Genomic DNA, 56,875 nt, shown 5'->3' with positions numbered 1-56,875 from the left:
CTGCTGTACCAGTTCTGGGTGCATACCCGCCATGTGCCCAAACTCGGTTGGTTCGAGTGGCTCTTCGTCACGCCGTCCAACCATCGGGCCCACCATGCACAGAACGCTCTCTACATGGATCGCAACTACGGCGGGGTGTTCATTCTTTGGGACCGGCTGTTCGGCACCTTTCAGGAAGAGGATGACAATGAACCGGTGATTTTCGGCGTGACCACGCCCTTGGCCAGTTGGAACCCGCTGTGGGCCAACCTGCAGTTTTATGCGCAGTTGTGGCGTGATGCGCGGCGTGCCGAACGTTGGCGGGACAAGCTGCGCATCTGGTTCATGCCCACTGGCTGGCGCCCTGCGGACGTGCAGGCCAGATACCCGTTGGCCAAGCCGGACTTGAGCCAGTTCCGCAAATTCGAGGTGCCGCTCGATCCCCGTCAACAGGCTTACATCGCCCTGCAGTTTGCGGTGTACGTGGGGTTTGGCAGTTATTTGATGAACGCCGGCGAAGGGCTGCCCATACCCGCGTTGGCTCTGGGCTGGAGCACGATGGCGCTGGGGCTGTTCACCTTGGGCGTGGCCCTGGAGAATCGCCCCTGGGCGCTGAAAGCCGAATGGGCGCGCCTGGCGCTGAATGTGCCGCTGGTAGGGCTGGCGCCGCTGGTGGGGCTGTGGCCGGCCAGCCAACTCGGTTGGCCGGCTTTGTTGAGCTACAGCGTGCTCAGCATGTTCGGCCTCTATTGTTGCCGGGGCCGGCTTACTCGACTGGCGACTTAGGTGGCTCGGCATGAGCAGGCTCGGCGGCGAGCCGGGCCTTGGCGTCGGCACAGGCCTGGCGTGCAATCCGCGCATTCTTGAAGCGGCGACGCAGCCACAGGCCAAAGCCCAGCAACAACAAGGCGCCCAATACCCACAGCTCGTACTTTTTGACGCTGCCGAGCATGCCTTCGAGCACGCGCCGAAATGGTACGCCGCCGCGCCCAACGCGGCGGCCCAGATCGCGGCGCCGATACCGTTGAGGATCAGGTAGCGCAGCGGCGGGTAGCCGGACAGTCCGATCGCCACCGGCATCACCGTGCGCAACCCGTAGACGAAGCGGAAGCTCAGCACCCAGATATCGGGGTGCTTGCGGATATGTTCCAGAGCCTTGTCGCCCATCAATTGCCAGCGCGGTTTGCGCGCCAGCAGCTTGCGCCCGTGTTTGCGGCCCATGTAATACCAGAGCTGGTCGCCGGCATAGCTGCCGAAAAAGGCAACGACCACCACCAGGTTGATATCCATGTACCCACGGAAAGCCAGGAAGCCTGCGAGAACCAGAATGGTCTCGCCTTCAAAGAAAGTGCCCAGGAACAGGGCAAAGTAGCCGAAGTCATGCAGGAATTGTTGAAGCATGGTCTGGGTGCTGGCGAAATGAACGCGCAGCCTACGCCTTCGTGAAGGTTCATGAAAGTATCGAGATGTGTCACGAAGTGAACATTTCCTACATAAACGACGAATGCGACTACAGGTCGCATCGTTAAGCACAACTGTCATACCTTCGTCATAATGGCCGCTTATAACTGCAACGCTTGCCCGTCAATCCGGGCTCAGGAGCCTGTCGTGAGCTTTACCCCTGCCAATCGCCTGTTCCCCGCCACCCGTCTGCGTCGTAATCGTCGTGATGATTTTTCGCGTCGTCTGGTTCGTGAAAACGTGCTGACCACGAACGATCTGATCCTGCCGGTGTTTGTGCTCGACGGTGACAATCGTCGGGAAGCAGTGGCGTCGATGCCAGGGGTGGAGCGCTTGACCATCGATTTGTTGCTTGAAGAGGCGGCAAACTGGGTCGAGCTGGGGATTCCGGCGTTGGCGCTGTTCCCGGTCACGCCGTCGGAACTCAAGTCCCTGGACGCTGCCGAAGCCTGGAACCCGCAGGGTATTGCTCAGCGCGCCACCCGCGCCCTGCGCGAGCGTTTCCCGGAGCTGGGGGTGATCACCGACGTGGCCCTGGACCCGTTCACCACCCACGGCCAGGATGGCATTCTCGACGAAGACGGCTATGTGCAGAACGACATCACCGTCGACGCGCTGGTCAAGCAGGCCTTGTCCCACGCCGCCGCAGGCGCCCAGGTGGTTGCACCGTCGGACATGATGGACGGCCGCATCCAGGCGATTCGCGAGGCCCTGGAACTGGCCGGCCACGTCAATGTGCGGATCATGGCCTATTCGGCCAAGTACGCCAGCGCCTATTACGGGCCGTTCCGCGACGCGGTGGGCTCGGCCCTCAACCTGGGCAAGGCCAACAAAGCCTCGTACCAGATGGACCCGGCCAACAGCCATGAAGCCTTGCACGAAGTGGCTGCCGATCTGGCCGAAGGCGCCGACATGGTGATGGTCAAGCCGGGGATGCCCTACCTCGACATCCTTTGGCGGGTCAAAGATGAATTCAAGGTGCCGACCTTTGTCTATCAGGTCAGCGGCGAATACGCCATGCACATGGCTGCAATACAAAATGGATGGTTGAGTGAAGGGGTGATTCTTGAATCCCTGACGGCCTTTAAACGTGCCGGGGCTGATGGCATTCTGACTTATTTTGCCGCCCGCGCCGCCCAATTGCTTAGAGAGCAACAATAGCCCTCACAGGAACACTCGATGAATACCGAAGGACTCTCCGAAGTTGCCGTAAAAGACGCCCACCCGGTGGTTGAACAAGTGACCGAGACCCCGCCGGAGCTGGAGCCGGCTCCGCCTGCCGTGGTGGTTGAAGCGCCCGCACCGGCACCTGTGGTGGCGGTGACCAACCTGGATGACAGCAGCCTGTACATCCATCGCGAGTTGTCACAACTGCAATTCAACATCCGCGTGCTGGAGCAGGCGCTGGATGAATCTTATCCGCTGCTGGAACGGCTGAAATTCCTGCTGATCTTCTCCAGCAACCTGGATGAGTTCTTCGAGATCCGCGTGGCCGGCCTCAAGAAGCAAATCACTTTCGCCCGTGAACAGGCCGGCGCCGACGGCCTGCAACCGCACCAGGCCCTGGCGCGCATCAGCGAGCTGGTGCACGGCCATGTGGATCGCCAATACGCGATTCTCAACGACATCCTGCTGCCGGAACTGGAAAAACATCAGGTTCGCTTCATCCGTCGCCGCCACTGGACCACCAAGATCAAGACCTGGGTGCGCCGTTACTTCCGCGACGAGATCGCGCCGATCATCACCCCCATCGGCCTCGACCCGACGCACCCGTTCCCGTTGCTGGTGAACAAGAGCCTCAACTTCATCGTCGAGCTCGAAGGTATCGACGCCTTCGGTCGCGACTCCGGCCTGGCAATCATCCCGGCGCCACGCTTGTTGCCACGGATCATCAAGGTACCGGAAGAGGTAGGGGGGGCTGGCGACAACTATGTATTCCTGTCGTCGATGATCCACGCCCATGCCGATGACCTGTTCCAAGGCATGAAGGTCAAGGGCTGCTACCAGTTCCGCCTGACCCGTAACGCTGACCTGGCGCTGGACTCCGAAGACGTCGAAGACTTGGCCCGTGCCCTGCGCGGTGAGCTGTTCTCGCGGCGCTACGGCGATGCGGTGCGCCTGGAAGTGGCTGACACCTGCCCCAAACACCTGTCGGACTACCTGCTCAAGCAGTTCAACCTGGGCGAGAGCGAGCTGTACCAGGTCAATGGGCCGGTGAACCTGACGCGCCTGTTCAGCATTACCGGGCTGGACAGCCACCCGGAGCTGCAATACACGCCGTTCACCCCGCAGATCCCGAAACTGCTGCAAAACAGCGAGAACATTTTCAGCGTGGTGAGCAAGCAGGACATCCTGCTGTTGCACCCGTTCGAGTCCTTCACCCCGGTGGTCGACCTGCTGCGCCAGGCCGCCAAGGACCCGCATGTCCTGGCCGTGCGCCAGACCCTGTACCGCTCCGGCGCCAACTCGGAAATCGTCGATGCGCTGGTGGATGCGGCGCGTAACGGCAAGGAAGTCACTGCGGTGATCGAGCTGCGTGCGCGGTTCGACGAAGAGTCCAACCTGCAACTGGCCAGCCGTCTGCAAGCGGCCGGTGCGGTGGTGATCTACGGCGTGGTCGGCTTCAAGACCCACGCCAAGATGATGCTGATCCTGCGCCGTGAAGCCGGTGAGATCGTGCGTTACGCGCACTTGGGCACCGGTAACTATCACGCCGGCAACGCCAAGCTCTACACCGACTACAGCCTGCTGACCTCCGACGACGCCTTGTGTGAAGACGTCGGCAAGTTGTTCAGCCAGTTGATCGGCATGGGCAAGACGTTGCGCATGAAGAAGCTGCTGCACGCGCCGTTCACCCTCAAGAAGGGCATGCTCGACATGATTGCCCGCGAGACCCAGTTTGCCCTTGAGGGCAAGCCGGCGCACATCATCGCCAAGTTCAACTCGCTGACCGATCCGAAGATCATCCGCGCGCTGTACAAGGCCAGCCAGTCCGGCGTACGCATCGACCTGGTGGTGCGTGGCATGTGCTGCCTGCGTCCGGGTATCGTTGGCGTCTCGCACAATATCCATGTGCGTTCGATCATCGGCCGCTTCCTGGAACACACCCGGGTGTTCTACTTCCTCAACGGCGGTGAAGAGCAGATGTTCCTCTCCAGTGCCGACTGGATGGAACGCAACCTCGATAAGCGCGTGGAGACGTGCTTCCCGGTAGAAGGCAAGAAGCTGATCATGCGGGTCAAGAAAGAGCTGGAAAGTTACCTCACCGATAACACCCACAGCTGGAGCCTGCAGTCGGACGGCCGCTACGTGCGCAACACGCCGACCGGTAACCAGAACCCACGCAGCGCCCAGGCGACATTGCTGGAGAGGCTGGGTAGCCCGATTCTGTCGGTGAGCTAAAGCCAACAAAAGCTTAATGTGGTGCAGGTTTGTGTGGTGAGCGGGCTTGTCGAATCGTCGCACCGCCCGCGCTGGGTGGCGAAGCCGCCCCCAATAAAAACGCCGCATTCTGTCAGTCAGAATGCGGCGTTTGCTTTTAGGGCCGCTTCGCAGCCCGGCGCGGGGCAAGCCCGCTCACCACAGCAAGCGCCCTCCCACATTTTTTTTTGCGGTGTTGTTTGGATCGAGTCAGCGCACGTTCAGCGTGAACCCCACCCGCGTCAGCCACTCCGCTTCCTGGGCAAAATCCGCCTGGGTCAACTGGTTTTCATCCAGCCAGCCCTTGGGGAACATCACCTCCAGGCTGTCGCCATCGGCGCGTAGTTTGACCTGGGGCATTTCCTGAGTGCCACGGATGTGGTGGAACAGGATCGCAAAGCGCATCAGCACGCACAGGCGAATCAGCTTGATGCCTTCATCGCCGAATTCAGCGAATTTATCCTTGGGGATGTTGCGACGGTGGCCGCGCACCAGCAGCGCGAGCATTTGCTGGTCTTCCCGGGAGAAGCCGGCCAGGTCGGAGTGCTCGATCAGGTAGGCGCCGTGCTTGTGGTAATGGTAGTGGGCGATGTCCAGGCCCACCTCATGCACTTTGGCCGCCCAGCCCAGCAGTTCGCGCCACACGCCGTCTTGCAGGTCCCAGTCCGCGGCCACTTGGTCGAAGGCGTGCAGGGCTTTGCGCTCCACGCGCAATGCCTGTTCCATATCGACGTGATAACGCTCCATCAGCGAGCTGAGGGTGCGTTCACGCACGTCTTCGTGGTGATGGCGGCCGAGCAGGTCATAGAGCACACCCTCACGCAGCGCGCCGTCGCAGTGGTCCATGCGTTGCAGTTCAAGGGCGTCGAAGATCGCTTCAAGAATCGCCAGGCCGGCCGGGAAGATGGTGCGACGATCGGGCTTGATGCCGTCGAAGTCGATTTTTTCGGCATCACCCAGCTTGAACAGTTTGCGCTTGAGCCACGCCAAGCCTTCGGCATTGACCTCGCCGGTGCCATGGCCGCCGGCCTTGAGGGCCAGGCCGATGGCGCGGATGGTGCCGGATGAGCCGATGGCCTCATCCCACGTCAGGCGGTGCAGGGCGTGCTCGATGCTCATGATCTCCAGCCGCGCCGCCGTGTAGGCCTGGGCGTAGCGCGCCGGGGTGATCTTGCCGTCCTTGAAATAGCGTTGGGTATAACTGACGCAGCCCATCTGCAGGCTTTCACGCAGCAGCGGTTCGAAGCGCTGGCCGATGATGAACTCGGTGCTGCCGCCACCGATGTCGGCGACCAGGCGTTTGCCGGGGGTATCGGCCAGGGTGTGGGACACACCGAGGTAGATCAGGCGCGCTTCTTCACGGCCGGAGATGACTTCTACCGGGTGGCCGAGGATCTCCTCGCGCGACGGATGAATTCGCCACGGTTGCGCGCTTCGCGCAGGGCGTTGGTGCCGACGATACGCACGGCGCCCAAGGGCATGCCATTGATCAGTTGGGCAAAACGCTTCAGGCAATCGAGCCCGCGCTGCATGGATTCTTCATTGAGCTGGCGCTCGTCATTGATCCCGGCAGCCAGTTGTACTTTCTCGCCGAGCCGCTCAAGGATGCGGATCTCACCGTTCTGGGCCTTGGCCACGACCATGTGAAAGCTGTTGGAGCCCAGGTCGATGGCGGCGATCAGGGACAGATTCTTGGCTTGGGATTGCGGCATGGTTTGGGGTCTCGGTCGATAACCTGTCCATCGTGCCACGATCGACCGCTGGAGCCAACGCGTAGTGCTTCGGGAATTTCTCCGAGATCGTCTGTGGGAAGTCGCTGTAGCCGATGCTGCTTGTACTGGCGGTGTTGTGTGGAAGGTGCTTGTGTCCTTGTCAGAAGTTTTAACTGCGTACGGTTGTATGTGTTTTTTTGATTTCGCCTACAACTTAGGTGCTGGTGTTCCACGGGTTATTTTATCTTGGCTTACTGTCACGGTCGGCTCGGGCGACAGTTCGCGTCTATTGCTCCCACAGTCATTAAGGTGCTGTCTTATTTTTTAGCCAATGCCCAAGAGACAGACTGTCACTCGGCAATTGTGCCGTGGTGTTATTTATTTGTGGTTTGTATTCCCAGGACAAAAATAAATACGCCTGACTCCTTACAGTGACAGGTCGAATATGAAGAAAATTGTTGGATTGACGCTCGGTATCGCTTGCCTGGCTGCGGCCCTGAATGCCCATGCCTCCACCAGCGCCGAGTTGATCGTCAGGGGCACGATCAAGCCGGCGCCTGCAACCTCAGCATGAGCGGTGGCGGCATCATCAACTACGGTGACATTCCCTCGGGCCAACTCTCTGCGACGGCATTCAACCCGCTCGCGGAAAGGACCGCGCCCCTGAGCATTAACTGCGGCACCACGCCTGCCAAGTTCGGGCTCAAATTCGTCGACCTGCAGGCCGCCAGCAAGGTGCCGGGCATCCTCAGCGCACTGGGCTCGGGCTATACCGAAGCGCACAACTATGGCTTGGGCATAGCGTCCGGGCGCAAGACCGGCGGCTTTGCGGTTACCCTCAGGGATCTGCGCTCGCCGACCACCCCGCTGTATCCCATCCTGCGTGTCGGCGCCGGTGCCTGGCAAAGCAGTGATGGCAAGGTCGCTCAATCGCCCACCCAGTATTCGTGGCGCTATACCACCGCCCTCGCGCCCGTTTCTATTACTCAACTGACCGGAACCATCGCGGTGAGGGCGGTGATCAACAGGGGCCGGGACCTGGACCTGAGTCGCGACATTATCCTTGACGGGCGCGCGACACTTGAGTTGAGTTACATCTAAACGACGGTCATACAGCCGGACGGGAACTATAGCGTTCTCGTCGGCTGTTTTCATATAAGCGCTTGGCTATCAATCTTCAACTTCAACGTCGTGGGGCAACTGAGTGCTTAGTCTTTCAGTCATCAATCGTGTGCGGTTGTTATGCGTAAGTTTATGTTTGTGTTTCACCAGTGCCGTGGTGGCGGACGGTATGTTGCCGGAAACCACGGTGGTGCTGCTTTATGAAGAACAGGGCGAAGCCACCCTGACTATCAAGAACACCGATGCGGCGCCTGCGTTATTGCATTCGGTCGTGGAAAACGTCCCGGAGGACCTGGAGCCGCTGCTGGTCGTGACGCCGCCGATTACGCGGGTAGAGGCGGGAGAAACCCAGCTGGTGCGTTTTATCAGCACCTTGAAAGCGCCGCTCAAGACCCAACGGCTCAAGCGCGTGACGTTCGAAGGTATCCCCCAGGCGCGCGCCGCAGGCGGTGCGACCATCGGTATCACCCTGCGGCAAAATTTGCCGTTGATCCTGCACCCTCGGGGTCTGCCCGTGCATCACACGCCTTGGGAGCTGCTGAAGTGGCGACGTATGGGTGACCGTCTTACCGTGCATAACGACAGCGCCTATGTGGTGCGCCTCACACCGCAGGTGCAATTGCTGCCGCAACAGGTCCAGGCGACTCTTCCGCGTGCGTATGTGCTGCCAGGGGACACGTTGACGGTGGCGGTGCAAGGGGCGCTGACGGGGTTGACGGCCGTCGAATTCCAGCCGGCCACGACCTATGGGTTTTCAGTGGAGAGCTATCGCGCATTGGTCACTGTCGATGGGGACTGATCACCCCATGAGCAGCTTGTCGAGCCAACGACGCGTGATGGCTTCATGGCCTTATCGACCTACGCTGCTGGTGGGGTTTGCAACCCTGTGGGGCCTGCCTGCCGTCGCGCCTGCATTGGAGCTTGGAGAAGGTTTCGACCTGGCGGCGCTGACCACTCACGGCATTGATCCCAAGGTCTCCGACTACTTTCGTACCGCCGCGCGTTTTCGCGAAGGTGTCCAGGTCGTGGGGCTGCGGGTCAATGGAAACCCGCTCGGTCTGGTGGATGCACGGTTCGACTCACGCGGGCAATTGTGTTTTACCTCGGGGTTACTGGAGAAAGCCGGGCTGGTAAAGCCCACCGGCAGCACCCGTGAAGGCGTCACGGCGGATGAGGCCTGCCATGATTTCCTGGGGGCTTTCCCGACCACCATGATCAGGCTGCGGCCTGGCAGTGATGAGGTGGCGCTGGTGGTGCCGACCCAATCACTGCGGGAACCGCAATGGGAGGCCGGACAATTTTCCCGGGGTGGTGCAGCGGCGTTGTTCAACTATGACGTGCACGGGTTCGACAGCCGTGCGCAGAGTGGGCACAGCCGGTTCCTATCGGCCTATACCGAGGCGGGCTTCAACCTCGGTGACTGGATTGTGCGCAGCCGACAATTTTACGTGACCGATGATGGCGCCACCCGTACCGAACACCTCTATGCCTACGCCCAGCGCGATCTCGCGGCGCTGCACTCGACTTTCCAGGTCGGTCAGCTTTCCAGCAACAATCCATTGTTTGGCGGCATTGCGCTGTCCGGTGTGCAGTTTTTTCCTGATGGTCAATCGCGTGTGCCGGCGGGTAGCAACCAGGCCGTGGTCGAGGGCCTCGCCCAGAGCCAATCCCGGATCGAGGTGCGCCAGTCCGGTGTGCTGATCCACAGCACGCTGGTGCCCGAAGGTCCTTTCAGGCTGACCGGATTGCCCTTGCTCAACGGTATCGGTGACCTGGACGTCAGCGTGATCGACGTGCGCGGCGCCAGGCGCAGCTTTGTGGTGCCGGCGGCATCGTTTGCGGCGCGGCGCCGGCCACGCCCGGATACTACTTTTCCCTTGGCAAGGCGCGTGAGGATATACCTGGGGAGGTCGCATCGCCGATGGTCGCCATGGGGAGCGGTACGTGGGGGCTGGGGCGGGACTCATCAGTGGGCTTTGGTTTGTTGAACGCCGATGACTATGTGGCGGCGGGTGGCACCCTCGGCAGCGTATTTTTCCAGCGCCTTTCCATGGGGGCACGCCATAACCTGTCCCGCGACAGCCGTAACGCTGTGTCGGGGGCGCGCACCAGCCTCACCCTGAGCAGCCCGGTCTACGCCAATACCGACCTGAACCTCAGCGCAACGACCCAGACCCGAGGCTACCGCGAAGTGCTTGATGCCGGCCGGTCGACCCACGCCGATGAACTGGGCTCGCGCTTCAAGAACCAATACACCGCAGGCATGAGTTGGGTGGACCCAGCGCTGGGGGCGTTCTCCCTGGGCTATACCCGCAGTTCCCAATTTGACGGGCAAACGGCGGAACACCTGTTTGCGTCATGGAACCGCTCGTTCAGCTACGCCGATGTCGCGTTGATCGCTGACTCGCGGGTCGGAGGAACTCAGGCGCGCCGTGACGCCAGAGATGACGGTCGCCGGCGCGATGCGGCGTCGGGCAATGACCTGTCCGTGCGGCTTCAGGTCAGCGTGCCCCTGGGGGGCGATCGTCGTGTGCGCAGCTATATAAGCCGTCGTGGGGGGCAATCCCGTGCAGGCAGCGCGCTCAGTGAACGGGTCAATGAGTCTGTGGCGTACGAGGTGGGTGTCGAGCGCGATATCAGTGCCCGGGAGCAATCGATAAATGGCCAGTTGGACCTGATGCCGCGTTATACCCGCATCGGCATGGGCGTGAACCGTGACCCGCTGGGTACGACCTATACGGGGCAGTTGCAAGGCGGCGTCGTGGCTCATCAGGGCGGGTTGACCTTTTCGCCTCATGCCGTGCAGGACACTTTCGGCATTGTCTCGGTGGGCGACGTAGGTTCCGCGCGAATCGATACCCCGCAAGGCCCGGTGTGGACCGACTTCAGCGGCCAGGCCGTCATCCCAGGCTTGCCGGCGTACACCAACAGCCGCATCGAAGTGCAAACCCGGTCGCTGCCCAGGCGCGTCGACTTGAAGAATGGCGCCCAGGTGCTCGCCGCGGGCCGCGGGTCGGTCAATACCGTGGCATTCGAGGTGGTCAAGGTGCGCCGAGTGTTGATCTCTGCCAGGGATGAGCAGGGCCGGCCACTGCCTCAGGGCGCCTCGGTGTTTGGCAAAAACAACCGCTTCCTGACCAGCGTGGTGGGGGAGGGCATGATTTTTCTGAACGACATGGATGACACGCAAGACCTACGGGTTTCCTTGCCCGATTCGGCTTTCTGCCGGCCAAGCGTTGTCCTTGAGGGTCAGCCTGACCCTGACAAGTTCTATGAGACAGCAACGGCGGTGTGCCATGGCCTCTAAGCTTAAACGCATGGTTTTCGTGCTGGTCTGTGCGGCGCTGCCGGCCCAGGGTGTCCAGGCTGAAAATTGCCGGTTGTCGTTGAGTCAACCGCGCGTCGACTATGGCGTCATTCGCAGTGAGGCTTCGGGGCGGGACGCCAGCGTGGTGCTCGGTACACGCACCTTGAGCCTGAGCGTGCTGTGCGTTGAGCCTTCGGCAATGGCGCTGCGGTTTGTCGGTGCCGCCGATGGACAGGGTTTTCGGTTCGGCCCTCAGGGACGTTTCCGTGTGAGCCTCAAGCATGCCCAGGTGGATGGGCGTGCCATCGAATGGACGGTGGCGCACCTGCCCGGTGAACGCAGCGTCGGCCAGCTGTTGCCGGGCCAGGTCCTGGTGGCCCGAGTGGCCGGGACGCGCCTGACGGCCCAGGTCGATATCGACACCGACCTGCTTGCAGATGCGCTGCAGGTACGCAGTCAAACGGAGCTGCAGGGGCAGGGCCGTTTCGAGTTGGTCAGTCCGGCTGTTCCACGGAGCCGATGAAGTTGGCGAGCTCCGGGGTTTGCGGGTTGGCGAACAGCACCTTGGGGTCGCCCACTTCATGCACCTTGCCCTGGTGCATGAACACCAGCTTGTCGCCGACTTCACGGGCGAAGCGCATCTCATGGGTCACCATGATCAGGGTCATGCCGTCCTTGGCCAGTTGGCGCACCACGCTGAGCACTTCATTGACCAGTTCCGGATCGAGGGCCGAGGTGATTTCGTCGCACAGCAGCACCTTGGGCGACATGGCCAGGGCGCGAGCGATGGCGACCCTTTGTTGCTGGCCTCCGGACAATCGATCGGGGAAGGCGTCGAATTTCTCGCCCAGCCCAACGCGTTCCAGCATCTGCCTGGCCAATTGGGCGGCCTTGGCCTTGGGCACTTTTTGCACCACCTGCGGCGCGAGCATGACGTTTTCGCCCACGGTCAGGTGCGGGAACAGGTTGAACTGCTGGAACACCATGCCGACTTTCTGCCGCAAAGTGCGCAGGTCGGCGCGGGCGGCGTCGAGGTACTCGCCGTCGACTTCGATCACGCCATCGTTGATCGACTCCAGGCCATTGAGGGTACGCAGCAAGGTGGATTTGCCCGAGCCGCTGCGGCCGATGATTGCCACCACCTGGCCTTCTTCAACCGTCAGGTCGATGCCTTTGAGTACGTGATGATCGCCGTAGTACTTATGCAGGGCGGTAATTCTAAGCAGAGGCATGCAGTCTCCTTTCCAGGTAGCGCGCACTGAGGGACAAGGGGTAACAAAGCAGGAAGTAACCGAGGGCCACCAGGCCATAGACCATGAAGGGCTCGAAGGTCGCGTTGGCGAGCATGCCGCCGGTTTTGGTCAGCTCGGTGAAGCCGATGATCGAGGTCACGGCGGTGCCTTTGACCACTTGCACCGAGAACCCCACCGTTGGCGCGACGGCAATGCGCAGCGCCTGGGGCAGGATCACATAGCGCAACTGCTCAAGCGGGTTAAGGGCCAGGCTGGCCGACGCTTCCCACTGCCCGTGGGCGATGGAGTCGACGCAGCCGCGCCAGATTTCAGCGAGATAGGCGCTGGTAAACAGCGTCAGGGCAATCGCCGCCGCCAGCCAGGGCGAGATGTCCACGCCCAGCAAGGCGACGCCGAAAAACACCAGAAACAGTTGCATCAACAGCGGCGTGCCCTGGAATAGTTCGATATAGGTGCGTGCAACATTGCGCGGGAAGGCTTTGCGGCTGATGCGCATCGTCATTACCAGCAGGCCGATTAGGCCGCCGCCGACAAACGCCACCACCGACAACAACAAGGTCCATTGCAGGCCGGTGAGCAGGTTGCGCACGATGTCCCAGAATGAAAAATCACTCATCGGCTGTTCCTCATCACAAAGCGGCGGCCGATCCAGTTGAGCAACTGGCGAATCATCAACGCCATGCACAGGTACACCAGGGTGGTCAGGGCATAGGTTTCAAACGCGCGGAAGTTGCGCGACTGGATAAAGTTGGCGGCAAAGCTCAGCTCCTCGGTGGCGATCTGCGAACACACCGCCGAACCGAGCATCACGATGATGATCTGGCTGCTCAGGGCCGGCCACACCTTGCCCAGCGCCGGCAGCAGCACCACATGGCGAAACGCTTCGAAGCGCGTCATTGCCAGCGCGGCGGCGGCTTCCAGTTGCCCGCGCGGGATGGCCTGGATGCCGGCGCGGATGATTTCGGTGGAGTAGGCCCCCAGGTTGATCACCATCGCCAATACGGCGGCTTGCCACTCGGTGATCTTCAGCCCCAGGGACGGCAGGCCGAAGAAGATGAAAAACAGCTGCACCAGGAACGGCGTATTGCGGATCAACTCGACATACACGCCGAAGAACCAGGCGAACGGCTGGATCTTCCACGCCCTTACCACCGCGCCCACGGTGCCCAGCGCCACCCCCAGGATCGCGCCGATGGCCGTCAGCTCAAGGGTGAACAACGCACCGCGCAGTAGCAGGTCGGTGTTTGCCAGCACCGGCACAAAGTCAAATTGATACGCCATGAGTCAGCTCCGTCCTATCAAAGATCCTTGGGCAGCGGCTCTTTCAGCCATTGCATCGCGTTCTTTTCCAGGCTGCCATCGGCCTTGGCCGCGACCAGGATCTGGTTGACCTTCTCCAGCAATGCCGGCTCGTTTTTGTTCACGCCCACGTACACCGGTGAATCCTTGAGCTTCACCTTCAGCGCCGGAACGCGTTTAGGGTTGCGTTCACTGATCGCGACCATCACCACGTTGCCGCTGGCGATCAGGTCGACCTGGCCGGCCAGGTAGGCGGCGATGGTCGAGTTGTTGTCTTCGAAGCGCTTGATGGTGGCTTCCTTGGGCGCTACGGCGGTCAACTCGATGTCTTCGATGGCGCCACGGGTCACGCTGATGGTCTTGCCCTTGAGGTCGTCAGTGCTGCTGATGGCGGTGTCAGGCGGGCCGAACACGGCCAGGTAGAAGGGTGCGTAGGCGTTGGAAAAGTCGATGACTTTTTCCCGCTCCGGGTTCTTGCCCAGGCTGGAGATCACCAGGTCGACCTTGCCGGTGGTAAGGAACGGGATGCGGTTGGTGCTGTTGACCGGGGTAAGCTCCAGTTTGACCTTGAGCTGGTCGGCTAGCAGCTTGGCGGTGTCGATGTCCAGGCCACGGGGTTTCATGTCGGGGCCGACCGAGCCGAACGGCGGGAAGTCCTGGGGCACGGCGACCTTGAGGGTGCCACGGGCAACGATATCGTCCAGACCGTTGGCCTGGGCGGGAGCCTGGCTCAACATCAGGCTGGCGAACAGGGCGGTAAGCAGGGCGCTGTAACGCTTGGTCATGGCAACTCTCCGAGAAGGGCGAAGGGATTTTCTGAGTTTGCTCATTGCACAGCCCATGCCAGCCCCCTCGCAATCCTCTGCAGGGCCGGGGTTTGTTGGGGTGCGCTGGTCTTACTGGTCTGAACAGTGCCTGCGCTTTTCGCACCCTTTTCGAGCGCCGGCAAAACCCCGCGAGCCCCTTTGGGGCGTGGCTTGCCGCCGGCCGCGAATAGCTTTACAACTAGCCGCTCAGTTGTCTGGAACCTTGAGTATTCTATGAATTCCATCGCCCAAGCCGTACCGGAAGCGGCCCTGCAGGCCATCCGCAAACTGATCAAGGAGCAGGGCTTCGGGCCGGGCGATGCGCTGCCGTCCCAGCGCGACCTGGCCCTGCGGTTAGGCGTGAGTCGGGCGTCATTGCGCGAGGCATTGTCGTCTCTGAGTGCCTTGGGGGTGGTCAGCGTGCAGCCGGGCAAAGGCGTGTTCGTGCAAGCCGCGGATGAATCGCCGGGGTTTGCCTGGCCTTTCGCGGCACAGGCCACGCCACTGGATATTTTCCAGTTGCGTTACGCCCTGGAAGGGTTTGCGGCGGGGCTGGCGGCGGTGACATTGACGATTGACGAGTTGGACAGCCTGGAAGATAACGTCGAGGCGATGCGCAAGGTGCTCAAGGCCGGCGACTTTGAAGCGGCCGCACGGCTGGACTTCGAATTCCACCAGCGCATCCTGCTGGCCAGCGGCAACCAGGCGATGGCGAGCATCCTGAGTGCCAGCGCGCAGGTATTCCTGGAGAGTCAGAAACTACCGTTCATCCGGCCGGAGCGGGCCATGGAGACCTGGCAGGAGCATCGCAAAATCCTGCGTGCCCTCGCTCGACGCGCCAGTGCGCCAGCGCAGAAAACCATGCAGGAACATGTACGTAATGCGGCATTGCGCACCGGTATTGCCTTTGTGACTCCGGTGACGCCCTGATTGGTCCATATCCAAACTCATGCACCACCATAGCAAGACTCAATCAGAGGCGGCTTCCTGAACGGGGGAAGGGCGGCTATGATGGGCAACGTTTTTTTTGCTTACAATCCGGAGACATCCATGAGCAACGATCTTATCAAGCACGTCACCGACGCGACCTTTGAGGCCGAAGTACTCAAGGCTACTGGCCCGGTGCTGGTTGATTACTGGGCTGAATGGTGCGGCCCTTGCAAAATGATCGCTCCGGTCCTGGACGACATTGCAACCACCTACGAAGGCAAGCTGACCATCGCCAAGCTGAACATCGACGACAACCAGGAAACCCCGGCCAAGCACGGCGTGCGTGGTATTCCTACGCTGATGCTGTTCAAGAACGGCAACGTCGAAGCCACTAAAGTGGGCGCGCTGTCGAAGTCCCAGCTGCAAGCTTTCCTCGACGCCAACATCTAAACGTCGTCAAAAAAGCCCCGCAAATCGCGGGGCTTTTTCGTAAAGCAGGGCTAGACGCTCCGAAACTCAGGTGGTACATTCGGCTCCGCACTGGTTTCTCCACTGCCCCCTGCAAGCCGTCGCCGACGCACTCCTTTTCGATTAGTACGCGATCCTGTCGCCTTCTCTGCGGCGCGGCCTCATTAAGCCAAAAGCTTAATTTCCCCCCCTCCATAAATGATTACGTCATTCCTATATGAATCTGACTGAACTCAAGCAAAAGCCGATTACCGACCTGCTCCAACTGGCCGAAGAAATGGGCATAGAAAATATGGCCCGTTCGCGCAAGCAGGACGTGATTTTCTCCCTGCTCAAGAAGCACGCGAAAAGCGGCGAGGAAATCTCCGGTGATGGCGTGCTGGAGATTCTCCAGGACGGCTTCGGCTTTCTCCGCTCTGCGGACGCTTCCTATCTCGCCGGCCCAGACGATATCTATGTCTCGCCGAGCCAGATCCGTCGCTTCAACTTGCGCACCGGTGACACCATCGTTGGCAAGATCCGCCCTCCGAAGGAAGGCGAGCGTTATTTCGCCCTGCTCAAGGTCGACACGATCAACTTCGATCGTCCCGAGAACGCGAAAAACAAGATTCTCTTCGAGAACCTGACTCCGCTGTTCCCGACCGTGCGCATGAAGATGGAAGCCGGTAACGGTTCCACCGAAGACCTGACCGGCCGTGTGATTGACCTGTGCGCCCCGATCGGTAAAGGCCAACGTGGCCTGATCGTCGCACCGCCGAAAGCCGGTAAGACCATCATGCTGCAGAACATTGCAGCGAACATCGCGCGTAACAACCCTGAAGTTCATCTGATCGTGCTGCTGATCGATGAGCGTCCGGAAGAAGTGACCGAAATGCAGCGCACCGTGCGCGGCGAAGTGGTTGCCTCGACGTTCGATGAGCCGCCAACCCGCCACGTGCAGGTTGCCGAAATGGTGATCGAGAAGGCCAAGCGCCTGGTCGAACACAAGAAGGACGTGGTGATCCTGCTCGATTCCATCACCCGTCTGGCCCGTGCCTACAACACCGTGATCCCGAGCTCCGGCAAGGTACTGACCGGTGGTGTCGATGCCCACGCCCTGGAGAAACCGAAACGTTTCTTCGGCGCTGCGCGTAACATCGAAGAAGGCGGCTCGCTGACCATTATCGCCACCGCGCTGGTTGAAACCGGCTCGAAGATGGACGAAGTGATCTATGAAGAGTTCAAGGGTACCGGCAACATGGAACTGCCTTTGGACCGTCGTATCGCGGAAAAACGCGTGTTCCCGGCCATCAACATCAACCGCTCCGGCACCCGCCGCGAAGAGTTGCTGACCGCCGACGACGAACTGCAGCGCATGTGGATCCTGCGCAAGCTGCTGCACCCGATGGACGAAGTCGCCGCCATCGAGTTCCTGATCGACAAGCTGAAAACCACCAAGACTAACGACGAGTTCTTCCTGTCGATGAAACGCAAGTAATACTGCGTTTCAGGTCCGAAAGAATGGCGCCCCCAGGGGCGCCATTTTTTTTGCCTGGGGTTTTAACGACACCTGGCCGGCAATTGCGCCGCCGATAGGGCTGCCAGCCGCCCTCAGAGCAGGTAGGATGTACGCCTATTTTACGGGTGGCATGGTTAATGAAATTCAAGGATCTTCGGGATTTCGTGCAGCAACTTGAGCAGCGCGGAGAGTTGAAACGCATCCAGATGCCGATTTCCCCGGTGCTGGAAATGACTGAGATTTGCGACCGTACCCTGCGCAACAAGGGCCCGGCGCTGCTGTTCGAGAACCCGACCGGTTTTGACATCCCGGTGCTCGGCAACCTGTTCGGCACGCCCGAGCGCGTGGCCTTTGGCATGGGCGCCGAGTCGGTCAGCGAACTGCGCGAGATCGGCAAGCTGCTGGCCTTCCTCAAGGAGCCCGAGCCGCCCAAGGGGCTGAAGGACGCTTGGTCCAAGCTGCCGATCTTCCGCAAGATCATTGCCATGGCCCCCAAGGTGGTCAAGGACGCGGTGTGCCAGGAAGTGGTCATCGAAGGCGACGACGTCGACCTGGCCATGCTGCCGGTGCAGACCTGCTGGCCCGGCGATGTCGGCCCACTGATCACCTGGGGGCTGACCGTCACCAAGGGTCCGAACAAGGACCGCCAGAACCTGGGGATCTACCGTCAGCAAGTGATCGGCCGCAACAAGGTGATCATGCGCTGGCTGAGCCATCGTGGCGGCGCCCTCGACTTCCGTGAGTGGTGCGAAAAGCACCCCGGCAAACCGTTCCCGGTCTCCGTGGCCCTGGGCGCTGACCCGGCGACCATCCTCGGCGCCGTGACGCCGGTGCCCGACAGCCTGTCCGAATACGCTTTCGCCGGCCTGCTGCGCGGTAACCGTACCGAGCTGGTGAAGTGCCGTGGCAACGACCTGCAAGTGCCGGCCACTGCGGAAATTATCCTCGAAGGTGTGATTCACCCGGGCGAAATGGCCGATGAAGGCCCCTACGGCGATCACACCGGCTACTACAACGAAGTCGACAGCTTCCCGGTGTTCACCGTCGAGCGCATCACCCACCGCATCAAACCGATCTACCACAGCACCTATACCGGCCGTCCGCCGGATGAGCCGGCCATTCTCGGCGTGGCGCTCAACGAAGTGTTCGTGCCGATCCTGCAGAAGCAATTCCCGGAAATCACCGACTTCTACCTGCCGCCTGAAGGCTGCTCGTATCGCATGGCCATCGTGACGATGAAGAAGTCGTACCCCGGTCATGCCAAGCGGGTAATGCTCGGTGTGTGGTCGTTTTTGCGACAGTTCATGTACACCAAGTTCGTTATTGTCACCGACGACGACATCAATGCCCGCGACTGGAACGACGTGATCTGGGCCATCACCACGCGCATGGACCCCAAGCGCGACACGGTGATGATCGACAACACGCCGATCGACTACCTCGACTTCGCGTCGCCGGTATCGGGCCTGGGTTCGAAGATGGGCCTGGACGCCACCCACAAATGGCCGGGTGAAACTACCCGCGAGTGGGGCCGGGTAATCGTCAAGGATGAAGCCGTGACCGCGCGTGTCGATGCGATCTGGAAAGAATTGGGAATAGATTGATGCGTGTAACCCTGCAACCTTCTGGCGCGGTGCTGGAGCTGGCCCCTGGCGAGCGAATCCTCGAAGGTGCGCACCGCCTGGGCTACGAGTGCCCGCAGGCTTGTCGCAATGGTGTATGCCACGTGTGCGCGGCGCTGCTGGTGGAAGGCCGTGTGCAACAAGCCGGCGAAGTGCGTGACCACGGTGAGTTCTATACCTGCATCGCCGAGCCGCTGGAAGATTGCATCGTGCTGTGGGATGGCGTGTTGGCGCCGGGAGAATTGCCGTTGCGCAAGTTGTCATGCCAGTTGAGTGAGTGCGTGGACGTCGGTGGCGATGTGTGGCGCGTGCGCCTGCTCGCGCGGCCGGCAAGGCGGTGCGTTACCATGCCGGGCAGTATCTGATGATTGAACGGGAAAACGGCGAGAAGTCGGCGTTTTCCCTGGCCTCGGCACCCCATGCCGGGCGCGAGCTGGAACTGCATGTACTGGCTCGCGAAGACAGCGCGCGCAACTTGTTGGAGCAACTGCAACGTAACCGGATGGCCCGTATCGAGATGCCATTTGGCGACACTCACCTGGCTGAGCTGCCGGACGGCCCGCTGGTGTTGATCGCGGCCGGTACGGGTATGGCGCAGATGCACAGTCTGATCGAACATTGCCGCGCCTCCGGCTTCAAACACCCGGTGCATCTGTACTGGGGCGTGCGTCGCCCGGAAGATTTCTATCAGATCGAACACTGGGAACAATGGCAGCAACTGCCCAACCTGTTCCTGCACAAAGTTGTCAGCGACTTGTGCGGTTGGGAAGGACGCTGCGGCTTATTGCATGAAGCGGTGTGTGAAGACATTGCCGACCTCAAGGGCGTGCATGTCTATGCCAGCGGTTCACCGGCGATGATCTACGGCACCCTGGATGCGCTGGTCGACGCCGGCATGGATGCGCACCAGATGCGTGCTGACGTATTCGCCTATGCCCCGCGTCAATGACTGCCGGCTGTTGTAGTGAGCGGGCTTGCCCCGCTCGGTGCACGTTTAGAAACGCACGCCAGTTGTCACCATCGCCGCATTGAACCCCAGCAGCACCAACTCCGCCGCCACGGACCCGTAATGGGTGCCCACCGACGGAATGATCACCGGCGCCACGCCGAAACGGTTCAATGGGATTTTGTCGCGGTACTGGCCGCGATAGCCCTGGATCGCCCCGCCGGTCAGCTTCAGGTACACCGGATAGTCCGTCACGTCATAGCGCTTGCCCGCATAGGCGTAGTACGAGCGCTGGCTGAACGAATTGCGAAATGTCGCTGCGCCGTATACGAAACCCGAGGCTTGATTGCGCTCCAGGCCGATCAGGTCCTGGTTGTTGTTGTGGTCCGGGTCCGGTGCGAAGTGCCGCGTGTAGACGCTGGTCTGTGCGTACCAGAAGCCCTTGTCATCGTTGTCGATGGGCGTTTCGCCAGCCAGTGCGGTCGTGGCCTGGGCCAGGAACAACAGGCCAGGCAGTCGAAAATTTTTCATGGGTGCGACCTCGATAGTCGATGTGACGGGCGGCTAGGTGGGTCGTGATGTGCGCGCTATTTTGACGGCTTGGCGCGTTCCCAGGCTGAACCGGGGCTGAAGGTAGCGGGATTGACGGTTGCAATCCTGACGAATGACCCTTGGGCTTATATCCGTACTTATGCGGTTACGGTATTTATTGTCTTGCGTAAATGTCCTTAAGCTATAGCCGCGACGGGCAGCTTATTGCCACCCCAGGGGATTGGGTTAAAGTTGTTTACACCGAGTAACACATAGGAGGCGTACCGCTTTTCGCCATGACCGCCATAGAAACCGATCTTCTGCAGTTGGCTTACCCTCCGCGGCTCGATCTGGGGCCGCAACTCACGCACGAACAGTTAATGAGCTCGATGCAGGCCACCATGGGTCGGCACAAGGGTGGGCCGGTCTGGCTGTTTGCATACGGCTCGCTGATCTGGCGCCCTGAATGTTCCTCGACCGAGCGGGTGCGGGCACGGGTGCATGGTTATCACCGTGGCCTGTATCTGTGGTCTCACGAGCATCGGGGGACGCCGGAATTACCGGGGCTGGTATTCGGCCTGGATCGCGGCGGCTCTTGCAGCGGGTTTGCGTACCGCTTGCCGGAAGATCAACTCGAAGCCTCGCTCTACGCCTTGTGGCAGCGCGAGATGCCTTACCCTTCCTACAAGCCTCACTGGCTCAGTTGCCGTCTGGAGGATGGCACTCAGGTGCAGGCGCTGGGGTTTGTATTGGAGCGGCACTTGCCCAGCTACGCCGGCAACCTGCCCGATATCGTACTCAACCATGTGCTGCAGAGCGCTTGCGGGCGTTACGGCACCACTCGCGATTATGTCGAGCAGACCGTAAACGCCCTGCGTAGCCATGCCATGCCAGACAAGAATCTGGAGGCGCGGCTCAAGCGTTGTGCAAAGGACTGCGCAGGCGGTTAACGCGCCGAGCTGACACTGTTGGTGTGCCACAGCGTTGGGATCAAGAACGCGATCGCCAGCAGGCACGCGCCGATCAACAGCACGAAACCGCCGTCCCAGCCGAAATGGTCCACGGTGTAGCCCATGGCCGCGCTTGCCGCCACCGAGCCACCCAGGTAACCGAACAGGCCGGTGAAACCCGCAGCCGTACCGGCGGCTTTCTTCGGTGCCAGCTCCAATGCCTGCAGGCCGATCAGCATCACCGGGCCGTAGATCAGGAAGCCGATGGAGAACAGCGCGATCATATCGACCATCGGGTTGCCCGGCGGGTTGAGCCAGTACACCAGGGTCGCCACGGTGACCAGCGCCATGAACACGATGCCGGTCAGGCCGCGGTTGCCACGGAAGATTTTGTCCGACATCCAGCCGCACAACAGCGTGCCCGGAATACCCGCCCACTCATAGAAGAAGTATGCCCACGACGACTTGTCCACCGTGAAGTGCTTGGCTTCCTTGAGATAGGTCGGTGCCCAGTCCAGCACGCCGTAGCGCAGCAGGTAGACGAAGACGTTGGCGAAAGCGATGTACCACAGCATCTTGTTGCGCAGCACGTACTTGACGAAGATTTCCTTGGCGCTGAATTCCTCTTCGTGGCTGGCGTCGTAGCCTTCCGGGTAGTCGTTCTTGTACTTTTCAATCGGCGGCAGGCCCACCGATTGCGGGGTGTCGCGCATGGTGATGAAGGCAAACGCCGCCACCAGCAGGGCCACGGTGGCCGGTACATAGAACGCTGCATGCCAGTCGTTGAACCAGGCCATGCCCAGCAGGAACAGCGGGCCGATCAGGCCGCCGCCGACGTTGTGCGCCACGTTCCATACCGACACCACGCCGCCGCGTTCTTTCTGCGACCACCAGTGCACCATTGTGCGTCCACTTGGCGGCCAGCCCATGCCTTGGGCCCAGCCGTTGATGAACAGCAAAATGAACATCATGGTCACGCTGGATGTGGCCCAGGGCGCGAAACCGAAAATGAACATCACGCCCGCTGACACCAGCAGGCCGAAGGGCAGGAAGTAACGCGGGTTGGAACGGTCGGACACCAGGCCCATGAGGAACTTGGACAGGCCATAGGCAATCGCGATCGCCGACATCGCCAGGCCCAGTTGGCCCCGGGTATAACCCTCGTCAATCAGGTAGGGCATGGCCAGGGAGAAGTTCTTGCGCAGCAGGTAGTACCCGGCGTAACCGAAGAAAATACCGGCGAAGATCTGCCAGCGCAGTCGTCGGTAGGTACTGTCTATTTTTTCTTCAGGCAGGGGCGCCTGGTGCGCGGCAGGACGAAAGAAAGCAAACATTCAAGAGCTCCAGATTTCTTGTTTTGACTGCGGATGCGAATGTTACAGTTTCGTTACCGAAAATAGCATCGCCTCTTAAGCGCAAACACAGGAAAAGCTGGCAAATGTATGTTCTTTTATGAACATGTCGCGAATAGGTAAGGCATGGCCGGTATTGAGTTCTGCGGGACACTGGAGATCCAAATGTGGGAGGGGGCAAGCCCCCTCCCACATGTGACCGCATTTCACATCGTTTAGCGGGTCTGGACGACGACCTTGCCGACAGCCTTGCGCTGCCCCAGATCGTTAATAGCCTGTGCGGCCTGTTCCAGCGGATACACCTGCGACACCAGTGGCTTGAGCTTGCCTTCGCCATACCAAGTGAACAGTTGCTGGAAGTTTGCCGCATTGTCCTGCGGCTGACGCTGGGCAAACGAGCCCCAGAACACCCCGACCACGGCTGCGCCCTTGAGTAGCGCCAGGTTAACCGGCAGCTCGGGAATGCGCCCGCTGGCAAAACCTACCACCAGCAAGCGGCCATTCCACGCGATGGCGCGCACGGCCTGGTCAAACAGGTCGCCGCCGACCGGGTCGTAGATTACATCGGCGCCGTTGCCGTCGGTGAGCCGCTTGATTTCATCCTTGAGGCTGGTTTCGCTGTAGTTGATCAGCTCATCGGCACCGGCGGCCTTGGCCACGGCGAGTTTCTCGGCGCTGCTGGCGGCGGCGATCACGCGGGCGCCCATGGCCTTGCCGATTTCCACGGCGGCCAGGCCCACGCCGCCGGAGGCGCCGAGTACCAGCAGGGTTTCACCGGGTTGCAGGTGGGCCCGTTGTTTCAGCGCGTGCATTGAGGTGCCGTAGGTCATGCTGAAGGCGGCGGCGATGTTGAATTCCATGCTTGGCGGGATCGGCAGCACGTTATAGACCGGCACCGCGACCTGCTCGGCGAAGCTGCCCCAGCCGGTGAGCGCCATGACCCGGTCACCGACTTTGAGGTGGCTGACCTTTTCGCCCACTTCGCTGACCACGCCCGCTGCTTCGCCACCCGGCGAAAACGGAAAGGGCGGCTTGAACTGGTATTTGCCCTCGATGATCAGCGTGTCCGGAAAATTCACCCCGGCGGCGTGCACGTTCAGCAGAATTTCGTTCTTCTTGATCGCAGGGCTGGCGATCTCTTCCAGCACCAGGGTTTCGGCGGGGCCGAAGGCTTTGCACAGCACAGCTTTCATCGGGCTATTCCTTTTGGTGTCTTGGCCGATAAGTGTAGGAGGGTACGTCCGTGGGTCAACGAGCATGCCCGGGCCTGATAAGTCGCCATAAGCTTGTACTCAGCCTTGCTAGCGTTATGCTACCCGGCAACCGAATTCGAGGAATGAACTGTGAAAGCGTGGATCCTGTTGATGCTGGCCCTGACCTTGCCGATGGCAGCCCAGGCCGAAGAAGCCAAAGAAGGCGCGGCGCCGAAGGTCAGCTATATCAGCCTGAGCCCGCCGTTCGTGGGTAACTATGGCCTGGATGGCACGGCGAAACTCAAGGTGTTCAAAGCCGATATCGCCCTGCGCGTGACCGGCGAGGAAGCGGCGAAGCTGGTCAAAGCCAACGACCCGTTGATTCGTAACCAGTTGGTGGCGCTGTTTACTCAGCAGACCAGCGAGGCCATGAGCACTGTCGAGGGCAAGGAAAAGCTGCGCCAGGAAGCGCTGAAGCAAACGCAGCAATTGATGAATGACGAAACCGGCAAACCTGTGGTCGAGGACCTGTTGTTCAACAACCTGATCATTCAGTAAGCGGCGGCGTCACCCCCCAGATGTTCAGCAAGATTGCGGTGAAGGACGGCTCAAGCACACGGTTGCCATGGCCACTGAGGTGGTTTGAGTCGAAGAACAACGGCCTGGCGTTTTCGTCATAGGCCGAGCAGATCGGGCCGCTGCACAGCAGCGGCAACGGGTCCCAGACGGTGAGGGCCGGGAAATCAGCCTGCAACGTTTGTAAAAGCTGCATCTGCGGCCCGCGCAGCCGTTCAAGTTGATCGCGTGCCATTGTCAGGCCCGGCGCACAGACCGGGTTCATGCGGTTGAACCCGTCCGAGCAGCGGTTGGGCGCGGCCTTGAACAATGGTTTGGGCGCGTCGATCAACACCTTGAGCTGCGCTGCCTGCAGGCGGCGCAACAGGGTGTCAGCGGCGATTCGCGCAGCGTCCATGGTCTCGGCCGTCAGTTCTTCCAAGGCGTTGTCGATTAGGGCGTCCTCACCCTCGCGCCACTCGCGTCCGGCAAGCTCCGGCATGCGCAGTGAGGCCAGGAAAACCACATCTCCAGGTTTGGCCCGGCGCTCGACTTCCTTGAGTTGGGCTTCACGCGCCGCTGCGCAGCGGGCGGGGTCGGGGCCAATGAGGCTGACGACAGCGCAGCCGCCTTGCTCGTATTCCACTACCGTGATGCCGAGCTTCAGCGAGACCAGTTTTAACAGTGTGCGGTACGCCGCCGCATGGGAATCGCCGATGACGAACAGCTGTCGTCCCGCCAACCGAGGGTCGTCGATGTTTTGAATGTCTTCCCTTGGGTAATGTTTGTAGGCATACCAGGTGTAAGTATCGCGGGTCTGGCTGAGTGACAGGGTCGATGGGTTGGCCGACACCCACAGCGCCCCCAGCCACAGCAGGCCCGTGATACTCAGACCTGAGACACAGGTGAGCCACGCCTTGCGTTGCAGCGCCGTCTTGCCGCTGCGGATCGGCGTTTCTATCCCGTGGTAGGACGCCGCCGCGAGCAGGGCCACCAGCACGGGGTAAAGCAGTTGCACGGCCAGCAGCTCCAGCCCGACGGTCCACCGCAGGAGGACGATGACCGGCCAATGCCACAGGTACAGCGAATAGGACAATCGACCGACGTAGGTGGCCAACGGATGTTGCAGCACACGTTGCAATGCGCCTGGGGCGCTGTCGGCGCGCAGTACGATCCCGGCGATCATCAACAGTGATCCGGCCACGGTGACCATGGCCCAGGGAAACGGGAATTGCCCGGGGTTGGCGAGCAGGAAACCGCTCAGCACCAGGCCGAGGCCACCCGCGAGCATGGCGGGGGCGAGGCGATTGAGGCGGAGCGTTACCCCGCGCGTGCCGATGGCTTGAAACAAGATGGCGCCAGCGGCCAGCTCCCAGAAGCGTCCAGGCAGCAGATAGAACGCTGACAGCGGCGCGGCGCGTACCTGATAGGCGCCGATAATCAGCGAAACCACCGCCATCGATGGCAGCACCGCCCACACGAGCGCCGACCGTTGCCGGTAGCGCAGCCATAGGAAGAACAGGGCGGGGAATATCACATAAAACTGTTCTTCAACCCCAAGGGACCATGTGTGCAGGTAGGGGTTGAGCTCGGCACTGGGAGAGAAGTAGGTGTCTGTGTTCCAGGCCAGCACGATATTGCTCAGGCCAAAGAATGCCGCCAGGCCCGTGCGGTCGATCAGCTCGCTGAGCCAGAACCGCGGCATGAACATCGCCGATAGCACAAAACTCACACACAGCACGGTCAGCAGCGCCGGCATGATGCGCAGCAGGCGACGCCGGTAGAAGTCCGCCAGGTAATGGCCGAAGCTCAGGTCGCGGCGCTCCCAAAGTGACTGGCTGATCACGTAACCGGAAATCACGAAGAACATGTCGACGCCGGTAAAACCGCCCGGCAATAGGCTGAACGCGTCCAGGTGGAAGATGATGACGCTGAGCACCGCAATGGCACGCAAGCCATCAATGGCCGGTTTGTAAGTGCTGGTGAGCAGGGGCACGCGGGACGTCCTTGCGAACAGGCAAAACCCGGATTCTGTCAAAGTTGGCCAAGCACGACGACTGGCCGTTCGGACAGGTATGAGTCCGGGTGTTTCCCGCTCAGGACGCCAGGCTTTTGCGGAACCTGGCCAGCGCCACGGCAAAGCACAGCAAACCAATCGCAGCCAGCGCCAGCATATCCGGCCACACCACGCTGACGCCCGCATCCCGGAACAGAATCGCCGCACTCAAGCTCACAAAGTGCGTCGACGGCGAGCCCTGCATCACCCACTGCAACCATTCGGGCATGCTGTCCAGCGGTGTACTGCCGCCGGAGAGCAACAGCATGGGGATGATCACCGGGATCGCCAGCAAGCCGAATTGCGGCGTCGAGCGGGCGAGGGTGGCGAGGAATATGCCCAGGGCCGTGCTGGCAAACAGATACAGCGCGGTCACCAACAGAAACAGGCTCAGCGACCCGGCCAGCGGCACGCCGAGCAAGCCTTTGACCACCACCTCCAAGGATACCCACGTACACAGCACCACCACCAGCATGTTGCTCCAGATTTTCGCCAGCATGATTTCCAGCGCGGTCAGCGGCAGCACCAGCAAGTGATCGAGAGTGCCGTGCTCGCGTTCGCGCAACAATGCAGTGCCGGTCAACACGATCGCGAGGATCGTGATGTTGTTGACGATCTGGATCACCGCCAGGAGCCAGCCGCCTTCCAGGTTGGTATTGAACAGCGCCCGCGTGGTCAGTAACGCCGGGGCCTTGGCGGCGGTATCGGCCTGGCCGCCGTAGTCCAGCAATTGGCGCTGGAATATCCGGCCGATGTACCCGGCGCCCATGAACGCCTGGCTCATCGCCGTGGCGTCGACGTTGACCTGCACCGCCGGCTGGCGGCCTGCCAGCAGGTCGGCCTGGAAATTGGCCGGCACGTTGATCACGAAGGTGTACTGGCCGCTGTCCATTACCTTGTCCAACTGGTCGTAGGCCAGCGGCGCCGGTGGTTGGAATTCGGGCGGCTGCAGCGCTTCGGCCATCTGCCGCGAGAGTGTGCTGTGGTCTTCATCGACAAACGCCACGCTGGCGTTGTGCACGCCGATCACCGAGCCGGCGGCGGGCATGTAGATGGCGACGCTGAAGGCGTAGATCAGAAACAGCAGCAACACGCTGTCATGGCGCAGGCTGGTAAGTTCCTTGATTCCCAGGCGCAGGATATGCGCGACCTTATACATCAGGCCTCCTGCTTCTTGAGCATCGCCAGGCTGAGCCCGGTAAACCCGACGAAAAACCCGAACAGCGCCAGGCATTGTGGCCACAATTGACGCAGGTCCAGGGCCTTGGTGAAGGTACCTACCGCGATATCCAGGAAGTGCCCCGCCGGAAACAGCGTACCCATCAACGCGGCCGCGCCTTCCAGGGAAGAGCGCGGCACGATCAGCCCGGAGAACTGGATGGTCGGCAGGCTGGTAATGATCATGGTGCCAAGGATCGCCGCGATCTGGGTGCGGGTGAACGCGGAAATCAGCAGGCCCATGCTGGTGGTGGCCAACACGTACAGCAGGCCACCGAACGCCAGTGTCAGGCCGCTGCCCTTGAACGGTACGCCGAACAACCAGCGGTTCATCGCCACCAGCAGCGCCAGGTTGATCAGGCTCACGGCCAGGTACGGCGCCTGTTTGCCCAGCAGGAACTCGAGCCTTGTCAGCGGCGTGGCGTAGAAGTTGGTGATCGAGCCAAGTTCTTTCTCACGCACGATGCCCAAGGCGGTGAGCATCGCGGGGATAAATGCGAGGATCAGTGCCATCACGCCTGGGCCGATGGCGTTCACGCTGACCACGTCCTGGTTATAGCGAAAGCGGGTCTCCAGCCTTGCGGCGGCTTGGGGGCTGCGCGGCAGGCTGCTCAGTTCGGCCAGTTGCTGCAGGTTGCCCTGGTGCACGGCCTCTACGTAGTTGCGGCTGGTCTCCGCGCGAAACGGCATGCCGCCGTCGAGCCAGGCGGCGACGGTGGGTTGGCGACCGGCGTAGAGGTCACGGCCAAATCCGGGTGGGATCTCCAGGGCCAATTTGATTTCCGAGCGTTGCAGGCGTCGGTGCAGCTCATTGGTGTCCTGGATCGGTGCCTGCTCGGCGAAGTAGCGCGAGCTGCGGAAGGCTTCCAGGTAGGCGCGGCTTTGTGGGGTCTGGTCCTGGTCGTAGACAGCGAAGGCCAGGTTTTCCACGTCCAGGGAAATGCCATAGCCGAAGATCACCATCATGAACATCGCCCCGAGCAGGGCGAAGGCCATGCGCACTTTGTCGCGCAGCAGTTCTTTGCCTTCGCGGCTGGCCACGGCCAACAGGCGAGAGAGGCTGAAACCGCGTTTGCCGGTGGGCGGGGGGCCGGCTTCGCTGACGGTCTGGGTGGGCGCGCTGGGTTCGGTTTCGCCTTGAGCCTGTTCCAGGCACGTGACGAACGCGGCTTCCAGGGTGTCGCCGTGGAACTGCTGTTGCAAGGCATCTGGCGTGTCGCACGCCAACACCTTGCCCGCGTGCATCAAGGAGATGCGGTCGCAGCGCTGGGCTTCGTTCATGAAGTGAGTGGACAGGAAGATGGTCACGCCTTGCTCACGGGACAACTCGACCAGCAATCGCCAGAAATCATCCCGCGCCGCCGGGTCGACGCCTGATGTGGGCTCATCAAGGATCAGCACTTCCGGACGGTGCAGCACGGCCACGGCCAGGGACAAACGCTGGCGCAGGCCCAGCGGCAACTCGCCGGAAGGTTGCTCGGCCACCGTGCCAAGGTCAAAGCGCTGGATCAGTTGGTCGATACGCGGGCCGCTGTCGGCCTTGGGCAGGTCGAACAGTTGCGCATGCAGCACCAGGTTCTGGCGCACGCTGAGTTCGCCATACAGCGAAAAACTCTGGGACATGAACCCCACGCGCTTGCGGGTGGCCAGGTCCTTGGCGTTCACCGGGTTGCCCAGCAGCGTCGCGCTGCCTTCGGTGGCCGGCATCAGTCCGGTGAGGACTTTCATGGTGGTGGTCTTGCCGCAGCCGTTGGAGCCGAGGAAGCCGAAGATCTCGCCCCGGCCGATGGCAAAGCTGACCTGGTTGACGGCGGTGAAGTCACCGAAGCGCAACGTCAGGTCGTGGGCTTCGATGGCGATATCAGCTGTACCGCCTTCGCGTGGCGGTATCACCAGCGGCTGGTTATCGTGGGCGCTGTCGCCCTGGAAGTGGGTGAAGGCTTCGTCCAGTTTGCCGCTGGGCGTCGCCGCTGCCAGTTCGCGGCTGAGACCGTTGGCGATCAGCTTGCCGCGGTCGAGCATCAGGCAATGTTCGAATTGCTCGGCTTCTTCCATGTAGGCCGTGGCCACCAGCAGCGTCAGTTGCGGACGTTCGCTGCGTACGCTGTCAACCAGCTCCCAGAAGCGTCGGCGCGATAACGGATCGACGCCGGTGGTGGGCTCATCAAGGATCAGCAAGTCCGGGTCGTGGATCAGCGCGCAGCACAGGCCGAGTTTCTGTTTCATGCCGCCCGAGAGTTTGCCCGCCGGGCGCTCGGCAAAGCGCGCCAGGTCGGTGGCCAGCAGCAGGTTGTGCATGCGCTGGTCGCAGTCGGCCCTGGACAGGCCGAACAGCGTGGCGAAGAAACGGATGTTCTCGCTGATCGACAGCTCGGGGTACAGGTTGCCGCCCAAACCCTGGGGCATAAAGGCAATGCGCGGGTACAGGCTATTGCGATGGCGACGGTCCTGGATGGCGCCCCCGAGCACCTCCAATTGGCCCGCCTGGAGCTTTTTGACCCCGGCGATCAACCCCAGCAGGCTCGACTTGCCCGCACCGTCAGGGCCGATCAGCCCGCAGCGCGTGCCGGCGGGCAGGCTGAAAGCGATGTTGATCAGTGCCTGTTGCTGGCCATAGTGGTGCTGGATACCGGTGGCGTGCAGCGCCAGGCCGGTCATTGCAGGTTGGCCGGCCAGTCGATCTCAGCCGTGCGCACGTAACCGCGCCCGGCATGCCGGGCTTGGCCTGGGGCACGGCACTGGGTTGGGTCAGGCGCAGTTTGACGCGAAACACCAGTTTCTGGCGCTCGTCGCGGGTTTCCACTTCCTTGGGGGTGAACTGCGATTTGGCGGCGACAAAGCTGATTTTCGCCGGCAGCGGCTGGTCGGGCAGAGCGTCGAGCAGAATCCGCGCGTCATTGCCGACGGTCAGGCGCCCGGCGACGGATGCCGGCAGGTAGAGGTTCATGTACTGATCGTCGGGGTCAATCAGCAGCAACACGCGCCCGCCCGCGCCGAGCACTTCGCCGGGCTCGGCCAGGCGCAGCTGGATAATCCCGTCGATGGGCGCACGCAGGCTGCTGTCGTCGATTTCGCTGGTGAGTTGGGCGACCTGGGCCTGGGCGGCACCGATGGCGGCCTTCACCGAATTGACCTGGGCTTGGGCGGCGATCACGGCGGCGTTGCCGGTGTTCTGCCGCGCTTGCTGCTGGTCGATCAATTGGCTGCTGGCGAAGCCGCGCTTGTACAGCTCCTGGGTGCGCTTGAGCTCCTGGTTGGCCAGCAATTGCTCACTCTGGCGCAGTTGCACATTGGCTTGGGCGGCGGCGAAGTTTTCCTTGGCGCGCAGCACTTCGGCTTCGGCCTGGGCGCGCTGGGCTTCCAGGGTGCGGGTGTCCATGCGCGCGAGCAGTTGGCCCTTGAGTACCTTGTCGCCTTCGTCCACCCGCACTTCGGCCAAGCGCCCCGGAATCTTGGCGGCGATCTGCACTTCGGTGGACTCCAGACGGCCGTTGCCCATGCTCAAGCCTTCCGGCAGGCGGTCCTGGGTGGAGCGCCAATAACCGAAGCCACCGGCGCCCAGCAACAAGGCGATCAGGGCGATGGCGAAAACGCGGGAGGTGTGGTGGTTCGTCGACATGGCGGCTTCCTGCGGCAATAGGGTCCTAGTTTGAGCGGTTTTTTCCGAACGGGATTTGATGCCGGTCAGTTAAAGCAGGCTGATCACGGCCGCCCATTGCTCGGGGGTGACGGCCATCACCGACAGCCGGCTGCCTTTTTGCACCAGCGGCAACTCGGCGAGGGCGGTTTGCTGTTTCAGGTAGCCCAGGCTCAGCACTTTCGGAAACGTCTGGACGTGCGCGACGTTGATCGCACTCCACGGGTTTTTCTCCACAGTGGCCTTGGCGTCGAAGTAATGGCTGTCCGGTTCCAGCGCGGTGGGGTCCGGGTAGGCCGCTTCGACAATTTTGCCGATACCGGCGATGCCCGGCTCGGGGCAGCTTGAGTGATAGAAGAAAAACGCATCGCCCACCGCCATTGCCCGCAAAAAGTTGCGCGCCTGGTAATTGCGCACGCCATCCCAGCGCGCTTCACCGAGCGTTTCCAAGCCTTGGATGGAGAGTTCGTCGGGCTCGGATTTCATCAGCCAATAGGCCATTTTTGCGCTCCTGAAAAAGGCAGTGGGCAAGTTGTCAGGCAATTTGATGACAAACCGACAGTCGGTTGGCGTCAAGGTTTGCGTGTTGGTTCACGTTATCGCAGAATGCCGGGATTTTAAGCTTGACGCAGCTGCAACGGACTACTTTGGAACGTTGTTGTCATCGTGTACGAGGTGCCTGAAGGGGGGCAATCGATGCAACGTAAACCGGATTTACTATGGATTTTGGTGATTTTGTTTGGTCTGGGCGTCGTGACCACCGGGTATGCGCAAAGCCTGTGGTCGAACAAGACCGATGCACCCGTTGAATTGACTCAACAGCAACAACCGTTCAAGCGCTGATACAGCTTCAAGGCGCCGCTGACTCCAGTGGCGCCTGCGCGATATACCACTTCCTGTCTGTGACGGTGCCGGCCAATGGCACATCCCAACTGGCCTGCGCCAATCGATCGACCTTCTGACATTCATGGGCCAGCCCCAGCAGCGTCGGCTTGCGCCAGCTTTGGCGGCGGGCAAGGTAGGCCAGGCTGCGGTCGTAGAAACCGCCACCCATGCCCAGGCGACCGCCGGCATCATCGAATCCCACCAGCGGCAGCAGCACCAGGTCCAGCGCCCAGACCTTGCGTTGGCGCTTGGCATTGACCCGTGGCTCCAGGATGCGAAAGCGATTGGGCCGCAGCGTTTCTCCAGGCCGCACGCGCTGGAACACCATCTTGGTCCGTGGCCATGCACTCAGCACCGGCAGGTAAGTAGCCTTGCCTCGGCGTTGGGCGGCACGCAGCAGCAAGCGCGGATCGATTTCACCGTCCGTCGGTAGATATAAGGAAATATGTTTGGCCCGGCGAAACAGCGGGTGCTGTGCCAGTTGCCGATACAGGCCGTGGGCGGCCTGGCGCTGCTCGCTCGGCGTGAGGGCGCGGCGGGCCTTGCGCAACATGCGTCGAAGGTGCGGACGGGAAAGCGGCGCAGGTTCGGTCATGATTTTTCGGCTCATACAACAATGCCAGTCCGGGGACTGGCATTGAGTTTTGGGAATTCAGGCTCCCCGACAGCGCCGCTGTCGACTTAGCCCTTGAACCCGAAAGTTCAAGGTGGAAGAAGCAGTAGGCTTTAAGGCTTTCCGTCTAGCGGACATGCACACCAGCCCAACGTGCAACTTCCAGGGTAGTGCGAATCGGCTCCGGGACATCGCCGACTGGCAAACACGCCAGGGAGTGGGGCGAGTATACCTTAAACGGTCGCGGCAATCAGCCCTTGGGTGCGTCTGAGTCGCTGGACAGCACCAGGTCAACGCGTTCGAGCAGGTCGCGTACCTGCTCGCGGGTCGAGCCGCTGGCCTGTACGTCAGGGCGTTCCTGCTTGTGCAGCAAGTCGTGGGTAATGTTCAGCGCGGCCATCACGGCGATGCGGTCGGCGCCGATCACTTTGCCGCTGCTGCGGATCTCACGCATCTTGCCATCCAGGTAGCGGGCGGCGCTCACCAGGTTATTGCGCTCTTCCTGAGGGCAGATGATCGAATATTCTTTGTCGAGAATCTGCACGGTGACGCTATTGCTTGAACTCATGAGTCTTGCTCCAGGGCCTTCAGGCGCGAAATCATCGATTCGACCTTACGCCGGGCGATTTCGTTTTTTTCAATGAGGTGAGCGCGTTCCTCGCGCCAGGTCTTTTCCTGAGCTAATAGGAGTCCGTTTTGACTCTTAAGTTGCTCGACCCGAGTAATTAGCAATTCGAGTCTGGCCATCAGCGCTTGCAGGTCGGTGTCTTCCATTGGGTTCCACTGGATTTTGTCTGATGAATGGCAACTGCAGGATAAACGATCTGACGCCCTTGATAGTCTTGGTGCGTCTGCCGGTGCTAGGATACAGCGCTCCATTCTAGACATTGCGCCGTCTGGCGCCTAGCTCACCATGCCCATTCAGAACTCCCCGTACGATGCTTTCTCCAAACTGCTGAGCACCAGCGGCCATCCTTGCTCGCCTGCCGAGCTGCACGGCGTATTGCTGGGCCGCAGTTGCACCGGTGTCGGCTTTGACGCCGACAACTGGCTGGCCGATGTCGCCGAGCTGCTGGAAACCGAACCGACCGACAACGTGCGTAACGCACTGATCGGCTTGCAAGAGATGGTCAAGGGCGAGCTGACCGGTGATGACGTCACCGTGGTCCTGCTGCTGCCGACCGACGACGCGCCGCTCACCGAGCGGGCTGCCGCACTGGGCCAATGGTGCCAGGGCTTCCTCCACGGTTTCGGCGTGAATGCCGGTGGCCTGGAGTTGAGCACCGACGCCAAGGAAGTGCTGCAGGACCTGGCGGCCATCTCCCAGGTGCAAGACGCCCTGGAAGAGTCCGAAGACGGCGAAGGCGATTACATGGAAGTCATGGAATACCTGCGCGTCGCGCCATTGCTGCTGTTCACCGAGACCCGGAAGTCCGCTGAGCCTGTTGCCCCCAAGCCTTCACTGCACTGAGAAAGGAAGCCCATCTGCCCATGATCCATATCCCCAAAGCGGAATACACCCGGCGCCGCAAGGCGCTCATGGCGCAGATGGAACCCAACAGCATCGCGATCCTGCCGGCCGCCGCCGTGGCTATCCGCAATCGCGATGTCGAGCACGTCTACCGCCAGGACAGCGATTTCCAGTACCTGAGCGGTTTCCCCGAGCCGGAAGCGGTGATCGTGCTGATGCCCGGTCGCCAGCATGGCGAGTACGTGCTGTTCTGCCGCGAACGCAATGCCGAACGCGAATTGTGGGACGGCCTGCGCGCCGGTACCGAAGGTGCGATTCGTGATTTTGGCGCCGACGACGCGTTTCCCATCACCGATATCGACGACATCCTGCCCGGCCTGATCGAAGGCCGCGACCGGGTGTATTCGGCCATGGGCAGCAACGCCGAATTCGACCGGCACCTGATGGAATGGATCAACGTGATCCGCTCCAAAGCGCACCTGGGCGCGCAGCCGCCGAATGAATTCGTTGCCCTGGATCACCTGCTCCACGACATGCGCCTGTATAAATCGGCGGCGGAAGTGAAGGTGATGCGCGAAGCCGCGCGGATTTCCTGCGCGGCCCACGTCAAGGCGATGCAGGCCAGTCGCGCCGGGCTGCATGAGTTCAGCCTGGAAGCCGAGCTGGATTACGAATTCCGTAAAGGTGGCGCGAAAATGCCCGCCTACGGCTCCATCGTCGCCACCGGGCGCAACAGCTGCATCCTGCACTACCAGCAGAATGACGCGCTGCTCAAGGACGGTGACCTGGTGCTGATCGACGCCGGTTGCGAGATCGACTGCTACGCGAGCGACATCACCCGCACCTGGCCGGTCAATGGCAGGTTTTCCGCTGAACAGAAAGCGATCTACGAGATTGTGCTGGCCTCCCAGGAAGCCGCCTTTGCCGAGATCGCACCGAACAAGCATTGGAACCAGGCCCATGAGGCGACCGTGCAGGTCATCACCGCCGGGTTGGTAAAGCTGGGGCTGTTGCAAGGTGACGTCGACGAACTGATCGCCGGCGAAGCCTATAAACCCTTCTATATGCACCGCGCCGGCCATTGGCTGGGGATGGATGTGCATGACGTGGGTGAGTACAAGGTGGGCGGTGAATGGCGCGTGCTGGAAGTCGGCATGGCACTCACCGTGGAGCCTGGCATTTATATTTCGCCGGACAACCAGAACGTGGCAAAGAAATGGCGTGGCATTGGCGTACGCATCGAGGACGACGTGGTGGTGACCAAGCAAGGCTGTGAAATCCTGACCGGCGGCGTGCCCAAGACCGTCGCCGAGATCGAAGCCCTGATGGCGGCTGCCCGATGAGCCGGGTCAACCTGGCAATCATCGGCGGCGGCCTGGTGGGCGCCAGCCTGGCGCTGGCGCTGCAGGCCGGGGCCAAGGCGCGCGGCTGGAAAATCGTGTTGATCGAACCTTTCGCGCCGGGTGACAGCTACCAGCCGAGCTACGACGCACGCTCGTCGGCGTTGTCGTTTGGCGCCCGGCAGATTTATCAGCGCCTGGGGGTATGGCAGGCCATCTCCCCTCGTGCCGAACCGATCAAGCAGATTCACGTATCGGACAAAGGCCGCTTCTCCACCGCGCGCTTGTCTGCCTTGGAGGAGGGCGTGCCGGCCCTGGGCTATGTGGTGGAAAACGCCTGGCTCGGCCAATGCCTGTGGCAAGGCCTGGACAAAGACGTGGTGAGCTGGCGCTGCCCGGCGGAGGTCACGCGCATGGAGCCGCTGTCCGACGGTTATCGCCTGACCCTCAACGATGAAACCGTGTTGGAATGCGACCTTGCGGTATTGGCCGATGGCGGTCGCTCCGGCTTGCGCGAGCAGTTGGGCATCGGCGTGAAAACCCGGCCGTACAACCAGAGCGCGCTGATCGCCAACATCACCCCAAGCGAGTCCCACAACGGCGAAGCCTTCGAGCGCTTCACCGAGCAAGGCCCGATGGCGTTGCTGCCGCTGCCGGACAATCGCTGCGCGCTGGTGTGGACCCGCGTCGGCATGGACGCCCAGCGCCTGGCCGCCCTTGACGAGCGCAGTTTCCTGAGCGAATTGCAGGGCGTGTTCGGTTACCGCCTGGGCACGCTGAAACAAGTCGGCGCGCGACATCTGTATCCGCTGACCCTGGTGGAAGCCGAAGAGCAAGTGCGCTCGCACCTGGCGATCCTCGGCAATGCCGCCCACAGCCTGCACCCGATTGCCGGGCAGGGTTTCAACCTGTCGCTGCGCGATGCGAATGCCTTGGCCGAGGCCCTGCTGGCCGGGCCGGCGGTGCCGGGCGACCTGGCGACGCTGCAGGCTTATCGCGAGCGCCAGCACCTGGATCAGAAGTTGACCGTGGGTTTTTCCGACCAGGTCACGCGGCTGTTTGGCAGTGCTCAACCGTTGGTCGCGCTGGGCCGCAACATGGGCCTGCTGGGCCTGGACCTGTTGCCTCCGGCCAAGCGCTGGTTCGCCCGTCAGGCCATGGGCCTGGGGACGCGCCCCGATGCGTAAGTGGTTGGTCGAGCGGCTAGGCAAAGCGCGGTTGTTGCGTTGGGTCATGACCCTGTACCCGCCGTACCTGGGCGCCGGGGTCAGCGTGCGGCATATGAGCGCCGACTTTCGTCACGTCAAAGTGCGCATGGGCCTGGGTTGGTATAACCGCAATTACGTCGGCACCCAGTTCGGTGGCAGCCTGTATTCGATGGTCGACCCGTTCTACATGCTGATGCTCATGGAGAACCTGGGCCGTGACTACATCGTGTGGGACAAGGCCGCGAGCATCGACTTTATCTCGCCGGGCAAGGGCCCGGTGTATGCCGAATTTTTTATCGACGATGCGTTGTTGGATGAAGTGCGTCGACAGACCGAGGGCGGCGAGAAATATCTGCCCCACCTCCAGGTCCAGATTCATGACGGCTCCGGCACTTTGGTCGCGCGGGTCGACAAAACCCTTTACGTGCGGCGCAAGCCGCCAGCAAGACAGGTTTAAAGCATGGACATGCGCGCAGATGTGCTGATTGTCGGGGCCGGAATGGTCGGAAGCGCCCTGGCGCTTGCGATGCAGGGCAGTGGCCTGCAAGTGCTGCTGCTCGACGGCAGCCCGCTGAGTGTCAAGCCATTCGACCGTGACGCGGCCTTCGAGCCTCGCGTGAGCGCCCTGTCGGCGGCCAGCCAGCGCATCCTGGAGCGCCTCGGCGTGTGGGAGGGCATTGTCTCGCGCCGCGCCAGCCCCTATGGCGAGATGCAGGTGTGGGACGGCAGCGGCACCGGGCAGATCCACTTCTCGGCGGCCAGCGTGCATGCCGAAGTGCTCGGGCATATCGTCGAAAACCGCGTGGTGCAGGATGCCTTGCTTGAGCGCCTGCACGACTGCGACCTGGGTTTGCTGGCTAACGCACGCCTGGAGCAGATGCGCCGCTCCGGCGATGACTGGCTGCTGACCCTGGCCGATGGCCGAACTTTGCGCGCGCCGTTGGTGGTCGCGGCCGATGGCGCCAACTCCGCCGTGCGCCGCCTTACCGGCACGGCGACCCGTGAGTGGGATTACCTGCATAACGCCATCGTCACCAGCGTACGCAGCAGCCAGCCGCACCAGCGCACGGCCTGGCAGCGGTTTACCGATACTGGTCCGCTGGCGTTTTTGCCATTGGAGCGGGACGGGCAGCAGGATTGGTGCTCGATCGTCTGGTCGACCACGCCGGCTGAGTCCGAACGCTTGATGGCGTTGGATGACGAGGCGTTTTGCCGTGCGCTGGAGCGCGCCTTTGAAGGGCGTCTGGGCACTGTCGTCAGCGCCGATCCAAGGGTTTGCGTGCCGTTGCGTCAACGCCATGCCAAACGCTATGTGGCCGAGGGCCTGGCATTGATCGGCGACGCGGCCCATGTGATCCATCCGCTGGCCGGGCAGGGCGTGAACCTGGGTTTCCTCGATGCGGCAGTGCTTGCCGACGTGTTGTTGTCGGCCACCGAACGTGGCGAGCGCCTGGCGGATGTGAAAGTGCTCAGCCGTTACGAGCGCCGGCGCATGCCGCATAACCTGGCGTTGATGGCGGCGATGGAGGGCTTTGAGCGGTTGTTCCAGGCCGATCAACTGCCGTTGCGCTGGTTGCGCAATGCCGGGTTGAAAATGGTCGATCAGATGCCCGAAGCCAAGGCGGTCTTTGTGCGCCAGGCCTTGGGATTGACGGGCGATCTGCCCGAACTCGCTAAACCCTGAGGCGTTTGTGCAACATCTGGTAACGCCTCCACCAAGCGTTACCAAATGTGAGTCCTTATCATTTGCTCTCTTTTTGCAAATGAGAGACCGCCCCCATGTTGGCACCCAAGCGCCTCCTGACTGCCCTGGCACTCACCCTGATCGGCAGCACCACCGTGCAGGCAGCCGACGAGGTGGTGGTGTACTCCTCACGCATCGACGAACTGATCAAGCCGGTGTTTGATGCCTACACCAAAAAGACCGGTGTGCAGGTGAAGTTCATCACCGACAAGGAAGCCCCGCTGATGCAGCGCATCAAGGCCGAGGGCGAAAACGCCACCGCAGACCTGCTGCTCACCGTCGACGCCGGCAATCTCTGGCAAGCCGAGCAGATGGGCATCCTGCAACCGTTCACCTCCGCGGTGATCGACAAGAATATTCCACTGCAATACCGTTCATCCGCCCACGCCTGGACGGGGTTGAGCTTGCGCGCGCGGACCATCGCCTACTCCACCGACCGGGTAAAGCCGGGTGACCTGACCACTTACGAGGCCCTGGCCGACAAGCAGTGGGAAGGCCGTCTGTGCCTGCGTACCGCGAAAAAGGTCTATAACCAGTCGCTGACCGCGACCCTGATCGAAACCCATGGCGCGGCCAAAACCGAAGCTATCGTCAAGGGCTGGGTGAATAACCTGTCCACCGACGTGTTCTCCGATGACATCGCGGTGCTGGAGGCGATCAATGCCGGGCAATGCGACGTGGGGATCGTCAACACCTACTACTACGGGCGCCTGCACAAGCAGAAACCGGACCTGGCGGTGAAGCTGTTCTGGCCGAACCAGGGCGACCGTGGCGTGCATGTGAACCTGTCGGGCATCGGCCTGACCAAGAACGCACCGCACCCTGAAGCCGCCAAGGCCCTGGTGGAATGGATGACCACGCCTGAGGCGCAGCAGATATTTGCTGACGTGAACCAGGAGTTTCCGGCCAACCCGGCGGTGCCACCGTCGGCCGAAGTGGCGACCTGGGGTAAATTCGTGGCCGACACGTTGCCGGTGGAAGTGGCGGGTAAGCGTCAGGCCGAGGCGATTCGGCTGATGGATCGGGCGGGTTGGAACTGACACACATTGGATTGCGGTGTTTTCGAGATGTTTATTTACTGAGAGCTAACCCTTGGCCCACCCCGCCCAACGCCGCTGGTACCTGCCGGTCTTCACCGTCGCTGCCCTGGTGCTGCTGCCGCTGAGCGTGCTGTTGCTGTCCTGGCAAAGCATTGACCCACAGATCTGGTCCCACCTCTGGGAAACCCAGATGCCACGCCTGTTGGGCAACACCCTGACGTTGGTGGTGGGCGTCGGCATCGGCGTAACGCTGCTGGGTGTAAGCCTGGCCTGGCTGACCAGCCTTTGCGAATTCCCCGGACGCCGCTGGCTGGACTGGGCGTTGATGCTGCCTTTTGCCATTCCCGCTTACGTGCTGGCCTTCGTATTCGTGGGACTTCTGGATTTTTCCGGCCCGGTGCAGACCCTGTTGCGCGAATGGCTCGGTACGGGTTTGCGCCTGCCGCGCGTGCGCTCCACCAGCGGCGTGATCATCGTATTGGTGCTGGTGTTCTATCCCTACGTCTACTTGCTGGCGCGCTCCGCATTCCTGGCTCAGGGCAAGGGGCTGATGGAAGCGGCGCGGGTGCTGGGGCAATCGCCGTGGCAAGCGTTCTGGCGTGTGGCGCTGCCCATGGCGCGACCGGCGATCGGCGCCGGGGTCGCCCTGGCCTTGATGGAAACTCTGGCGGATTTCGGAGCGGTCTCGGTGTTCAACTTCGATACGTTCACCACGGCCATCTATAAGACCTGGTACGGCTTTTTCAGCCTGTCCAGCGCGGCGCAACTGGCCAGCCTGTTGCTGCTGGTGGTGATGCTTGTGCTCTACGGCGAGCGTCGCGCCCGAGGCGCCAGTCGGCCCGGCAACGAACGGCCGTGTGGCAAGGCGCTGTATCACCTGCACGGGTTCAAGGCAGCGGCGGCGAGCGGTTGGTGTGGCCTGGTATTCGCCTGTGCGTTTGTCATTCCAGTGCTGCAATTGGTCGCCTGGTTCTGGCAGCGCGGTCGTTTCGACCTGGATGAGCGCTATTCGGGCCTGATCGTCCACACGCTTTACCTGGGCGGGATCGCCGCGCTGTTCACGGTCAGCGTGGCGCTGGTATTGGCGTTCGCCAACCGCCTGGCGCCGACTCGCGCGATCCGCTCCGGCATCAGCCTGGCCAATGTCGGTTATGCCCTGCCGGGCTCGGTGCTGGCGGTGTCGATCATGCTGGCGTTCAGCTACCTGGACCGCGAACTGGTGGTGCCGTTGTCGGGCTGGCTGGGCGGGGCGGGCAAGCCTTTGTTGTTGGGCAGTCTGTCGGCGCTGGTGCTGGCGTATCTGGTGCGTTTTCTGGCAGTGGCCTATGGCCCGCTGGAAAGCAGCCTGGCGCGTATCCGTCCATCGCTACCGGAAGCGGCACGCAGTTTGGGCGTGAGCGGGCCGCGACTGTTTTGCAAAGTGTATCTGCCGCTTTTGCTTCCCGGTACCTTGAGCGCGGCGCTGCTGGTGTTTGTCGATGTGCTCAAGGAAATGCCTGCCACCCTGCTGATGCGCCCGTTCGGCTGGGACACCCTGGCGGTGCGGGTCTTTGAAATGACCAGCGAAGGCGAGTGGGCGCGGGCCTCTTTGCCGGCGCTGACATTGGTGTTGGTCGGTCTGCTGCCGGTGATCGGGCTGATCCGCCGCTCCGCCCGACCCATCGGTTAGGTGCCAGTCCTACGGCTTGCGGCTACAATGCGCGGCATTCGGTGCGCTCCATCTTTCGGATCGGGTCGTTGTATGTGGCTGCAGCCCTTGTATTTCAGGGCGTTCAGCCGCGAACAGCGGCGCTGCGCACTCTCGCCAAGCCCGGAAGGAGAAACCCATGGGACAGCGTACGCCTCTGTATGACCTGCATCTCGCCCTCGGCGCGAAAATGGTCGATTTTGGCGGTTGGGATATGCCTCTGCACTACGGCTCGCAGGTTGAAGAACACCATCAGGTGCGACGCGACTGCGGGGTGTTCGATGTATCTCATATGACCGTGATCGATGTCACAGGCCCTCAGGCCAGGGAATGGCTCCGGCACCTGCTGGCCAATGACGTCGATCGTTTGCATGGCTGCGGCCGTGCGTTGTACAGCGCGATGCTCAACGAACGGGGCGGGGTGGTGGACGATATGATCGTGTACCGCACCGAGACCGGTTATCGGTTGGTGGTCAACGCCGCCACCCGCGACCAGGACATGGCCTGGATGCAGGCGCAACTGGGCGACTACCCCGTGCAGTTGCAGGAGCGGTCCGAGTTGGCCATGCTCGCGATTCAAGGCCCCCATGCCCGGCAAAAGATCGCTGAGCTGGTCACCCAGTCGCGCGGCACCCTGATTCGCCAGCTCAAGCCCTTTGAGGGCCAGGCCGATGGCGATTGGTTTATCGCCCGCACCGGTTACACCGGTGAAGACGGTCTGGAAATTGTCCTGCCTGCGGATCAGGCCCCCGGTTTTTTCAATGATCTGGTGGGCGCGGGCATTTCACCCATCGGCCTCGGTGCACGGGATACCCTGCGTCTGGAAGCCGGGATGAACCTGTACGGCCAGGATATCCACCAGGACGTTTCGCCCCTGGCCGCCAACATGGCCTGGAGCATCGCCTGGGAACCGGCCGAGCGCAATTTTATCGGTCGTGGGGCATTGGAAGCCGAATTGGCAACGGGTGTGCAGTCCAAATTGGTCGGGCTGGTACTGGAAGAACGCGGGGTTTTACGCGCTCACCAGGTGGTTCGCATCGCCAATGTTGGCGAAGGGGAGATCACCAGTGGTAGTTTCTCTCCTACGCTGAGCAAATCCATTGCCCTGGCGCGTGTACCGACGGCGACTGCCGATCGGGCCGAAGTGGAAATCCGCGGCAAGTGGTACCCGGTTCGGGTGGTCAAACCGACCTTTGTGCGCCATGGCAAAACCCTGATCTAACTATTTCCGGCAGGCCGAAGGCCGCTGACATTACTTCTTGAGGACACAGACTATGAGCGATATCCCTGCGGACCTGCGTTTTGCCGAAAGTCATGAATGGGCCCGTCTGGAAGCTGACGGCACCGTGACCGTCGGGATCTCCGACCATGCCCAGGAAGCGTTGGGGGATGTGGTGTTTGTTGAGCTGGCCGAAGTCGGCGCTACGTTCGAGGCTCAAGGCCAGGCGGGCGTGGTTGAGTCGGTGAAGGCCGCTTCGGATATCTACTCGCCGATTGCCGGTGAAGTGATTGCCGTCAACGAAGAGCTGGGTGGCAGCCCTGAGCTGCTGAACTCCGACCCCTACGGCGCCTGGATCTTCAAGCTCAAGCCAAACGACAAGGCTGATCTGGATAAACTGCTGGATGCCGCCGGCTACAAAGCTGCCATCGGCGAGTAAACGCAAGACCCCTGTGGGAGGGGAGCAAGTCGAACCGTCGCACCGCCCTCCCACATTCAGCCGAGGTCAGCCGTGAGTGCTTAGTTTGCTCTCAGGACTGCTTTTACCGCCGCCACCGACCGCTCCACGTCGGCCTCTGTCATCGCCGTGAACATCGGCAACGACACGATCAAGCGCCCAACCTTTTCCGCCACCGGAAACATGCCTTCCTTGAACCCCTGCGCCCGATACAGGCTCAGCAGGTGAATTGGCGGGTAGTGATAGCCAATGCCGACGCCATGGGCCTGCATCTGCTCCATGAAGGTGGCGCGGGCGGGCAAGCCGTCCTGACGCTCCGGCAACACCAGTTGGAACAGGTGCCAGTTGCTGTTTTCGAAATCTGCCGGCGGCAGTTGTGCGCCGTATTGCGCTTCAAAGTCGTTGCCGAAGCATTTGAAGTAATGTCGCGCCAGCCTCTGGCGGTGGGCGGTGATCTGCTCGATATGTGCAAACTGCCCCAGACCGATGGCGGCGGCGATATCCGTCATGTTGAACTTGCCGCCCAACACGTCCACATCCAGGCCGTCAAAACCGCTGCGGGTGACGCCTTGCAGGCGGTACTTCTCCGCCAGGCGCGCCTCTTCGGCGTTATTCAAAACCAGGCAGCCACCTTCGGAACACGTGATGTTCTTATTGGCCTGGAAGCTGAACGACACGAAATCCCCGGTGGCACCAATGCGCTCGCCGTCCCAGCTGGAGCCCAGCGCTTGCGCGGCGTCTTCGACGATACGCAGGTTGTACTTGTTGGCCAGTGCATAAAGCATCGGCATGTCCAGCGGCAGGCCCGCCAGGTACACCGGGATGATCGCCTTGGTCCGCGGGGTGATCGCCGCTTCTACCTGGGCCAGGTCGATATTGCGGGTAACGGGGTCGATATCGGCAAATACGGGCGTGGCGCCCACCTCCAGGATCACGTTGGCTGTGGCGACCCAGGAGATCGGCGTGGTGATGACTTCATCGCCTGGCCCGACACCGGCGATGCGCAACGCAATCTCCATGGTGCAGGTGCCTGAGTTGAATGTACGCACCGGCCGGCCGCCAAAGTACTCCGACAATTGCGCTTCGAACGCCTGTACTTTCGGTCCGCTGGTGATCCAGCCCGAGCGCAGTACATCACCGACCGCCGAGATGGTGGCTTCATCAATGGTAGGTTTGGAGAACGGCAGGAAGGGCTGTTGGCTCATAACGACGAAGGCATCCGTTTCAGGTGGGCGATGAGAGGCTTATCAGTACCGGCATGGTTGCACGGCCTGACTGAATATAGCCTGTCGTCTGTGAATGAATCGTCACCTGGCGGGCAAAAAAAATGCCGCTTAAAAAAGCGGCATCTTTGTTTCAGTCAGAATGCCACGCGGGCTTCCAAAAACACATTCTGCTCCTTGAGCTTGCCCTTGAGTTGTTCATCGCGGGCGTTGATCCGATTGGCGAAGGTGTTGTAGCCGGTTTCGATATCGCCGATGGCGGTATACCGGTAACCAGCGCCCAGTGTTACTCGTTCGCTCAGCTTGGCATCCAGCCCCATGCCGACGCTATAGGTCAGGTTGTGCTGGCGGTTGCTGGCGAAGCGTCGGCTTTCGTTGGTCTGGTAGCCCTGTGAGTCGATCCTGGCCACCCCAACCCCAGCCATGCCGTAGAACGACAGCCATGAGTTGATAGGAATGTCCTTGTAACCATTGAGCATCAAGCGTTGGCTACGCGCGTGCAGGCTATTGACGTTGGCATTGAAGGGCGCCCAGTGGGATTCGAATGTCGAGCTGTTCGGCAGGGTGTATTCCCCCTCCAGGCGCCAGCCGTCGGTAAAGGCATAGCCCAGGGCGAATGACGCGACGAATGCTTTGCTGCTGTCCGGGGCGTCCACGCGATGAGTGACGCGCGGGCTGGTCAGCAAGGCGCTGGATAGATTCTGGCGAGCGCTATTGAGCTTCGCCGACCCGTACCAGTTTTCCGCAGCTTGCGCGAATGACGTGGCAAACGCAGTGATAAGCAACGCGCAGGAAAGTTTTTTGTGCATAAGGCTGATTCACTTTAAAAAAGGGAATCGTGAGCTTGCTGCGGCGTAACGGGAGGCTCGACAGGACCTTTCTGCTCCAGGCTGGAAAAAGCAGAAGGCTCTTGTGGTACCTAGTCGTGACAATTGTAGGAAACATAAAAAATGCCGCTTGAACAAGCGGCATTCTTAAGGGCACAAGCATTACTCAGTGACAGCATTCTTCGCGAGGATAGCGTTGGCCAGTTCCATATCCGTGGCTTGCAGGCCTGGGTTATCGGCGCGGACCTTCTGCATGGCGGCTTCCAGGTATGGGCCGCGAATGCCGCCGTCGCTGGCAACGAAGCTGCCGGCGTCGTCTTGTGCGGCAACCACCAGCTTGTGGTCCTTGAAGGTCAGGTACGTCGAGCCAGTGGTGGCGCCCGACGAGATGACGTTGCGCCAGAAACTGTCGGCCATGGCTGAACCGACAGGAAGGGAAAGCACAGCGAGGGTGGCGACAGCATATTTGAGACGCATGATGGGTGACTCCGGTGGGGTTATCTGCAGGTTTTGATTGTAGATAGCCCAACCGAGTTCCATCACTGACTAAACAGTTTCAACCTTTAAAATCACCCCGTCCTGACCAACGACCCGGACTTGAGCGCCTACGGGGCTGTCGGGGCCGGTCACCATCCACACGCCATCACCGACTTTCACCTTGCCCCGGCCGTCCACAATCGCCTGGCGCACCACGAAGGTGCGACCAACCAGCTCCGAGCCTCGTTCATTCAGCCCGGGTTGGTCACTGGCCTTGGCACTGCTGCGTTGGCGTTTCCACCAATACACGGCCGTCAGTATCGACAACACTGCGAACAACAACAGTTGCCATTCCAGGCCGAGCGGCGGTACGAGAAACTTGATCACACCGACGGCCGCAGCGGCGATACCCATCCACAACAGGTAACCGCCGGCACCGAAGATCTCGAGGATCAACAGCACCGTGCCCAGTGCCAGCCAATCCCAAAATGACAGGTGCTGCAGGAAATCCCACATGGCGCTGGCCTCAGCCTTTCTTGTTATCGAACGTGGCCTTGACGATCTCGCCAATGCCGCCGACCGCACCAATCACCTGGCTGGCTTCAAGCGGCATGAGGATCACCTTGCTGTTGTTGGCCGATGCCAGCTTGCCCAGCGCGTCGATATATTTTTGCGCGACGAAGTAGTTGACCGCCTGCACGTTGCCCGAGGCGATCGCTTCCGACACCACCTGGGTCGCGCGTGCTTCCGCCTCGGCCTGACGCTCCCGGGCTTCGGATTCGAGGAATGCTGCCTGGCGGCTACCTTCGGCTTCCAGGATCTGCGCCTGCTTTTTACCTTCGGCCGTCAGGATCGCCGACGCTCGCAGGCCCTCGGCCTCGAGGATTTGCGCACGCTTGATCCGCTCGGCTTTCATCTGGCCCGACATGGCGGCCATCAGGTCGGCGGGCGGGCTGATGTCCTTGATCTCGATACGGGTGATCTTGATGCCCCACGGCGCGGTGGCTTCATCCACGGTTCTCAGGAGTTTTTCGTTGATGCCGTCACGCTGGCTGAGCATGGCATCCAGCTCCATGGAGCCGAGGACAGTACGAATATTGGTTTGCAGCAGGTTGCGAATGGCGTGTTCGAGGTTGTTGACCTCGTAGGCGGCCTGGGCGGTATTGACCACCTGGAAGAAACACACCGCGTCGATCTGCACAGTGGCATTGTCGGCGGTGATCACTTCCTGGGGCGGGATGTCCAGCACGCTTTCCATTACGTTGATCTTGCGACCGATGCGGTCCATGACCGGGATGATGATGTTCAGGCCGGGCTTGAGGGTATTGGTATAGCGGCCGAAACGTTCGACCGTCCACTGGTAGCCCTGAGGCACCACCTTGAAGCCCATGAAGAGGATGGCGATGGCCAAACCCACGAAAAGAAGCAGTACGGTTCCGATCTGCATAACGATTCCCTATCTGATGGTGTCAGTGAAACGACGTTGCGCCGATTGTAACGGCGTTGCCACCGATAAGAACGGTTTCAAAGCGCCGTAATCATAGGATTTGTTACCGAATCCCCAGGCGTTACCCGCAACACTTCCGCCATTGTGGTCAGCCCTGCTTCAACCTTTGTCATGCCGGACATGCGCAGGTCACGCATGCCTTGCGCGATAGCGGCTGCCCGCAGGGACTGCACGTCGGCGCCTGGGGTGATCAGTGCCTTGAGCGCATCGTCCAGCACCATGATTTCGTAGACTCCGGCTCGCCCCCGATACCCGCTGTTTCTGCATTCGGCGCACCCGGCAGCCTCATACACGTCACCCATAACGCGCTTGCAGTGAGGGCACAGCAACCGTACCAAGCGCTGCGCCATCACGCCTAACAGCGTGGCCTTGATTAAATAATGCGCAATACCCAGCTCCTGCAAACGGCTGATCGCACTGGGCGCGTCGTTGGTGTGCAGCGTCGACAGCACCAAATGCCCGGTCAGGGCGGCCTGGATCGCCATTTCTGCGGTTTCCTGATCGCGTATTTCGCCGATCATGATGATGTCCGGGTCCTGGCGCAGCAGGGCGCGGATGCCGCTGGCGAAGGTCAGGTCGATATTGTGTTGCACCTGCATCTGATTGAAGGCGGGTTCAACCATCTCGATCGGGTCTTCCACCGTGCACAGGTTGACTTCGCGGGTCGCCAGTTGCTTGAGCGTGGTGTAGAGGGTGCTGGTCTTGCCGGAGCCGGTGGGCCCGGTGACCAGGATGATGCCGTTGGTTTGGCGGGTCATGCCGTGCCAGCGTTGCTGGTCTTCCAGGGACAGGCCCAACTGGTCGAAGTCCTTGAGCAGCACCTGCGGGTCGAAAATCCGCATCACCAGTTTTTCGCCAAAGGCGGTAGGCAAGGTCGACAGACGCAGCTCGACCTCCGCGCCCGTCGGGCTTTTGGTCTTGACCCGGCCGTCCTGGGGTTTGCGTTTTTCCGCCACGTTCATCCGTCCCAGGCTCTTGAGCCGGCTGACCACCGCCATCGTCACCTGGGGTGGAAACTGGTAGACATCGTGCAACAGCCCATCAATGCGAAAACGCACCCGACCCTGTTCACGGCAAGGTTCGATATGGATATCACTGGCCCGCTGGCTGAAGGCGTACTGCAGCAACCAATCGACGATATTGACGATGTGCGCATCGTTGGCGTCCGGTTCCTGGTCGCTGGCGCCGAGGTTGAGCAGGTCGAAGTTGCCGGGCACCGCTACCTTTTGATCCGCGCCGCTGACGGACTTCGCCAGCCGATAAAACTCGCCGATGCAGCGCGTAATCTCCTGGGGGTTGGCCACCACGCGCGTGATGGAGCGCTTGAGCACCTGCGCCAGCCCGGCCTCCCACGCGGTGACGAGGGGTTGGGCGCTGGCGATCGTGACGGACTGCGCATCCACCGCCACGGCAAGGATTCCATGGCGCTGGGCAAAGGCATGGGACATCAGCGGCACCACCGTCGCCACGTCGATCTTCAGTGGGTCGATGCGCAGGTAAGGTTGCCCGACATGCTGGGCAAGCCATCGGGTCAGGGTTTCCAGGCAGGGCCCGAGGGTTGCGATGTGCTCCAGCGGATGCTGGGTGTCGCCGGCCGGCAGTTTCGACAAGCGTTGTGCGATGTCGTCACTGATCAGTTCGGCATCGACCAAAGCCGGCAGCAATTGATGCAATTCCAATCGTTGATCAACAGACATGTGGGTTTTCCTGGGTAACCTTGGACGTACTCCCAGGCTAGCCAGCCCCCGAATATTCGCCGCTCGCCGTGTATTGCAGGTTTTTACCGGGCGGCTGCCGACACTGCCTGCGGGCCCACGGAGTCGGCTGGCCACACATCCAGAGTGCACACGCTGATCAGGTTTCGAATCTTTTCACCGATCACCTGGGCTCGATGCCAGCTCAGGCCATCCATCACGATCTCGATGCTCAGTATGTCGTCTTGCCGAGTCACACTGACCTGCCGAGGCGTCAGAAACTGCAGCGCGAAATAGTTAAGCACCCGGCACAACACATCCGGTTCAGCCTCGGCGACGATCTGGTAATGGGCCTGGCAATGGGCGTTGGTGACGGCCCATGCATCGACGCGGGTATCGGGGTGGGTAGTTTCGACGACGTGCATGCTGGCTCTCCAGTTTCGACTGAAGAAATTTTTACATTCGCCTACGGAGATTTCTTATCTAAGATGAGCCTGATTCAACATTATTCGAATCATATAATTCAAGAACATCGCTATAAAAGGTATTTCTATGCACAGCCAATTGGACGCTTACGACCGCCGCATCCTGGCCCTGCTGCAAGAGGATGCTTCGCTCTCGAGTGCGCAGATCGCCGAGCAGGTCGGGCTGTCCCAGTCGCCCTGCTGGCGGCGCATCCAGCGGCTCAAGGACGAGGGTGTGATCCGCGGCCAGGTGACCTTGCTGGACCGCAAGAAGATCGGCCTTAACACGCAGATTTTCGCCGAGGTCAAACTCAACGCCCACGGGCGATCCAACTTCACCGAGTTCACCGAGGCGATTCGCGGCTTTCCGGAAGTGTTGGAGTGCTATGTGCTGATGGGGGCGGTGGATTTTCTGCTGCGCATCGTGGCGTCGGACATCGAGGCGTACGAGCGGTTTTTCTTCGACAAGTTGTCGATGGTGCCGGGGATTCAGGAGGTCAATTCGATCGTGGCGTTGTCGGAGATCAAGTCCACCACCAGCCTGCCAGTGTTGCGCTGACAGGCAGGGCCTCATCGGGGGCAAGCCGAATCGTCGCACCGCCCCTCCCACATTTTGATTTGCGAATACATTCAAATGTGGGAGGGGGCTTGCCCCCGATGGCGATCTTACAGGCGCAGCAGGGTCTTCCAGGCACGGTTCTGATACACCGCAATCGCCTGATGCATCCGCGCATCCAGCGACTCATCGGTGATCGGCTGATTGGCCAGTTGCACCAGCTTGTTCAGCTCGCCGTACAAACGGTCCAGTTCCGGGATGTCCACCACCTGGCGTGCGTGGTGCAGCCAGGCCTGGATGCGTTCGATACGCGGCAGTTGCTCGGCCAGGTCTTCCGGTTGCTGCTGGTAGCGCGGCAATTGCAGGGCGACGGCATCGTCGGCCAGCAGGCGCGGCAGCCAGTTGGTGATTTGCGCGGCGCCCTGACGGTTGCCCCGCACGTTACGCTCGGCGGTCCAGCTGCGGGCCAGCAGCCAGCGCGAAGTGTTCAGTGAGAACAGGCCCCAGCGCACGTCCTCCAGTTCTTCGGCGAACTGCTCGGGTGCGGCTTTGCGAATGTCTTCGTCGTCGTCACCGGCCTGTACCAGCGGGCGCCAGTCTTCCAGCAGGGCATCCAGTGCGCTGCGCAGTTCGGCGGTGGATTGGCGCGGTGCGGCCTGGCCGAGGCTGCCGATCAGGGCGCGCAACTCACCGAGGTTGTCGACCCAGTCCTGCAGCAGGCGCCAGTGGCCATTGAAGCGGTATTGCTCGGCCAGGCGCTGGCTGCTGCCCAGCAGGTGCCACATGATTGCGGCGAAGGCGTCGTCCAATGGCATTTCGGCGTGGATCTGCGGTGCCGGCAGGCTAAGGGAGTAGCTGCCTGCATCGTACAGGCGGTAGCCGCGCTCGGCCTTGCTGATATCGCACGGCATCAGCGCCAGGGTCGCGGCCAATTCAGCCGCCAGTTCCAGCAGAGCAGCCGGTTCGCCTTCGCGCAGTTCCAGTTCCAGCTCGCAGATTTCTTCTTTCTGCTTGCCGACCACTACGTGGCCCAGGTCCAACGCGGCCTCGATCACCACCTTGGCCTTGCCACGGCCCCAGGCGATTTCGGCACGTTCGCGCACGAAATCGGTGGTGAAGATCGGCTTGAGGGTCTTTTTGTCCAGCTCGGCCAGTTGCTCGGGCCAGCATTCGCCGTCGAGTTTCTTCACGTCGAGTTTCGCTTTGGGCAGGTCCCAGTTGTACTCGTTGCGTTCCGACAAACCGGCGACGCTCTGGCCGCGGGTCTTGAGGGTCTGGATGATGGCGTCACCGTCCTTGCGCAAACGCAGGGCGACTTTGGCTTGGGCCAGGTCGCGTTCGGGGGTGTCGAAATACTGATTCATCAACTCAAGGCGTTCCCAGCCACTTTTGTTGCGTTTTTTCAGTAACGGGTGCTCACGCAGCGCGGCGAGTGTTTCGCGGCTGACGCGGAGCTTGATTTCGGTTTCTTTCTGCATGGCCGGAAAATCCAGGATCGGGAGCGCAGCCGGGGAAAAAGGTGGCTGCCAAGGCCGTGCAGTGTACAGGAGTGAGCCCGGCAACGTGCCGCAACGGTTTATTGTGTCGTGCAGATGGTTCTATAGTGGAGTTCATCCGGGAAGTTGAGAGGCCGCGCATGCCATTACCGTCCATGAAAGAGCAGTTCGCCGCGCTGATTGCCGCGCCTTCGGTCAGTTGCACCCAAGCCTCTCTCGACCAGACCAACCGCCCGGTGATCGATTTGCTCGCCGGTTGGCTGGGCGATCTGGGGTTTGCCATCGACATCCAGCAGGTCAGTCCCGGCAAATTCAACCTGCTGGCAAGTTTCGGCAGTGGGCCTGGCGGCCTGGTGCTGGCGGGCCACAGCGATACGGTGCCCTATGACGCCGCGCTGTGGAAAACCGACCCGCTCAAGCTGACGGAAGTCGACGGCCGCTGGGTAGGATTGGGCAGTTGCGACATGAAGGGGTTTTTTGCTCTGGCGATTGAAGCGGTGTTGCCGCTGATGGACCAGCCGTTCAAGCAACCCTTGCTGATCCTCGCCACCTGCGATGAAGAAAGCTCCATGTCCGGCGCCCGCGCGCTGGCCGAAGCCGGACGCCCGCTGGGCCGCGCGGCGGTGATTGGCGAGCCCACCGGGCTCAAACCGATCCGTCTGCATAAAGGCGTGATGATGGAGCGTATCGACATCCTGGGCCAGAGTGGCCACTCGTCGGACCCCAGCCTGGGCCACAGCGCTCTTGAAGCGATGCACGATGCCATCGGCGAATTGCGCGGTCTGCGCCTGGCCTGGCAGCGTGAATACCGCAACCCGCAATTCAGCGTGCCGCAGCCGACCATGAACTTTGGCTGTATCCACGGTGGCGACAACCCCAACCGCATTTGCGGTCAGTGCTCACTGGAATTCGACCTTCGGCCCTTGCCGGGCATGGACCCGCAGGTGCTGCGCGCGGCCATCCGGCAGAAGCTCGAACCTTTAGCCGAGCGCCACAAGGTCAAGATCGACTACGCGCCGCTGTTCCCCGAAGTGCCGCCGTTCGAACAACCGGAAGACGCCGAACTGGTGCGTGTGGCGCAGCGATTGACCGGTCATCGTGCCGAAGCAGTGGCGTTCGGCACCGAAGCGCCTTATCTTCAGCGCCTTGGGTGTGAAACCCTGGTATTGGGCCCTGGCGATATCGCCTGTGCTCATCAGCCGGGCGAGTACCTCGAAATGTCACGCTTGACGCCTACAGTGCGTCTATTGCGGGAACTGATCGAACATTACTGCCTGAAACCCGCATAAATTAACCCCTGCCTGTTCGTACATAAAAGGAGAGTGAGCGTGTCGCCAAGCCTGTTCCGACGATAACCATCAGCCCGCTGTGCGCTTCCACGAGTCATCCTTTTTGGCTGCTTTTTATTACAGGCCCAGGTGTTATGCCCGAATACGTCAATTGGCTTCGTCACGCTTCGCCCTACATCAACGCCCACCGCGACTGCACCTTTGTGGTCATGCTGCCCGGCGACGGTGTGGATCATCCGAACTTCGGCAATATCGTCCACGACCTGGTGCTGCTGCACAGCCTGGGCGTGCGATTGGTGCTGGTCCACGGTTCGCGCCCGCAGATCGAAGCGCGCCTTGAAGCGCGTGGTCTGACCCCGATTTATCACGAAGGCATGCGCATCACCGATGCCGCGACGCTGGAGTGTGTGATCGACGCGGTCGGCCACCTGCGTATCGCCATCGAAGCGCGCTTGTCGATGGACATGGCCTCGTCGCCGATGCAGGGTTCGCGCCTGCGGGTGGCCAGCGGCAACCTGGTGACCGCGCGTCCGATCGGCGTGCTGGAAGGTGTGGACTACCACCACACCGGCGAAGTGCGCCGCGTCGACCGCAAGGGCATCAACCGCTTGCTGGACGAGCGCTCCATCGTGCTGCTGTCGCCACTGGGGTATTCACCCACGGGTGAGATTTTCAACCTGGCCTGCGAAGACGTCGCCACCCGCGCCGCCATCGATCTGGGTGCCGATAAGCTGCTGCTGTTCGGCGCCGATCTCGGCCTGATCGACGAAAATGGCCGCCTGGTGCGCGAGCTGCGCCCGCAACAGGTACCGGCCCACCTGCAACGCCTGGGCAGCAGCAACTACCAGGCCGAACTGCTCGATGCGGCGGCCGAGGCTTGCCGTGGCGGGGTAGGGCGCAGTCATATCGTCAGCTATGCCGAGGACGGCGCCTTGCTCACGGAGCTGTTTACCCGCGACGGCGGCGGGACGCTGGTGGCGCAGGAGCAGTTCGAACAAGTGCGCGAGGCGGCGATTGAAGACGTCGGCGGCTTGCTCGACCTGATCAGCCCGCTGGAAGAACAGGGCATCCTGGTGCGTCGTTCGCGGGAAGTGCTGGAACGTGAAATCGAGCAGTTCAGTGTGGTCGAGCGCGAGGGCATGATCATCGCCTGTGCGGCGCTGTATCAGATCGCCGATTCGGACGCCGGCGAGCTGGCGTGCCTGGCGGTGAACCCGGAATACCGCCATGGCGCGCGAGGTGACGTGTTGCTGGAGCGCATCCAGACCCGTGCGCGGGCCCAGGGGCTGAAAACCTTGTTCGTACTCACCACGCGCACCGCCCACTGGTTCCGCGAACGGGGGTTTGTGCCAAGCAGTGTGGACCGCCTGCCGTCGGCGCGTGCCTCGCTGTACAACTATCAGCGTAATTCGAAGATCTTCGAGAAAGCCTTGTAAAGCCCTCCCCTCCGACCACCGAGCAGGCTCGCGTAAGCACCGGCCTGCTCGGCGGCTCGGTCTTTCACGTTACAACTGAAATTTAAGCATTCTTGATCTCACGCCGATAACGGGATGGCGACTGTGGGTAGATTGCGCTCGGCAAAGAAATTATTAGTGACACAAAAACTGTAACAAATTGACTGGAGGATGTGCGTTTCGCCATGATGGCGTCGCCTTTTTGATCATGGGTGACGTATGTAATGGAGCGTCCACACTAATCGATCTAAAAAAGTGCTGAAAAATACCCTTTAGGAATGAGCTTATGGAACGGTTGGTCTACCCTGACTGCTCCATGTCACGTAAAGGCTTATTCCCAAATCGTATGAAAAAGAATGAAACAATTCTTTTTGGGTGTATGAAAAACTCATTACCCTGCAGGGACCAAAACAACTGTGATTAGACGAAGGTAGTAGACACACAAGGTTACGATTGACTTGCCAGTCACTATCCGGCGCTAATCGCGCATCTGTGGATCGAGGGCGTCAGACCCGAGACCGAAGAAATACAAAAATTAGAAATGAGAGGAGCGGTACATGAATAAGTCCACCTTGGCTTTGGCTGTAGCTTTGGGCGCAATCGCCCAGCAAGCAGGCGCTGCCGGTTTCATCGAAGACAGCAAGGCCACACTGGGTCTGCGTAACTTTTACATCAACACGGATAACCGTGACGACGCTACCAAAGCGGCCGGCGCACAGAACAAGTCGGAAGAGTGGGGCCAAGCTTTCGACCTGCGCTTCATCTCCGGTTACACCCAAGGCACCGTAGGCTTTGGTCTTGACGCTATCGGGCTGCTGGGCGTGCGTCTGGATTCGGGCGGCGGCACCAACGGTGCAACCGCTGCGTCGGCTGGCAACGCTGGCTCTTATGGCGGCACGGTTTTCCCGAGCAAGTCCAATGGTGAAGCCGTTGATAACTACTCCAGCCTGGGCCTGACCGCTAAAGCCAAGATCTCCCAGACCGAACTGAAGTTGGGTACTTTGCAGCCTAAGCTGCCGGTAATCATCACCAACGATGGTCGTCTGCTGCCGCAGACTTTCCAGGGTGGCCAGATCACCACCAACGACATCAAGGACCTGACGCTGGTTGCCGGTCAGATCGAAAAGGCCAAGGGTCGTAACTCCAGCAACGTCGAGAACCTGTCTCTCGCGGGCGCCAACGGCCGTACCGCCGCTGGCCGCGACAGCAACAAGTTCATCTACGCCGGTGGCGACTACAAGATCACCAAAGACCTGACTGCCCAGTACTACTACGGCAATCTGGATCAGTTCTACAAGCAGCACTTCCTGGGCTTGCTGCACAACTGGGCGATCGGTCCTGGCGTGTTGAAAACCGACCTGCGCTACTTCAACAGCCGCGCTGACGGTGCCAACAGCAACGACGCGAACTACTTCACCACTGGTGACTACGGCACTAACGCTGCTGGCGCTAACGTCACCAAAGGTAAAGTCGACAACAACCTTTACAGCGGCTTGTTCCTGTACTCGGTGGCCGGTCACACCTTCGGTGGTGGTTACCAGGTCAGCAACGGCAACAGCGACTTCCCATGGTTGAACCAAGGTGACGGTTCGTCGGCTTACTTGACCACTGACTCGCAGATCGCCAAATTCGCCCGTGCTGGCGAGCGTACTTGGCAAGCTCGTTACGCGTACGACTTCGCCAAAGTTGGCGTACCAGGCTTGACCGCCGGTGTGGTTTACCTGCGTGGCGACAATATCGATACTCGCGGCCGGGTGGGTGTTGCTCAGGTCCAAACAAACTCCAATGGCGCGAACGAGTGGGAACGTGACATCACTGTTGCCTACGTCGTACCAGAAGGTACTTTCAAGAACGTTGGCGTGGCCTGGAAAAACGCCATGTGGCGCAACGATATTGCCGGTCAGCGTAACCAAGACGAAAACCGTGTGATCGTCAGTTACTCGCTGCCACTGCTGTAATAGCGTAATGCTGTTGTAAGACCGTAAAACCTTGCCCGGCGCAACGCCGGGCAAGGTGTCTTGCCTTTCAAGTCGGGCTAAACCCCCGCAAGCCCTTCCTGAAACCCCTCTTTGTACAGCGTCTCAAGGCCTTCTCGAACCTTGAAAGCAATGGTGCACCCCGCCCTTTCCCGCGTCCAATGAACACATTTTTAATATTCTTTTATCGTCTAGATAAATCGATATTTATTCTTTTTAAATCAGCGTCAATCCATGCACAGTGGGCTCCATAAGCACTCATCAGGAGCCACACCATGAGCCTAAGACTGGGCGATATCGCCCCCGACTTCGAACAGGATTCCAGCGCCGGCAAGATTCGTTTTCACGAATGGCTTGGTGACAGCTGGGGTGTGTTGTTTTCCCATCCGGCGGACTTCACCCCGGTGTGCACCACCGAGCTGGGCTTTACCGCCAAGCTCAAGGATGAATTCGCCAGGCGTGGCGTCAAGGCCATCGCCCTGTCGGTCGACCCGGTGGACTCGCATCACAAGTGGATCGAAGACATCAATGAGACCCAGAACACCGTCGTCAACTTCCCGATCCTGGCGGACGCCGACCGCAAGGTCTCGGACCTTTACGACCTGATCCATCCCAACGCCAGTGACACCCTCACCGTGCGTTCCCTGTTCGTGATCGACCCGAACAAAAAGATTCGCCTGACCATCACCTACCCGGCGAGTACCGGCCGTAACTTCCACGAAATCCTGCGAGTCATCGACTCGCTGCAGTTGACCGACAACCACAAGGTCGCCACCCCGGCCAACTGGCAGGACGGCGATGAAGTGGTGATCGTGCCGTCGCTCAAGGACGAGGAAGAGATCAAGAAGCGCTTTCCAAAGGGTTACAGGGCAGTGAAGCCGTATCTGCGGCTTACCCCACAACCCATCGTTAGCACATAACTTTGTGGGAGGG

48 protein-coding genes, 1 other RNA gene and 6 pseudogenes (1 of these 55 cut by a window edge) are annotated in these 56,875 nt (G+C 61.1%); 29 read left to right on the top strand and 26 right to left on the bottom strand.

Annotated elements, in window-relative coordinates:
- A protein-coding gene (locus tag JWR98_RS06860; RefSeq protein ID WP_205489578.1) for a sterol desaturase family protein crosses the window boundary here: on the top strand, positions 1 to 765 show its 3' portion. 471 nt of this gene lie to the left of the window's left edge; the window shows 765 of its 1,236 coding nt (coding positions 472-1,236); its start codon lies off the left edge, out of view; its stop codon occupies positions 763 to 765.
- On the opposite strand, the pseudogene JWR98_RS06855 reads toward JWR98_RS06860, so the two are convergent.
- Positions 746 to 1,380: pseudogene (locus JWR98_RS06855) on the bottom strand (DedA family protein). The gene JWR98_RS06860 and the pseudogene JWR98_RS06855 sit on opposite strands and share 20 nt — an antisense overlap.
- 207 nt (positions 1,381 to 1,587) lie before the next feature.
- Between JWR98_RS06855 and hemB the strand changes: the two are divergent.
- Both hemB and ppk1 read left to right on the top strand, forming a co-directional pair.
- Positions 1,588 to 2,601 carry a porphobilinogen synthase gene (hemB, locus tag JWR98_RS06850; RefSeq protein WP_078735160.1) on the top strand — a complete coding sequence of 338 codons (1,014 nt, stop codon included), beginning with the start codon at positions 1,588 to 1,590 and terminating at the stop codon, positions 2,599 to 2,601.
- An 18-nt stretch (positions 2,602 to 2,619) separates the two neighbouring features.
- Positions 2,620 to 4,842 (top strand): polyphosphate kinase 1, encoded by a 2,223-nt coding sequence (ppk1, locus tag JWR98_RS06845; protein WP_078735159.1) that lies wholly within the window; start codon positions 2,620 to 2,622, stop codon positions 4,840 to 4,842.
- 228 nt (positions 4,843 to 5,070) lie between these two features.
- Here ppk1 and ppx read toward each other — a convergent pair.
- Positions 5,071 to 6,572 (bottom strand): annotated as a pseudogene (gene ppx / locus JWR98_RS06840) (exopolyphosphatase).
- A 445-nt stretch (positions 6,573 to 7,017) separates the two neighbouring features.
- Here ppx and JWR98_RS06835 point away from each other — a divergent pair.
- From JWR98_RS06835 to JWR98_RS06820, 4 genes and pseudogenes are all read left to right on the top strand, one after another.
- A pseudogene (locus JWR98_RS06835) lies at positions 7,018 to 7,673 on the top strand (DUF1120 domain-containing protein).
- A gap of 130 nt (positions 7,674 to 7,803) precedes the next feature.
- Entirely contained in the window at positions 7,804 to 8,493 is a 690-nt protein-coding gene (locus JWR98_RS06830; protein ID WP_218669239.1) for a fimbria/pilus chaperone family protein, read from the top strand.
- A gap of 37 nt (positions 8,494 to 8,530) precedes the next feature.
- Positions 8,531 to 11,001 (top strand): annotated as a pseudogene (locus JWR98_RS06825) (fimbria/pilus outer membrane usher protein).
- Entirely contained in the window at positions 10,991 to 11,524 is a 534-nt protein-coding gene (locus JWR98_RS06820) for a DUF1120 domain-containing protein (RefSeq protein ID WP_205489577.1), read from the top strand. The pseudogene JWR98_RS06825 and the gene JWR98_RS06820 overlap by 11 nt, the downstream one beginning before the upstream one ends.
- Here JWR98_RS06820 and JWR98_RS06815 read toward each other — a convergent pair.
- The 4 genes from JWR98_RS06815 to JWR98_RS06800 are packed head-to-tail and all read right to left on the bottom strand — an operon-like array spanning position 11,496 to position 14,338.
- Positions 11,496 to 12,233 (bottom strand): amino acid ABC transporter ATP-binding protein, encoded by a 738-nt coding sequence (locus JWR98_RS06815; RefSeq protein ID WP_003176831.1) that lies wholly within the window; start codon positions 12,231 to 12,233, stop codon positions 11,496 to 11,498. The genes JWR98_RS06820 and JWR98_RS06815 overlap by 29 nt on opposite strands.
- Entirely contained in the window at positions 12,220 to 12,870 is a 651-nt protein-coding gene (locus JWR98_RS06810) for an amino acid ABC transporter permease (RefSeq protein WP_205489576.1), read from the bottom strand. Before JWR98_RS06810 ends, JWR98_RS06815 begins: the two co-directional genes overlap by 14 nt.
- Positions 12,867 to 13,535, bottom strand: coding sequence for an amino acid ABC transporter permease (locus JWR98_RS06805; protein WP_017736949.1), 669 nt, complete (start codon positions 13,533 to 13,535; stop codon positions 12,867 to 12,869). Before JWR98_RS06805 ends, JWR98_RS06810 begins: the two co-directional genes overlap by 4 nt.
- A 17-nt stretch (positions 13,536 to 13,552) precedes the next feature.
- Positions 13,553 to 14,338, bottom strand: coding sequence for a transporter substrate-binding domain-containing protein (locus JWR98_RS06800; RefSeq protein ID WP_078735153.1), 786 nt, complete (start codon positions 14,336 to 14,338; stop codon positions 13,553 to 13,555).
- A gap of 255 nt (positions 14,339 to 14,593) precedes the next feature.
- On the opposite strand from JWR98_RS06800, the gene JWR98_RS06795 reads away from it, so the two are divergent.
- The 5 genes and pseudogenes from JWR98_RS06795 (at position 14,594) to JWR98_RS06775 (ending at position 19,826) form a co-directional block, all read left to right on the top strand.
- Positions 14,594 to 15,289, top strand: coding sequence for a FadR/GntR family transcriptional regulator (locus JWR98_RS06795; RefSeq protein ID WP_078735152.1), 696 nt, complete (start codon positions 14,594 to 14,596; stop codon positions 15,287 to 15,289).
- A gap of 120 nt (positions 15,290 to 15,409) precedes the next feature.
- A complete protein-coding gene (trxA, locus tag JWR98_RS06790; RefSeq protein WP_003176826.1) occupies positions 15,410 to 15,739 on the top strand; it encodes a thioredoxin TrxA in 330 nt (109 codons plus the stop codon).
- Positions 15,740 to 15,974: 235 nt separating this feature from the next.
- Complete coding sequence (rho, locus tag JWR98_RS06785; RefSeq protein WP_003176825.1) at positions 15,975 to 17,234, top strand: transcription termination factor Rho; 1,260 nt, start codon at positions 15,975 to 15,977, stop codon at positions 17,232 to 17,234.
- A 158-nt stretch (positions 17,235 to 17,392) separates the two neighbouring features.
- Entirely contained in the window at positions 17,393 to 18,859 is a 1,467-nt protein-coding gene (gene ubiD, locus JWR98_RS06780) for a 4-hydroxy-3-polyprenylbenzoate decarboxylase (protein ID WP_003176824.1), read from the top strand.
- Positions 18,859 to 19,826, top strand: a pseudogene (locus tag JWR98_RS06775) (CDP-6-deoxy-delta-3,4-glucoseen reductase). The gene ubiD and the pseudogene JWR98_RS06775 overlap by 1 nt, the downstream one beginning before the upstream one ends.
- A gap of 45 nt (positions 19,827 to 19,871) precedes the next feature.
- Here the strand turns inward: JWR98_RS06775 and JWR98_RS06770 are convergent.
- Positions 19,872 to 20,354: a sn-glycerol-3-phosphate transporter gene (locus JWR98_RS06770; protein ID WP_078735150.1), complete on the bottom strand. Its 483-nt coding sequence runs from the start codon at positions 20,352 to 20,354 to the stop codon at positions 19,872 to 19,874.
- A 296-nt stretch (positions 20,355 to 20,650) separates the two neighbouring features.
- On the opposite strand from JWR98_RS06770, the gene JWR98_RS06765 reads away from it, so the two are divergent.
- Positions 20,651 to 21,304 (top strand): gamma-glutamylcyclotransferase, encoded by a 654-nt coding sequence (locus JWR98_RS06765; protein ID WP_078735149.1) that lies wholly within the window; start codon positions 20,651 to 20,653, stop codon positions 21,302 to 21,304.
- Here the strand turns inward: JWR98_RS06765 and glpT are convergent.
- Positions 21,301 to 22,638 (bottom strand): glycerol-3-phosphate transporter, encoded by a 1,338-nt coding sequence (gene glpT / locus JWR98_RS06760; RefSeq protein ID WP_003176820.1) that lies wholly within the window; start codon positions 22,636 to 22,638, stop codon positions 21,301 to 21,303. The genes JWR98_RS06765 and glpT overlap by 4 nt on opposite strands.
- 233 nt (positions 22,639 to 22,871) lie before the next feature.
- Positions 22,872 to 23,849, bottom strand: coding sequence for an NADPH:quinone oxidoreductase family protein (locus JWR98_RS06755; protein ID WP_078735148.1), 978 nt, complete (start codon positions 23,847 to 23,849; stop codon positions 22,872 to 22,874).
- 150 nt (positions 23,850 to 23,999) lie between these two features.
- Here JWR98_RS06755 and JWR98_RS06750 point away from each other — a divergent pair, with 150 nt between their 5' ends.
- Complete coding sequence (locus tag JWR98_RS06750; RefSeq protein WP_078735147.1) at positions 24,000 to 24,407, top strand: flagellar basal body-associated protein FliL; 408 nt, start codon at positions 24,000 to 24,002, stop codon at positions 24,405 to 24,407.
- Here the strand turns inward: JWR98_RS06750 and JWR98_RS06745 are convergent.
- The 5 genes and pseudogenes from JWR98_RS06745 to JWR98_RS06725 all read right to left on the bottom strand — a co-directional run bounded on the left by JWR98_RS06745 (position 24,397) and on the right by JWR98_RS06725 (position 31,816).
- Positions 24,397 to 26,400, bottom strand: coding sequence for an SGNH hydrolase domain-containing protein (locus JWR98_RS06745; protein ID WP_205489575.1), 2,004 nt, complete (start codon positions 26,398 to 26,400; stop codon positions 24,397 to 24,399). The two genes, JWR98_RS06750 and JWR98_RS06745, sit on opposite strands and share 11 nt — an antisense overlap.
- Before the next feature lie 100 nt (positions 26,401 to 26,500).
- Positions 26,501 to 27,619 (bottom strand): ABC transporter permease, encoded by a 1,119-nt coding sequence (locus JWR98_RS06740; RefSeq protein ID WP_205489574.1) that lies wholly within the window; start codon positions 27,617 to 27,619, stop codon positions 26,501 to 26,503.
- Positions 27,619 to 30,336, bottom strand: a complete 2,718-nt coding sequence (gene rbbA, locus JWR98_RS06735; protein ID WP_205489573.1) for a ribosome-associated ATPase/putative transporter RbbA — start codon at positions 30,334 to 30,336, stop codon at positions 27,619 to 27,621. Before rbbA ends, JWR98_RS06740 begins: the two co-directional genes overlap by 1 nt.
- Positions 30,333 to 31,297, bottom strand: a pseudogene (locus JWR98_RS06730) (HlyD family secretion protein). Before JWR98_RS06730 ends, rbbA begins: the two are co-directional and overlap by 4 nt.
- A 69-nt stretch (positions 31,298 to 31,366) precedes the next feature.
- Positions 31,367 to 31,816 (bottom strand): EVE domain-containing protein, encoded by a 450-nt coding sequence (locus JWR98_RS06725; RefSeq protein ID WP_078735142.1) that lies wholly within the window; start codon positions 31,814 to 31,816, stop codon positions 31,367 to 31,369.
- Between the two features lie 195 nt (positions 31,817 to 32,011).
- Here JWR98_RS06725 and JWR98_RS06720 point away from each other — a divergent pair, with 195 nt between their 5' ends.
- Positions 32,012 to 32,158 (top strand): hypothetical protein, encoded by a 147-nt coding sequence (locus JWR98_RS06720; RefSeq protein ID WP_003176815.1) that lies wholly within the window; start codon positions 32,012 to 32,014, stop codon positions 32,156 to 32,158.
- A gap of 7 nt (positions 32,159 to 32,165) precedes the next feature.
- Here the strand turns inward: JWR98_RS06720 and JWR98_RS06715 are convergent, their stop codons facing one another.
- The 4 genes from JWR98_RS06715 to JWR98_RS06700 form a co-directional block, all read right to left on the bottom strand.
- Positions 32,166 to 32,795, bottom strand: coding sequence for a 5-formyltetrahydrofolate cyclo-ligase (locus JWR98_RS06715; RefSeq protein ID WP_003176813.1), 630 nt, complete (start codon positions 32,793 to 32,795; stop codon positions 32,166 to 32,168).
- 59 nt (positions 32,796 to 32,854) lie between these two features.
- Positions 32,855 to 33,033, bottom strand: a non-coding RNA gene (gene ssrS / locus JWR98_RS06710) — 6S RNA.
- A gap of 30 nt (positions 33,034 to 33,063) precedes the next feature.
- Positions 33,064 to 33,381 carry a cell division protein ZapA gene (locus tag JWR98_RS06705; protein ID WP_003176812.1) on the bottom strand — a complete coding sequence of 106 codons (318 nt, stop codon included), beginning with the start codon at positions 33,379 to 33,381 and terminating at the stop codon, positions 33,064 to 33,066.
- Positions 33,378 to 33,587: a TIGR02449 family protein gene (locus tag JWR98_RS06700; RefSeq protein ID WP_007982902.1), complete on the bottom strand. Its 210-nt coding sequence runs from the start codon at positions 33,585 to 33,587 to the stop codon at positions 33,378 to 33,380. The genes JWR98_RS06705 and JWR98_RS06700 overlap by 4 nt, the downstream gene beginning before the upstream one ends.
- A gap of 139 nt (positions 33,588 to 33,726) precedes the next feature.
- Here JWR98_RS06700 and JWR98_RS06695 point away from each other — a divergent pair, with 139 nt between their 5' ends.
- The 9 genes from JWR98_RS06695 (at position 33,727) to gcvH (ending at position 42,961) form a co-directional block, all read left to right on the top strand.
- Positions 33,727 to 34,284 (top strand): YecA/YgfB family protein, encoded by a 558-nt coding sequence (locus JWR98_RS06695; protein WP_205489572.1) that lies wholly within the window; start codon positions 33,727 to 33,729, stop codon positions 34,282 to 34,284.
- A gap of 20 nt (positions 34,285 to 34,304) precedes the next feature.
- Complete coding sequence (gene pepP / locus JWR98_RS06690; RefSeq protein ID WP_078735141.1) at positions 34,305 to 35,627, top strand: Xaa-Pro aminopeptidase; 1,323 nt, start codon at positions 34,305 to 34,307, stop codon at positions 35,625 to 35,627.
- Positions 35,624 to 36,811 carry a 2-octaprenyl-6-methoxyphenyl hydroxylase gene (gene ubiH / locus JWR98_RS06685; RefSeq protein WP_078735140.1) on the top strand — a complete coding sequence of 396 codons (1,188 nt, stop codon included), beginning with the start codon at positions 35,624 to 35,626 and terminating at the stop codon, positions 36,809 to 36,811. The genes pepP and ubiH overlap by 4 nt, the downstream gene beginning before the upstream one ends.
- Positions 36,804 to 37,289 (top strand): DUF4442 domain-containing protein, encoded by a 486-nt coding sequence (locus tag JWR98_RS06680; RefSeq protein WP_078735139.1) that lies wholly within the window; start codon positions 36,804 to 36,806, stop codon positions 37,287 to 37,289. Before ubiH ends, JWR98_RS06680 begins: the two co-directional genes overlap by 8 nt.
- 9 nt (positions 37,290 to 37,298) lie before the next feature.
- Positions 37,299 to 38,516 (top strand): 2-octaprenyl-3-methyl-6-methoxy-1,4-benzoquinol hydroxylase, encoded by a 1,218-nt coding sequence (locus JWR98_RS06675; RefSeq protein WP_179119973.1) that lies wholly within the window; start codon positions 37,299 to 37,301, stop codon positions 38,514 to 38,516.
- Positions 38,517 to 38,611: 95 nt separating this feature from the next.
- Positions 38,612 to 39,616, top strand: a complete 1,005-nt coding sequence (locus JWR98_RS06670) for an extracellular solute-binding protein (protein WP_003176804.1) — start codon at positions 38,612 to 38,614, stop codon at positions 39,614 to 39,616.
- A 52-nt stretch (positions 39,617 to 39,668) separates the two neighbouring features.
- Positions 39,669 to 41,285 carry an ABC transporter permease gene (locus JWR98_RS06665; protein ID WP_078735137.1) on the top strand — a complete coding sequence of 539 codons (1,617 nt, stop codon included), beginning with the start codon at positions 39,669 to 39,671 and terminating at the stop codon, positions 41,283 to 41,285.
- A gap of 157 nt (positions 41,286 to 41,442) precedes the next feature.
- The gene (gene gcvT, locus JWR98_RS06660; RefSeq protein ID WP_078735136.1) at positions 41,443 to 42,525 is read left to right on the top strand and encodes a glycine cleavage system aminomethyltransferase GcvT; all 1,083 of its coding nucleotides are present in this window, start codon (positions 41,443 to 41,445) and stop codon (positions 42,523 to 42,525) included.
- Between the two features lie 52 nt (positions 42,526 to 42,577).
- On the top strand, positions 42,578 to 42,961 hold the full coding sequence (gcvH, locus tag JWR98_RS06655; protein ID WP_078735135.1) for a glycine cleavage system protein GcvH: 384 nt from the start codon (positions 42,578 to 42,580) through the stop codon (positions 42,959 to 42,961).
- An 80-nt stretch (positions 42,962 to 43,041) separates the two neighbouring features.
- On the opposite strand, the gene JWR98_RS06650 is transcribed toward gcvH, so the two are convergent.
- From JWR98_RS06650 to JWR98_RS06620, 7 genes are all read right to left on the bottom strand, one after another.
- A complete protein-coding gene (locus JWR98_RS06650) occupies positions 43,042 to 44,184 on the bottom strand; it encodes a DegT/DnrJ/EryC1/StrS family aminotransferase (protein WP_078735134.1) in 1,143 nt (380 codons plus the stop codon).
- Positions 44,185 to 44,339: 155 nt separating this feature from the next.
- The gene (locus JWR98_RS06645; protein WP_205489571.1) at positions 44,340 to 45,011 is read right to left on the bottom strand and encodes an outer membrane protein; all 672 of its coding nucleotides are present in this window, start codon (positions 45,009 to 45,011) and stop codon (positions 44,340 to 44,342) included.
- Between the two features lie 180 nt (positions 45,012 to 45,191).
- Positions 45,192 to 45,506 carry a DUF2388 domain-containing protein gene (locus tag JWR98_RS06640; RefSeq protein ID WP_003176799.1) on the bottom strand — a complete coding sequence of 105 codons (315 nt, stop codon included), beginning with the start codon at positions 45,504 to 45,506 and terminating at the stop codon, positions 45,192 to 45,194.
- A gap of 69 nt (positions 45,507 to 45,575) precedes the next feature.
- Entirely contained in the window at positions 45,576 to 46,022 is a 447-nt protein-coding gene (locus JWR98_RS06635; protein ID WP_205489570.1) for an NfeD family protein, read from the bottom strand.
- Between the two features lie 10 nt (positions 46,023 to 46,032).
- Positions 46,033 to 46,953 carry an SPFH domain-containing protein gene (locus tag JWR98_RS06630; protein WP_003176797.1) on the bottom strand — a complete coding sequence of 307 codons (921 nt, stop codon included), beginning with the start codon at positions 46,951 to 46,953 and terminating at the stop codon, positions 46,033 to 46,035.
- Positions 46,954 to 47,030: 77 nt separating this feature from the next.
- The gene (locus tag JWR98_RS06625; RefSeq protein ID WP_205489569.1) at positions 47,031 to 48,710 is read right to left on the bottom strand and encodes a GspE/PulE family protein; all 1,680 of its coding nucleotides are present in this window, start codon (positions 48,708 to 48,710) and stop codon (positions 47,031 to 47,033) included.
- Positions 48,711 to 48,793: 83 nt separating this feature from the next.
- Positions 48,794 to 49,132 (bottom strand): hypothetical protein, encoded by a 339-nt coding sequence (locus JWR98_RS06620; RefSeq protein ID WP_078735130.1) that lies wholly within the window; start codon positions 49,130 to 49,132, stop codon positions 48,794 to 48,796.
- A 127-nt stretch (positions 49,133 to 49,259) separates the two neighbouring features.
- Between JWR98_RS06620 and JWR98_RS06615 the strand changes: the two genes are divergently transcribed.
- Positions 49,260 to 49,730 carry an Lrp/AsnC family transcriptional regulator gene (locus tag JWR98_RS06615; RefSeq protein ID WP_003176794.1) on the top strand — a complete coding sequence of 157 codons (471 nt, stop codon included), beginning with the start codon at positions 49,260 to 49,262 and terminating at the stop codon, positions 49,728 to 49,730.
- A 107-nt stretch (positions 49,731 to 49,837) separates the two neighbouring features.
- On the opposite strand, the gene JWR98_RS06610 is transcribed toward JWR98_RS06615, so the two are convergent.
- Entirely contained in the window at positions 49,838 to 51,205 is a 1,368-nt protein-coding gene (locus JWR98_RS06610) for a CYTH domain-containing protein (RefSeq protein ID WP_078735129.1), read from the bottom strand.
- A 158-nt stretch (positions 51,206 to 51,363) separates the two neighbouring features.
- Between JWR98_RS06610 and argE the strand changes: the two genes are divergently transcribed.
- The 4 genes from argE (at position 51,364) to JWR98_RS06590 (ending at position 56,862) form a co-directional block, all read left to right on the top strand.
- Positions 51,364 to 52,512 (top strand): acetylornithine deacetylase, encoded by a 1,149-nt coding sequence (gene argE / locus JWR98_RS06605; RefSeq protein ID WP_205489568.1) that lies wholly within the window; start codon positions 51,364 to 51,366, stop codon positions 52,510 to 52,512.
- 134 nt (positions 52,513 to 52,646) lie between these two features.
- The gene (gene argA, locus JWR98_RS06600; protein WP_003176791.1) at positions 52,647 to 53,948 is read left to right on the top strand and encodes an amino-acid N-acetyltransferase; all 1,302 of its coding nucleotides are present in this window, start codon (positions 52,647 to 52,649) and stop codon (positions 53,946 to 53,948) included.
- Between the two features lie 575 nt (positions 53,949 to 54,523).
- On the top strand, positions 54,524 to 55,924 hold the full coding sequence (locus JWR98_RS06595; protein WP_078735127.1) for an OprD family porin: 1,401 nt from the start codon (positions 54,524 to 54,526) through the stop codon (positions 55,922 to 55,924).
- Between the two features lie 293 nt (positions 55,925 to 56,217).
- Positions 56,218 to 56,862 (top strand): peroxiredoxin, encoded by a 645-nt coding sequence (locus JWR98_RS06590; RefSeq protein ID WP_205489567.1) that lies wholly within the window; start codon positions 56,218 to 56,220, stop codon positions 56,860 to 56,862.
- The last annotated feature ends 13 nt before the right edge of the window (positions 56,863 to 56,875 follow it).

The sequence above is a fragment of the Pseudomonas lactucae genome, assembly GCF_016937615.1.
GTDB classification, from domain to species: domain Bacteria; phylum Pseudomonadota; class Gammaproteobacteria; order Pseudomonadales; family Pseudomonadaceae; genus Aquipseudomonas; species Aquipseudomonas lactucae.
Note: the sequence above shows the minus strand (reverse complement) of the source record. Positions and strands in the feature narration are given on the sequence as shown.

Bases quoted from the DNA above. Each gene is read 5' to 3' on its own strand.
- ppk1 (WP_078735159.1), top strand. From the start codon at position 2,620: ATGAATACCGAAGGACTCTCCGAAGTTGCCGTAAAAGACGCCCACCCG.
- JWR98_RS06820 (WP_205489577.1), top strand. From the start codon at position 10,991: ATGGCCTCTAAGCTTAAACGCATGGTTTTCGTGCTGGTCTGTGCGGCG.
- JWR98_RS06815 (WP_003176831.1), bottom strand. From the start codon at position 12,233: ATGCCTCTGCTTAGAATTACCGCCCTGCATAAGTACTACGGCGATCAT.
- JWR98_RS06810 (WP_205489576.1), bottom strand. From the start codon at position 12,870: ATGAGTGATTTTTCATTCTGGGACATCGTGCGCAACCTGCTCACCGGC.
- JWR98_RS06805 (WP_017736949.1), bottom strand. From the start codon at position 13,535: ATGGCGTATCAATTTGACTTTGTGCCGGTGCTGGCAAACACCGACCTG.
- JWR98_RS06800 (WP_078735153.1), bottom strand. From the start codon at position 14,338: ATGACCAAGCGTTACAGCGCCCTGCTTACCGCCCTGTTCGCCAGCCTG.
- JWR98_RS06795 (WP_078735152.1), top strand. From the start codon at position 14,594: ATGAATTCCATCGCCCAAGCCGTACCGGAAGCGGCCCTGCAGGCCATC.
- trxA (WP_003176826.1), top strand. From the start codon at position 15,410: ATGAGCAACGATCTTATCAAGCACGTCACCGACGCGACCTTTGAGGCC.
- rho (WP_003176825.1), top strand. From the start codon at position 15,975: ATGAATCTGACTGAACTCAAGCAAAAGCCGATTACCGACCTGCTCCAA.
- ubiD (WP_003176824.1), top strand. From the start codon at position 17,393: ATGAAATTCAAGGATCTTCGGGATTTCGTGCAGCAACTTGAGCAGCGC.
- JWR98_RS06770 (WP_078735150.1), bottom strand. From the start codon at position 20,354: ATGAAAAATTTTCGACTGCCTGGCCTGTTGTTCCTGGCCCAGGCCACG.
- JWR98_RS06765 (WP_078735149.1), top strand. From the start codon at position 20,651: ATGACCGCCATAGAAACCGATCTTCTGCAGTTGGCTTACCCTCCGCGG.
- glpT (WP_003176820.1), bottom strand. From the start codon at position 22,638: ATGTTTGCTTTCTTTCGTCCTGCCGCGCACCAGGCGCCCCTGCCTGAA.
- JWR98_RS06755 (WP_078735148.1), bottom strand. From the start codon at position 23,849: ATGAAAGCTGTGCTGTGCAAAGCCTTCGGCCCCGCCGAAACCCTGGTG.
- JWR98_RS06740 (WP_205489574.1), bottom strand. From the start codon at position 27,619: ATGTATAAGGTCGCGCATATCCTGCGCCTGGGAATCAAGGAACTTACC.
- rbbA (WP_205489573.1), bottom strand. From the start codon at position 30,336: ATGACCGGCCTGGCGCTGCACGCCACCGGTATCCAGCACCACTATGGC.
- JWR98_RS06725 (WP_078735142.1), bottom strand. From the start codon at position 31,816: ATGGCCTATTGGCTGATGAAATCCGAGCCCGACGAACTCTCCATCCAA.
- JWR98_RS06720 (WP_003176815.1), top strand. From the start codon at position 32,012: ATGCAACGTAAACCGGATTTACTATGGATTTTGGTGATTTTGTTTGGT.
- JWR98_RS06715 (WP_003176813.1), bottom strand. From the start codon at position 32,795: ATGACCGAACCTGCGCCGCTTTCCCGTCCGCACCTTCGACGCATGTTG.
- JWR98_RS06705 (WP_003176812.1), bottom strand. From the start codon at position 33,381: ATGAGTTCAAGCAATAGCGTCACCGTGCAGATTCTCGACAAAGAATAT.
- JWR98_RS06700 (WP_007982902.1), bottom strand. From the start codon at position 33,587: ATGGAAGACACCGACCTGCAAGCGCTGATGGCCAGACTCGAATTGCTA.
- JWR98_RS06695 (WP_205489572.1), top strand. From the start codon at position 33,727: ATGCCCATTCAGAACTCCCCGTACGATGCTTTCTCCAAACTGCTGAGC.
- pepP (WP_078735141.1), top strand. From the start codon at position 34,305: ATGATCCATATCCCCAAAGCGGAATACACCCGGCGCCGCAAGGCGCTC.
- ubiH (WP_078735140.1), top strand. From the start codon at position 35,624: ATGAGCCGGGTCAACCTGGCAATCATCGGCGGCGGCCTGGTGGGCGCC.
- JWR98_RS06680 (WP_078735139.1), top strand. From the start codon at position 36,804: ATGCGTAAGTGGTTGGTCGAGCGGCTAGGCAAAGCGCGGTTGTTGCGT.
- JWR98_RS06675 (WP_179119973.1), top strand. From the start codon at position 37,299: ATGCGCGCAGATGTGCTGATTGTCGGGGCCGGAATGGTCGGAAGCGCC.
- JWR98_RS06670 (WP_003176804.1), top strand. From the start codon at position 38,612: ATGTTGGCACCCAAGCGCCTCCTGACTGCCCTGGCACTCACCCTGATC.
- gcvT (WP_078735136.1), top strand. From the start codon at position 41,443: ATGGGACAGCGTACGCCTCTGTATGACCTGCATCTCGCCCTCGGCGCG.
- gcvH (WP_078735135.1), top strand. From the start codon at position 42,578: ATGAGCGATATCCCTGCGGACCTGCGTTTTGCCGAAAGTCATGAATGG.
- JWR98_RS06650 (WP_078735134.1), bottom strand. From the start codon at position 44,184: ATGAGCCAACAGCCCTTCCTGCCGTTCTCCAAACCTACCATTGATGAA.
- JWR98_RS06645 (WP_205489571.1), bottom strand. From the start codon at position 45,011: ATGCACAAAAAACTTTCCTGCGCGTTGCTTATCACTGCGTTTGCCACG.
- JWR98_RS06640 (WP_003176799.1), bottom strand. From the start codon at position 45,506: ATGCGTCTCAAATATGCTGTCGCCACCCTCGCTGTGCTTTCCCTTCCT.
- JWR98_RS06635 (WP_205489570.1), bottom strand. From the start codon at position 46,022: ATGTGGGATTTCCTGCAGCACCTGTCATTTTGGGATTGGCTGGCACTG.
- JWR98_RS06630 (WP_003176797.1), bottom strand. From the start codon at position 46,953: ATGCAGATCGGAACCGTACTGCTTCTTTTCGTGGGTTTGGCCATCGCC.
- JWR98_RS06625 (WP_205489569.1), bottom strand. From the start codon at position 48,710: ATGTCTGTTGATCAACGATTGGAATTGCATCAATTGCTGCCGGCTTTG.
- JWR98_RS06620 (WP_078735130.1), bottom strand. From the start codon at position 49,132: ATGCACGTCGTCGAAACTACCCACCCCGATACCCGCGTCGATGCATGG.
- JWR98_RS06615 (WP_003176794.1), top strand. From the start codon at position 49,260: ATGCACAGCCAATTGGACGCTTACGACCGCCGCATCCTGGCCCTGCTG.
- JWR98_RS06610 (WP_078735129.1), bottom strand. From the start codon at position 51,205: ATGCAGAAAGAAACCGAAATCAAGCTCCGCGTCAGCCGCGAAACACTC.
- argE (WP_205489568.1), top strand. From the start codon at position 51,364: ATGCCATTACCGTCCATGAAAGAGCAGTTCGCCGCGCTGATTGCCGCG.
- argA (WP_003176791.1), top strand. From the start codon at position 52,647: ATGCCCGAATACGTCAATTGGCTTCGTCACGCTTCGCCCTACATCAAC.
- JWR98_RS06595 (WP_078735127.1), top strand. From the start codon at position 54,524: ATGAATAAGTCCACCTTGGCTTTGGCTGTAGCTTTGGGCGCAATCGCC.
- JWR98_RS06590 (WP_205489567.1), top strand. From the start codon at position 56,218: ATGAGCCTAAGACTGGGCGATATCGCCCCCGACTTCGAACAGGATTCC.